The organism is Promicromonospora sp. NPDC110617 (genome assembly GCF_055598465.1).
Window position 1 is genome coordinate 732272 of the sequence record NZ_JBVKBM010000003.1, and the last position, 53809, is coordinate 786080.

Annotated in this window: 56 protein-coding genes and 1 pseudogene (2 of these 57 cut by a window edge); 22 read left to right on the top strand and 35 right to left on the bottom strand. The window is 72.4% G+C overall.

Translation table 11 applies throughout. The features are described from left to right. Both ACZ7LE_RS21000 and ACZ7LE_RS21005 read right to left on the bottom strand, forming a co-directional pair. Positions 1–2130, bottom strand: partial view of a DUF5979 domain-containing protein gene (locus tag ACZ7LE_RS21000; RefSeq protein ID WP_470405176.1) — the 5' portion only. Its footprint begins 5052 nt before the window's first position; the window shows 2130 of its 7182 coding nt (coding positions 1–2130); it begins with the start codon at positions 2128–2130; the stop codon falls past the left edge of the window. Continuing rightward, entirely contained in the window at positions 2127–2600 is a 474-nt protein-coding gene (locus tag ACZ7LE_RS21005; protein ID WP_470405177.1) for a DUF6069 family protein, read from the bottom strand. The genes ACZ7LE_RS21000 and ACZ7LE_RS21005 overlap by 4 nt, the downstream gene beginning before the upstream one ends. A gap of 295 nt (positions 2601–2895) precedes the next feature. On the opposite strand from ACZ7LE_RS21005, the gene ACZ7LE_RS21010 reads away from it, so the two are divergent. Further along, on the top strand, positions 2896–5067 hold the full coding sequence (locus tag ACZ7LE_RS21010) for an alpha/beta hydrolase-fold protein (protein WP_470405178.1): 2172 nt from the start codon (positions 2896–2898) through the stop codon (positions 5065–5067). Positions 5068–5218: 151 nt separating this feature from the next. Here ACZ7LE_RS21010 and ACZ7LE_RS21015 read toward each other — a convergent pair whose 3' ends face one another. The 6 genes from ACZ7LE_RS21015 to ACZ7LE_RS21040 all read right to left on the bottom strand — a co-directional run bounded on the left by ACZ7LE_RS21015 (position 5219) and on the right by ACZ7LE_RS21040 (position 9268). Beyond that, entirely contained in the window at positions 5219–5629 is a 411-nt protein-coding gene (locus tag ACZ7LE_RS21015) for a PRC-barrel domain-containing protein (RefSeq protein WP_470405179.1), read from the bottom strand. Continuing rightward, positions 5626–6003 (bottom strand): hypothetical protein, encoded by a 378-nt coding sequence (locus tag ACZ7LE_RS21020; protein ID WP_470405180.1) that lies wholly within the window; start codon positions 6001–6003, stop codon positions 5626–5628. The genes ACZ7LE_RS21015 and ACZ7LE_RS21020 overlap by 4 nt, the downstream gene beginning before the upstream one ends. Then, positions 6000–7229, bottom strand: a complete 1230-nt coding sequence (locus ACZ7LE_RS21025; protein WP_470405181.1) for an NRAMP family divalent metal transporter — start codon at positions 7227–7229, stop codon at positions 6000–6002. The genes ACZ7LE_RS21020 and ACZ7LE_RS21025 overlap by 4 nt, the downstream gene beginning before the upstream one ends. Beyond that, positions 7226–7726, bottom strand: a complete 501-nt coding sequence (locus tag ACZ7LE_RS21030) for a hypothetical protein (protein WP_470405182.1) — start codon at positions 7724–7726, stop codon at positions 7226–7228. Before ACZ7LE_RS21030 ends, ACZ7LE_RS21025 begins: the two co-directional genes overlap by 4 nt. A gap of 63 nt (positions 7727–7789) precedes the next feature. Next, positions 7790–8209, bottom strand: coding sequence for a CBS domain-containing protein (locus ACZ7LE_RS21035; RefSeq protein ID WP_470405183.1), 420 nt, complete (start codon positions 8207–8209; stop codon positions 7790–7792). A gap of 102 nt (positions 8210–8311) precedes the next feature. Then, on the bottom strand, positions 8312–9268 hold the full coding sequence (locus ACZ7LE_RS21040; protein ID WP_470405184.1) for a TIGR03557 family F420-dependent LLM class oxidoreductase: 957 nt from the start codon (positions 9266–9268) through the stop codon (positions 8312–8314). Between the two features lie 261 nt (positions 9269–9529). Here ACZ7LE_RS21040 and ACZ7LE_RS21045 point away from each other — a divergent pair, with 261 nt between their 5' ends. The 3 genes from ACZ7LE_RS21045 to ACZ7LE_RS21055 all read left to right on the top strand — a co-directional run bounded on the left by ACZ7LE_RS21045 (position 9530) and on the right by ACZ7LE_RS21055 (position 12530). Then, a complete protein-coding gene (locus ACZ7LE_RS21045) occupies positions 9530–10888 on the top strand; it encodes an FAD-dependent oxidoreductase (RefSeq protein WP_470405185.1) in 1359 nt (452 codons plus the stop codon). Between the two features lie 119 nt (positions 10889–11007). Next, positions 11008–11631, top strand: a complete 624-nt coding sequence (locus ACZ7LE_RS21050) for a PAS and ANTAR domain-containing protein (protein ID WP_470405186.1) — start codon at positions 11008–11010, stop codon at positions 11629–11631. 68 nt (positions 11632–11699) lie between these two features. After that, positions 11700–12530 (top strand): EamA family transporter, encoded by an 831-nt coding sequence (locus ACZ7LE_RS21055; RefSeq protein ID WP_470405187.1) that lies wholly within the window; start codon positions 11700–11702, stop codon positions 12528–12530. A 170-nt stretch (positions 12531–12700) separates the two neighbouring features. On the opposite strand, the gene ACZ7LE_RS21060 is transcribed toward ACZ7LE_RS21055, so the two are convergent. Both ACZ7LE_RS21060 and ACZ7LE_RS21065 read right to left on the bottom strand, forming a co-directional pair. Beyond that, positions 12701–14467 carry a DUF7507 domain-containing protein gene (locus ACZ7LE_RS21060; RefSeq protein WP_470405188.1) on the bottom strand — a complete coding sequence of 589 codons (1767 nt, stop codon included), beginning with the start codon at positions 14465–14467 and terminating at the stop codon, positions 12701–12703. Between the two features lie 335 nt (positions 14468–14802). Then, a complete protein-coding gene (locus ACZ7LE_RS21065) occupies positions 14803–15234 on the bottom strand; it encodes a DUF6098 family protein (protein ID WP_470405189.1) in 432 nt (143 codons plus the stop codon). 229 nt (positions 15235–15463) lie between these two features. On the opposite strand from ACZ7LE_RS21065, the gene ACZ7LE_RS21070 reads away from it, so the two are divergent. Beyond that, entirely contained in the window at positions 15464–15709 is a 246-nt protein-coding gene (locus ACZ7LE_RS21070; protein WP_470405190.1) for an acyl carrier protein, read from the top strand. A 17-nt stretch (positions 15710–15726) separates the two neighbouring features. Here ACZ7LE_RS21070 and ACZ7LE_RS21075 read toward each other — a convergent pair whose 3' ends face one another. Together ACZ7LE_RS21075 and ACZ7LE_RS21080 are read right to left on the bottom strand one after the other, a co-directional pair. After that, positions 15727–16125 carry a CBS domain-containing protein gene (locus ACZ7LE_RS21075; RefSeq protein WP_470405191.1) on the bottom strand — a complete coding sequence of 133 codons (399 nt, stop codon included), beginning with the start codon at positions 16123–16125 and terminating at the stop codon, positions 15727–15729. Between the two features lie 55 nt (positions 16126–16180). Continuing rightward, positions 16181–16402, bottom strand: coding sequence for a CDGSH iron-sulfur domain-containing protein (locus ACZ7LE_RS21080; RefSeq protein ID WP_470405192.1), 222 nt, complete (start codon positions 16400–16402; stop codon positions 16181–16183). A gap of 173 nt (positions 16403–16575) precedes the next feature. On the opposite strand from ACZ7LE_RS21080, the gene ACZ7LE_RS21085 reads away from it, so the two are divergent. Further along, positions 16576–17754, top strand: coding sequence for an iron-containing redox enzyme family protein (locus ACZ7LE_RS21085; protein WP_470405193.1), 1179 nt, complete (start codon positions 16576–16578; stop codon positions 17752–17754). Positions 17755–17921: 167 nt separating this feature from the next. Here ACZ7LE_RS21085 and ACZ7LE_RS21090 read toward each other — a convergent pair whose 3' ends face one another. The 3 genes from ACZ7LE_RS21090 to ACZ7LE_RS21100 all read right to left on the bottom strand — a co-directional run bounded on the left by ACZ7LE_RS21090 (position 17922) and on the right by ACZ7LE_RS21100 (position 21207). Continuing rightward, positions 17922–19250: a cytochrome P450 gene (locus ACZ7LE_RS21090; RefSeq protein ID WP_470405194.1), complete on the bottom strand. Its 1329-nt coding sequence runs from the start codon at positions 19248–19250 to the stop codon at positions 17922–17924. Between the two features lie 7 nt (positions 19251–19257). Then, the gene (locus tag ACZ7LE_RS21095) at positions 19258–20448 is read right to left on the bottom strand and encodes a zinc-dependent alcohol dehydrogenase (RefSeq protein ID WP_470405195.1); all 1191 of its coding nucleotides are present in this window, start codon (positions 20446–20448) and stop codon (positions 19258–19260) included. Between the two features lie 195 nt (positions 20449–20643). Next, on the bottom strand, positions 20644–21207 hold the full coding sequence (locus ACZ7LE_RS21100) for a helix-turn-helix domain-containing protein (protein WP_470405196.1): 564 nt from the start codon (positions 21205–21207) through the stop codon (positions 20644–20646). A 125-nt stretch (positions 21208–21332) separates the two neighbouring features. Between ACZ7LE_RS21100 and ACZ7LE_RS21105 the strand changes: the two genes are divergently transcribed. The 3 genes from ACZ7LE_RS21105 to ACZ7LE_RS21115 all read left to right on the top strand — a co-directional run bounded on the left by ACZ7LE_RS21105 (position 21333) and on the right by ACZ7LE_RS21115 (position 24565). Then, complete coding sequence (locus ACZ7LE_RS21105; RefSeq protein ID WP_470405197.1) at positions 21333–22532, top strand: MFS transporter; 1200 nt, start codon at positions 21333–21335, stop codon at positions 22530–22532. Positions 22533–22632: 100 nt separating this feature from the next. After that, complete coding sequence (locus ACZ7LE_RS21110) at positions 22633–23538, top strand: aldo/keto reductase (protein WP_470405198.1); 906 nt, start codon at positions 22633–22635, stop codon at positions 23536–23538. 10 nt (positions 23539–23548) lie between these two features. Next, the gene (locus ACZ7LE_RS21115; protein WP_470405199.1) at positions 23549–24565 is read left to right on the top strand and encodes an aldo/keto reductase; all 1017 of its coding nucleotides are present in this window, start codon (positions 23549–23551) and stop codon (positions 24563–24565) included. A gap of 207 nt (positions 24566–24772) precedes the next feature. On the opposite strand, the gene ACZ7LE_RS21120 is transcribed toward ACZ7LE_RS21115, so the two are convergent. After that, the gene (locus tag ACZ7LE_RS21120; RefSeq protein WP_470405200.1) at positions 24773–25468 is read right to left on the bottom strand and encodes a TetR/AcrR family transcriptional regulator; all 696 of its coding nucleotides are present in this window, start codon (positions 25466–25468) and stop codon (positions 24773–24775) included. Between the two features lie 96 nt (positions 25469–25564). On the opposite strand from ACZ7LE_RS21120, the gene ACZ7LE_RS21125 reads away from it, so the two are divergent. Continuing rightward, positions 25565–26476 (top strand): SDR family oxidoreductase, encoded by a 912-nt coding sequence (locus ACZ7LE_RS21125; protein WP_470405201.1) that lies wholly within the window; start codon positions 25565–25567, stop codon positions 26474–26476. Positions 26477–26600: 124 nt separating this feature from the next. Here the strand turns inward: ACZ7LE_RS21125 and ACZ7LE_RS21130 are convergent, their stop codons facing one another. The 4 genes from ACZ7LE_RS21130 to ACZ7LE_RS21145 form a co-directional block, all read right to left on the bottom strand. After that, positions 26601–27581, bottom strand: coding sequence for a zinc-binding dehydrogenase (locus ACZ7LE_RS21130; protein WP_470405202.1), 981 nt, complete (start codon positions 27579–27581; stop codon positions 26601–26603). Continuing rightward, on the bottom strand, positions 27578–28021 hold the full coding sequence (locus ACZ7LE_RS21135) for a MarR family winged helix-turn-helix transcriptional regulator (protein WP_470405203.1): 444 nt from the start codon (positions 28019–28021) through the stop codon (positions 27578–27580). Before ACZ7LE_RS21135 ends, ACZ7LE_RS21130 begins: the two co-directional genes overlap by 4 nt. 118 nt (positions 28022–28139) lie before the next feature. Next, positions 28140–29987: a SigE family RNA polymerase sigma factor gene (locus ACZ7LE_RS21140; RefSeq protein WP_470405204.1), complete on the bottom strand. Its 1848-nt coding sequence runs from the start codon at positions 29985–29987 to the stop codon at positions 28140–28142. 75 nt (positions 29988–30062) lie between these two features. Next, positions 30063–30437 (bottom strand): hypothetical protein, encoded by a 375-nt coding sequence (locus ACZ7LE_RS21145; protein WP_470405205.1) that lies wholly within the window; start codon positions 30435–30437, stop codon positions 30063–30065. A 188-nt stretch (positions 30438–30625) separates the two neighbouring features. On the opposite strand from ACZ7LE_RS21145, the gene ACZ7LE_RS21150 reads away from it, so the two are divergent. From ACZ7LE_RS21150 to ACZ7LE_RS21160, 3 genes are read left to right on the top strand one after another with little or no spacing between them, the layout of a single operon-like run. Further along, positions 30626–31816 carry an MFS transporter gene (locus ACZ7LE_RS21150; protein WP_470405206.1) on the top strand — a complete coding sequence of 397 codons (1191 nt, stop codon included), beginning with the start codon at positions 30626–30628 and terminating at the stop codon, positions 31814–31816. Positions 31817–31851: 35 nt separating this feature from the next. Then, on the top strand, positions 31852–32337 hold the full coding sequence (locus ACZ7LE_RS21155) for an SRPBCC domain-containing protein (RefSeq protein ID WP_470405207.1): 486 nt from the start codon (positions 31852–31854) through the stop codon (positions 32335–32337). Beyond that, positions 32334–32666, top strand: coding sequence for an ArsR/SmtB family transcription factor (locus ACZ7LE_RS21160; protein WP_470405208.1), 333 nt, complete (start codon positions 32334–32336; stop codon positions 32664–32666). Before ACZ7LE_RS21155 ends, ACZ7LE_RS21160 begins: the two co-directional genes overlap by 4 nt. A gap of 34 nt (positions 32667–32700) precedes the next feature. On the opposite strand, the gene ACZ7LE_RS21165 is transcribed toward ACZ7LE_RS21160, so the two are convergent. The 5 genes from ACZ7LE_RS21165 to ACZ7LE_RS21185 all read right to left on the bottom strand — a co-directional run bounded on the left by ACZ7LE_RS21165 (position 32701) and on the right by ACZ7LE_RS21185 (position 38762). Then, a complete protein-coding gene (locus ACZ7LE_RS21165) occupies positions 32701–33621 on the bottom strand; it encodes an SMP-30/gluconolactonase/LRE family protein (protein ID WP_470405209.1) in 921 nt (306 codons plus the stop codon). A gap of 481 nt (positions 33622–34102) precedes the next feature. Continuing rightward, positions 34103–34381 carry a hypothetical protein gene (locus ACZ7LE_RS21170; RefSeq protein ID WP_470405210.1) on the bottom strand — a complete coding sequence of 93 codons (279 nt, stop codon included), beginning with the start codon at positions 34379–34381 and terminating at the stop codon, positions 34103–34105. Between the two features lie 200 nt (positions 34382–34581). Next, complete coding sequence (locus ACZ7LE_RS21175) at positions 34582–36411, bottom strand: HNH endonuclease signature motif containing protein (RefSeq protein WP_470405211.1); 1830 nt, start codon at positions 36409–36411, stop codon at positions 34582–34584. Between the two features lie 223 nt (positions 36412–36634). After that, positions 36635–37726: a Gfo/Idh/MocA family protein gene (locus tag ACZ7LE_RS21180; RefSeq protein WP_470405212.1), complete on the bottom strand. Its 1092-nt coding sequence runs from the start codon at positions 37724–37726 to the stop codon at positions 36635–36637. 64 nt (positions 37727–37790) lie between these two features. After that, positions 37791–38762: an aldo/keto reductase gene (locus tag ACZ7LE_RS21185; RefSeq protein ID WP_470405213.1), complete on the bottom strand. Its 972-nt coding sequence runs from the start codon at positions 38760–38762 to the stop codon at positions 37791–37793. Between the two features lie 140 nt (positions 38763–38902). Between ACZ7LE_RS21185 and ACZ7LE_RS21190 the strand changes: the two genes are divergently transcribed. After that, positions 38903–39412 (top strand): MarR family winged helix-turn-helix transcriptional regulator, encoded by a 510-nt coding sequence (locus ACZ7LE_RS21190; RefSeq protein ID WP_470405214.1) that lies wholly within the window; start codon positions 38903–38905, stop codon positions 39410–39412. A 90-nt stretch (positions 39413–39502) separates the two neighbouring features. Here the strand turns inward: ACZ7LE_RS21190 and ACZ7LE_RS21195 are convergent, their stop codons facing one another. Further along, on the bottom strand, positions 39503–39841 hold the full coding sequence (locus ACZ7LE_RS21195) for a toxin-antitoxin system YwqK family antitoxin (protein WP_470405215.1): 339 nt from the start codon (positions 39839–39841) through the stop codon (positions 39503–39505). 375 nt (positions 39842–40216) lie between these two features. Here ACZ7LE_RS21195 and ACZ7LE_RS21200 point away from each other — a divergent pair, with 375 nt between their 5' ends. Together ACZ7LE_RS21200 and ACZ7LE_RS21205 are read left to right on the top strand one after the other, a co-directional pair. Continuing rightward, entirely contained in the window at positions 40217–40528 is a 312-nt protein-coding gene (locus tag ACZ7LE_RS21200; RefSeq protein WP_470405216.1) for an ArsR/SmtB family transcription factor, read from the top strand. Further along, positions 40525–41070 (top strand): SRPBCC domain-containing protein, encoded by a 546-nt coding sequence (locus tag ACZ7LE_RS21205; protein WP_470405217.1) that lies wholly within the window; start codon positions 40525–40527, stop codon positions 41068–41070. The genes ACZ7LE_RS21200 and ACZ7LE_RS21205 overlap by 4 nt, the downstream gene beginning before the upstream one ends. A 51-nt stretch (positions 41071–41121) precedes the next feature. Here ACZ7LE_RS21205 and ACZ7LE_RS21210 read toward each other — a convergent pair. The 4 genes and pseudogenes from ACZ7LE_RS21210 to ACZ7LE_RS21225 all read right to left on the bottom strand — a co-directional run. Continuing rightward, positions 41122–41280 (bottom strand): annotated as a pseudogene (locus ACZ7LE_RS21210) (rhamnogalacturonan lyase family protein); the annotation flags it as partial. Between the two features lie 15 nt (positions 41281–41295). After that, the gene (locus ACZ7LE_RS21215; protein WP_470405218.1) at positions 41296–42087 is read right to left on the bottom strand and encodes an ABC transporter permease; all 792 of its coding nucleotides are present in this window, start codon (positions 42085–42087) and stop codon (positions 41296–41298) included. Next, a complete protein-coding gene (locus ACZ7LE_RS21220; protein WP_470405219.1) occupies positions 42084–42857 on the bottom strand; it encodes an ABC transporter ATP-binding protein in 774 nt (257 codons plus the stop codon). The genes ACZ7LE_RS21215 and ACZ7LE_RS21220 overlap by 4 nt, the downstream gene beginning before the upstream one ends. Next, positions 42854–43420 (bottom strand): TetR/AcrR family transcriptional regulator, encoded by a 567-nt coding sequence (locus tag ACZ7LE_RS21225; RefSeq protein WP_470405220.1) that lies wholly within the window; start codon positions 43418–43420, stop codon positions 42854–42856. The genes ACZ7LE_RS21220 and ACZ7LE_RS21225 overlap by 4 nt, the downstream gene beginning before the upstream one ends. A 131-nt stretch (positions 43421–43551) precedes the next feature. Between ACZ7LE_RS21225 and ACZ7LE_RS21230 the strand changes: the two genes are divergently transcribed. Beyond that, the gene (locus ACZ7LE_RS21230) at positions 43552–44385 is read left to right on the top strand and encodes a hypothetical protein (protein WP_470405221.1); all 834 of its coding nucleotides are present in this window, start codon (positions 43552–43554) and stop codon (positions 44383–44385) included. A gap of 7 nt (positions 44386–44392) precedes the next feature. Here the strand turns inward: ACZ7LE_RS21230 and ACZ7LE_RS21235 are convergent, their stop codons facing one another. Continuing rightward, the gene (locus ACZ7LE_RS21235) at positions 44393–44623 is read right to left on the bottom strand and encodes a hypothetical protein (RefSeq protein ID WP_470405222.1); all 231 of its coding nucleotides are present in this window, start codon (positions 44621–44623) and stop codon (positions 44393–44395) included. An 82-nt stretch (positions 44624–44705) separates the two neighbouring features. On the opposite strand from ACZ7LE_RS21235, the gene ACZ7LE_RS21240 reads away from it, so the two are divergent. Further along, positions 44706–45461, top strand: a complete 756-nt coding sequence (locus ACZ7LE_RS21240) for an alpha/beta fold hydrolase (RefSeq protein WP_470405223.1) — start codon at positions 44706–44708, stop codon at positions 45459–45461. Here the strand turns inward: ACZ7LE_RS21240 and ACZ7LE_RS21245 are convergent. Continuing rightward, positions 45430–45984 (bottom strand): DUF1990 family protein, encoded by a 555-nt coding sequence (locus tag ACZ7LE_RS21245; protein WP_470405224.1) that lies wholly within the window; start codon positions 45982–45984, stop codon positions 45430–45432. The two genes, ACZ7LE_RS21240 and ACZ7LE_RS21245, sit on opposite strands and share 32 nt — an antisense overlap. Positions 45985–46079: 95 nt before the next feature. Between ACZ7LE_RS21245 and ACZ7LE_RS21250 the strand changes: the two genes are divergently transcribed. Together ACZ7LE_RS21250 and ACZ7LE_RS21255 are read left to right on the top strand one after the other, a co-directional pair. Continuing rightward, entirely contained in the window at positions 46080–46709 is a 630-nt protein-coding gene (locus ACZ7LE_RS21250) for a hypothetical protein (RefSeq protein WP_470405225.1), read from the top strand. A gap of 75 nt (positions 46710–46784) precedes the next feature. Next, a complete protein-coding gene (locus tag ACZ7LE_RS21255; protein ID WP_470405226.1) occupies positions 46785–47645 on the top strand; it encodes an alpha/beta fold hydrolase in 861 nt (286 codons plus the stop codon). Here ACZ7LE_RS21255 and ACZ7LE_RS21260 read toward each other — a convergent pair. Beyond that, a complete protein-coding gene (locus tag ACZ7LE_RS21260; RefSeq protein ID WP_470405227.1) occupies positions 47629–48903 on the bottom strand; it encodes a cytochrome P450 family protein in 1275 nt (424 codons plus the stop codon). The two genes, ACZ7LE_RS21255 and ACZ7LE_RS21260, sit on opposite strands and share 17 nt — an antisense overlap. A gap of 116 nt (positions 48904–49019) precedes the next feature. Between ACZ7LE_RS21260 and ACZ7LE_RS21265 the strand changes: the two genes are divergently transcribed. Beyond that, on the top strand, positions 49020–50426 hold the full coding sequence (locus tag ACZ7LE_RS21265) for an FAD/NAD(P)-binding protein (protein ID WP_470405228.1): 1407 nt from the start codon (positions 49020–49022) through the stop codon (positions 50424–50426). On the opposite strand, the gene ACZ7LE_RS21270 is transcribed toward ACZ7LE_RS21265, so the two are convergent. Next, positions 50423–50728, bottom strand: a complete 306-nt coding sequence (locus tag ACZ7LE_RS21270; protein ID WP_470405229.1) for an EthD domain-containing protein — start codon at positions 50726–50728, stop codon at positions 50423–50425. The two genes, ACZ7LE_RS21265 and ACZ7LE_RS21270, sit on opposite strands and share 4 nt — an antisense overlap. Positions 50729–50935: 207 nt before the next feature. Between ACZ7LE_RS21270 and ACZ7LE_RS21275 the strand changes: the two genes are divergently transcribed. Further along, positions 50936–51934 carry a hypothetical protein gene (locus tag ACZ7LE_RS21275; protein WP_470405230.1) on the top strand — a complete coding sequence of 333 codons (999 nt, stop codon included), beginning with the start codon at positions 50936–50938 and terminating at the stop codon, positions 51932–51934. A 520-nt stretch (positions 51935–52454) separates the two neighbouring features. On the opposite strand, the gene ACZ7LE_RS21280 is transcribed toward ACZ7LE_RS21275, so the two are convergent. Next, on the bottom strand, positions 52455–53809 hold the 3' portion of the coding sequence (locus ACZ7LE_RS21280; RefSeq protein ID WP_470405231.1) for a glycoside hydrolase family 3 protein. 709 nt of this gene lie beyond the right edge of the window; the window shows 1355 of its 2064 coding nt (coding positions 710–2064); the start codon falls outside the window, past its right edge; its stop codon occupies positions 52455–52457.

Below are 53809 nucleotides of genomic sequence, written 5' to 3' on the forward strand. Positions count from 1 at the left end.
GGGCGGGTCACCGCCGAGGAACGACTTCTCGATCGCGTCGAGGTCGCCCGTGCCGTCCACGGGGAACGGGTCGACCGAGGCGCAGCCCTCCGCCGGGTCGGTCGGGGGCACCGTGCCGGACGACGCGCTGGAGGCGCCGCAGTTGGTGATCGGGTCGTCGCGGTCGGCAGGGCCGTCGTACGCGGCGGTGAAGTTGGGCTGGAACGAGGTGCCCGGCGGGAAGCCGTCCTCGGAGTCGTAGACGAACTGGACGCCCTCGGCGCCCTCGGGCAGGTCACAGCTCACCGTCTGCGGGCCGGTCCACGGGCCGCAGTCCGGCGCGGGGACCCAGGCGCTGCCGTCCCAGTAGTTCACGGTGAGCGTCGCCCCGGCCGGCACGTCGGTCGTGCGCACCGAGGTGGCGGTGAAGTTCGCCCAGAACTCGCCGGGGTCCGCGGGGTCGGTCGGGTCCTGGATCACGACCTGGTTCGCCGACGTCGTCGACCCGTCCGGCCCGAAGGGCAGGAGCTGCGACGGCAGCTGGACCACCACGCTCTGGCCCGGGACGGCGGGGATCGTGGACGGCGAGATCAGCTTGTCCGTCCGGGTCGCGAGGCGGTCGCTGAGGGTCACCAGGTCGGCCGAGGCGGTGTCCTCCGCGTTGGGGATCGTCGCGGTGACCTCGTTGGCGTGCGTGACGTCGTCGGCGTCCTGGTCCGGGTCGGTGTCCGCGGTGAACGGGACGGACGCCGCGGCCCCGGTGACGATCGCGCCGGTGAACTCCACGGAGAACCCCACGACCGCGCAGCCCGCCGGCGGGTTGGGCAGGGTGCCGACCGTGGTCGTGCTCAGGCTCGGCGTGGCGCCGTCCGCGCAGGTGAAGGTGACGGTCGCGGCGTCGGCGTCCGCCGGCCACTGGATGCCCGTGCCGTCCCCGGACGGGCCGAACCCGGTGAACGTGAGCGGGTCGTCGCCCTCGAAGGGGCTGGGCGTGCCCGGTGAGGGCTCGGTCAGGGTCAGCGACGTCGTGGGGTCGCCCGTGCTGGTGGCACCCAGGGTGACCGTGGTCGGCTCCCCCGCGCTCACCGTGGCGGGGTCGAACGACTTGCTCGCCGTGACTCTGTTGTCCGGCGGCGTGATGACGTAGGTGTCCTCCGCGGTCACAGGGTCGGACTCGGTGTCGTCCCGCACCACCAGGGAGGAGACGTCGTTGGTGACGGTCGTCGCGTCGGTGAGCTCGGTGACGTTCTCGCGCTGCTCCACCTCGACCGGGATGGTCGCGGTCGCGCCCGGCTGGATGTCGCCGCTGAACGTGTAGCGCACGCCCTGCACCGTGGCCGGGTCGACGGTGTCGTCGAGCGGCAGCCACTGGGTGCCGTCCCAGTACTCCTGCGTCACCGTGTCCGCGTTCGGCGGCAGGGTGATGTCGCCCGTGCCCGTGTAGCCGAGGTAGGTGAACGGGCTCGGCGTCGCCGTCGGGTCGACGGGGTCCTGCACGACCAGCTCGTCCACGGGAGCGTTGGACGTGTTGGTCGCCGTGAGCGTCATCGTGGCGGCGGTGCCCGGGGCCGCGACGGCGCCCGCCGGGTCGATCGACTTGGTCGTCCCGGACTCCAGCACGAGTGGGACGACGGGCGTCACCGTGGCGTCCGACGACGCCTCGGGCGCGTTGTCGGCGGTCACCGTGGCCGTGTTCGTGATGGGCACGCCGTCCTGGCTGTACGGCAGGTCGGGATCGACCTGGGCCGTGACGATGATCTGGCCCTGCCCGCCGTTCGGGACGCTGGGCCAGGTCGCCGTGACCGTGTCCGTCTCGGTGTCGGCGACGATCTCGCCGCCCGCCGGGCCGCTCTGGACCGAGGCACTGACCAGCACCAGGCCGGCGGGCAGCTCGTCGGTGACCACGGCGCTGGTGCACGGGTCCGCGTTCGGGTCCGAGCACGAGACCGAGATGACGTACTGGACGGTGTCGCCCGGCTCGTAGGGCCCGGAGCTCACCTCGGTCTTGGCGATGCCCCACTCGGCCGCGGCCGCGGAGGGCGCCGTCAGGAGCACGAACGGCAGGAGCAGCGCCGCCGCGCCGAGGGTGGCGAGCGCTCGCACGAACCGGCGGCGCGGCCCCGTGCCTCGCTTCGCCTCCGGCACCGTCATGCGCTCTGTCCGGCCCGGGCGACGGCGGTGCGCGCGACGCCCGCGACCAGGCCCAGGATCGCGAACCCGACCACCACGTTGATCAGCGCGCTCGCCAGCTTGCTGTCGAGCGCGGCGTCGGTGGCGAACGGCGCCACACCCGCGACGACGGTGGCGAGCCCGACGATCCAGCCGAAGAACGACAGCGCCCGCGGTGTGCTCAGCAGCAGGAGGTGGACCAGCGCCACGGCGACCAGCGCCGCGACGGCGGCGGCCACCATCAACCCGATCGTCGACGCGTCACCCCAGACGCCCTCGCCCTCGGGGGCGAGGATCGGGATGCCGAAGACGCCACGGAAGACGACCACACCGACCAGCGCGATCAGGGCGACGACGAGCGCCGTCGCCACCCCTCCGGACCACAGGACCCGGGCGTCGACCGCCCTCGGTCGCGGTGCGGGGCCCTGCGGCTGCTGTCGTTGGTAGGTCATCCCACGTCCTGTTCCCACGGCTTGAGCTGGCCCCGCGACCTTGCGTGGACACGGGGACCGGCACCCTCACCCGTTGCGGGTGAAACGGAGCCGACGGCGCCGACAAGATCTGGCGCCGCCCCGGAGCCGCTGCGCTGCTCACCCCGACCAGCCCTTGTCGAGCCTCGTATTTAACGTTAAAGTTCACGTCGACCGGATTCCGCTCGTGCAAGGGAGCACGTAGATGGCTCGAACGTCCGTATCTCAGACAGGCCCCGCCCAGGCGATCCGACGGGGCCGACGAACGCTCGCGGCCGTGGCCGCGAGCGCGGTGGTGACGGGGGTGGTGCTCGTCGCGCCGCCCGCCGCCGCGGAAGCGGTGAGCGCCGACCCGTGGGTGAGCGAGGTGCCGAACAACCCGATCTCCGACGTCTACCGCTTCACGGTGCCGCGCGCGGCGGTGACCGAGCAGACCGGCCTCGGGGACGGCCCCGTCGCGGTGCAGGGGAACTTCGGCCCGGGCAAGGCGTGGACCGACCTCAACATGGGGGCCAGCGGGTCGAACCTGACCGCGACGCTCGGGCCCCTCGAACCCGGCCTGTACTACTACCAGTACGCCGCGCGCCCGGCCGCGGACCAGGACGCGGTCGCCTTCCGCAACCCCGCCGCGCCCCAGGAGGTGACGTCGAAGCCCACCTACAGCACCCTGTTCGTCCCCGGACCGGGTGCGGAGTGGCTCGACGACGTGGCCGACGGTGGCGAGCTCGGGACGATCGAGTACGGCAAGGGACCGAAGCACACGAAGGAAGCGCTCGTGTGGACGCCCCCGGGCTACGACGCGGACCGCGCGGAGCAGTACCCGGTGCTGTACCTGCTGCAGGACGAGGGGCAGAGCTACCGCGAGTGGGTGGAGCTGGGCCGGCTCGGCCAGATCATGGACAACCTCACGCTCGACGGCGACGCCGAGCCGATGGTGGTCGTCCTGGGAGACGCCGGCACACCGGGTCCCGCCGGCGTGACGAAGGAGCTGCTGCCCGCCGTCGAGCGCGCGTTCAACGTCTCCGACCAGGGGTCGGGCCGTGCGATCGCCGGCATCGGCCGCGGCGGGGAGCTCGCGTTGGACGCCGTCGTCGCCAAGCCGCGGGACTTCGCGAACGTCGGCTCGTTCTCGGGTGGTTACGACAAGCCGATCTCGCGCGGCAAGGCCAAGCAGATCAACGACTCGACCGACGTCGTCCGCCTCTATGCGGGCAACGTCACCGACCCCGCGTACGACGAGACGGTGGCGCTGGCGGACCGGCTGACGCAGGCGGGCGTCGAGTTCCAGCCCGACGGGTCCGACCCCGCGACGGGTGGCACCTGGGACACGTGGCAGAAGAACCTGCACGACTTCGCCGGGCGCGTCTTCCGCGAGGTCGACGACGAGGGCCCGAGCGAGGGCCACCTGCCGTTCGTGCGGCACGAGCTCCCGCCGGCGGGCACGACCCCCACACCGTGGGTCGACGAGAACGGCGTGGTCACCTTCGAGCTCGGCCCTGAGCTCGCCGACGCGAACAACATCACCGTCTGGGGCAACTTCGGCCCGGCCGGAAGCTGGCCGCGCACCCACATGGTCAAGCAGGACGACGGTTCGTGGCGCCTCTCGCTGGCCCTCGAGGGCGGGTCCTACTACTACAAGTTCGTGGTCGACGGCGTCGACCGCAAGGACGCGAACAACCCCACGACGGTGTTCTCGGAACGGACGTGGAGCACCTTCACCGCCACCGGCGACACGGTCCGCGCCCGGTACACCGCGCAGGTGCCGGCCGAGGCGCGCGGCGAGGTCAGCGTCATGAGCTACCCCAGCACCGCGGGCGGCGGCGAGCAGCGCTCGGCGTACGTGTGGACGCCCCCGGACTACGACGCGGACCGCGCCGAGGAGTACCCGGTCTTCTACCTGCAGCACGGTGGCGGGCAGACGTGGACCGACTGGGTCGAGGTGGGGTATGTCCAGCGGATCCTGGACAACAGCTACCTGCGGGGCGACATCGTGCCGATGGTGGTGGTCATGGCCAACGGAAACGGCGTGGACTTCCCCACGGAGATCACGACGCGCATCGTGCCGGCCGCCGAGGACCAGTTCAACATCAGCTCCCGGGGCGACCGGCGCGCCCTGGCGGGCCTCTCCATGGGTTCTGGCCACACCCTGAGCACCCTCTGGGCGCACCCGGGCGAGTTCGGCTACATCGGCGCCATGTCGGCATTCGGCGCGCCGCCGGCCACCGCGGACGTCGAGGCCATCAACGAGGGCACGAAGCTGCTGCGGGTCTACTCCGGCGACCAGCAGGACTTCACCTACGGTGCGACGTTGCAGCTGATCGCCGCCATGGACGACCGCGGGGTGAACCACGAGTTCGCACCGATCGTCCCGGGTCCGCACAGCTGGGACGTCTGGCAGAAGTCACTCATCGACTTCCTCCCCCGCCTGTTCACGGAGGACGCCGCCTAGCGGCGCGGAGCCCCGCACCCGGTGCGGCCGACGGGTCCGTCCCGTCGGCCGCACCACGGTCGAGACGCCCTGACGCATCCGCGCCTCAAGAACGCCGTCGCCGGCAGATCCAGGACGTCATCCAGCCATCTCCTCGTGCGTCCTGTGGCGTTCACAGCGCTGGCGAACTCCTCTCGAACCCGGCGACGAGCCGCACGGTCACCGGTCTCTCGTCCGTGCGCACCTCGGCGACGTCGGACCAGCCCACGAGGAACGTGCCGCGGTGCCGACGGCGGACCAGCTGCGCGATCGGCCAGGGCGAGCGCACCTCGGTCCGCTCGTACCCGAGGAACGATCCCCCGCTGTGCGGGCTCACCAGCAGCCCGACCAGGCGGGCACTGCCGACCGCGTCCCGGCCGAGGTGTGCGCTCAGCGGGGGTTCGGCATCTTCCCGGTCCCGCTCCCGCGCCTCCTCGTCCGGTTCGTCGACGACCTCCAGGGCGAACCGGACGTCGACGACGACGCCGAGCGTGGCGCCGTCGGGCCCTAGGACGCGTGCGTCGAGCAGGTCGCCCACGTTCATCCGTCTGCCTCCGGGTCGTGGCGTCCTCCGGGGACGGGGCCGACGACGTGGTCGCGCAGCCAGTGCTCCACCCAGTCGGCATCGAGGCGGTCGGACGGCACGGTGAGCTCGATGGCCGTGCCGATGTGGCCGACGTCCTCCCACGCGATCCGGGGCTGCCGCGAGACGGGGACCGCCCCGCCGAAGAGCCGGACGAACAGGACCGGGCCGACCAGGATGGCGCCGACGCGGACCTCGGCACCGGCCCGGGCCGGCTGCCCTTCGGGTCCGACGAGCTCCAGGTCGTCGACGGCGCGGACGGGCTCGCCGTCCACGTCGAGCACCTGCCGGCTGAGCAGGTGCAGCCGGGCGTCGACGATCCGCTCGCGCGTCATGACCCCGCTCCTGTCGCGATCATCAGCGGGATCGCGGCGACGGCCGCCACGACCACGATCACCAGGTACACCGTGCCCAGGGCGTTGACCACGCGCCCGTTGACGTGGCGGCCCATGTACTGCGGGTCGTTCGCCACCACCAGGATCGGCACGTAGGTCAGGGGCAGGGCGACGGCCGAGAAGACCACCGACATCTCCGTCACCGCGATGGGATCCACGCTGGTCATCAGGATGCCGACGCCGAGCAGGATCGCCACGACCATCGTGAGGTGGAACCGCGCCGCGCGGGCGGGCCTGCGGAACTTGCCCCACGACCAGCCGAGGTACTGGGCCAGGGAGTAACCGCTGGACAGCGCGGTCTCGAGGGCGGCGCCGAACGTCGCCGCGACGATGCCGATGATGACCAGGGCCAGCAGCAGCACTCCCCCGGCCTGCGCCACGGGCAGCACGATCTGGGACAGCGACGAGACCTCGATCCCCGCGGGGAGCAGCACCACGGCCGCGCACGCCGCGATCGCGACCGACAGGAGCCCGCCGAGCGGGAACCCGATCAGCACGTTCGCGCGGTTCATCGTGAGGTCCTTGGCGGTCCAGCGTTCCTCGACCGCGCCCGAGGAGAAGAAGAACACCTCGTACGGTGTCATCGCGGCACCGAAGAGCGCGACGGCGTAGTACCAGTACGCCGCCGGGTGCTCGGTGGACGGCGGGGACGGCGGCACGGCCTGCCGCATCAGCTCGCCCCAGTCCGGGCCGAGCAGGAACAACGCGACGCCGAAACCCACCAGCAGCAGGCCCATGAGGCCCGCGACGTTCTCCATCACCTGGAACTTCACGCGCCACAGCACCAGCCATACGGCCAGCGCTGCCACCGGTATCCAGAGCCGCGGCTCGACGCTGCTGACGAGGTGGAGCGCGAGGGCGATGCCGCCGATCTCCGCCGTCAGCGTCAGGAGGTTGATGGCGAACGACGCGACGAGGTTGGCGCCCGCCGCCTTCGGGCCGAGGCGCTCCCGGATGATCTCGAACGTCGCGCGGCCGCTCACGGCAGCGACGCGGCCCGCCATGCTCGCGAACAGGCAGATCCCGACCACGCCGAGCACCACGACCCAGACGAGCGAAAGCCCGAACCGCGACCCGACGACGGCGTTGGTGACGAGGTCACCGATGTCGACGAAGCCCCCGATGGCCGTCAGGATGCCGAGGGCGACCCCCAGGACCTTCTTCACGGCCCACCCGCCTCAGCCAGCGCCTTCTCCACCTCTTCGGTGGCCGCCGCAAGGTCCACGAGCAGCGCGTCGGCCGACGACGGCACCGCGGCCGCGCCGTCGAGGTCACCGCCGGCCCGGGCCGCGTCCCACTCCCGTGCGCTGACGACGACGTCCGTCACGTCGCCGACTGCCGCGAGCCCGGCGGCCCGCTGGTCGGACGTCGTGGTGTCCGGCGGGACCAGGGTGGTCAGTGCGGCCTCGGCGTCGTCCAGCACCCGGAGCTGGTCGAGCAGAGCGGTGTCAGCCATGGGGCCGGTCAGCCGACCCCGGGACAGCTGCTCGACGACGATCCGCGTGGTCCCCGCCGCCGAACCCGCCTGGGACAGGGCGTCGGCGACCGCCGCGCTCGCCTGCCCCGGCTCCTGGTGACTGGCGACCGTGCACGAGACCGTGCCGGCGAGCACGGTCGCGGCGACGGCGCCTCGCGCCACCCACCGCCACCGCGTCACCCTCATGACCTCGATGTTCCTCGGCGGCCGCGGTACTCGCACGGCGTGAGTCGTGGTCCCCTGGTCAGCTCAGCGGTTGGGCTGCGCCCTGGAGATGTCCGCGAGCGCGGAGTCCGGGTCCCGCTCGACGGCGAGGTCGCCGATCGAGATGATCCCCGCGAGCACGTTCCCGTCCAGGACGGGTGCGCGGCGGACGGCGCCCGCGCGCATCACCTCGACCACGGTCTCCACGGGGTCGCTGACACCGACGGTGATCACCTTGTCGGTCGTGACCTGCTGCACAGTCGCGTCGGCGTCCAGGCCGGCCGCGAGGCCGCGCACGACGAGGTCCCGGTCGGTGACGACGCCGACGGCGGTGGGGCCGGCCCGGACGACCAGCACCCCCACGTCCTGCTCGGCCATCAGGCGGCTGGCCGCCTCGAGCGTCTCGGTCTGGTCGATGGTGGTGGGTGCCGGGGTCATGACATCGGCGGCGGTCTGCTTGGCCATGTGCGTGCCTCCTTGGCTGGGGAGCCGGCGGCGGTCTGCTGCACCGGCACCCCCACCGTGTCCCCGGGCCGCACCACTCGCACGACGGGCTGGAGCGGGGACTCACCGCCGGGCGGCCTGGAGTGCCCGTGCCCGCTCCAGCAGCGGACCCGCGGCCTCGGCGAGGAACCGGTCCTGGTGGTGGTCGCCGACCTGCACGAAGGCGAGGTCGGTGAACCCCGCGTCCAGGAACGGGCGGGCGCTCTCCGCCAGCCGGTCCAGGTCGGGTCCGCACGCGATCGACGACGCGACGTCCTCGGGCCGCACGAACTGGGCGGCGGCCGTGAACCCGGCCGGCGTCGGCAGGTCCGCGTTCACGGCCCACCCGCCGCCGAACCAGCGGAACTCGGCGTGCGCCCGGGCGATCGCGGCGTCCTCGTCGGGGTCCCAGCACACCGGGACCTGACCGAAGACCCGGCTCGACCCCGGGTGCCGGGCCTTCCAGCCCCGCACGACGTCGGCGTCGGGCGTCGTCTGGACGAGGTGGTCGGCGAGCGGGGCGAACCGCTCCACGCCTTGCTCACCGGACACGGCGACGCCGATCTGGACCCCGGCGTCCGGGACGTCCCACAGGTGCCCTGAGTCGATGCGGAAGTGCTGCCCCTCCCAGGTGACGAGCTCACCCGTCAGCAGCTCGCGGATGACGTGGATCGCCTCCTCCAGGAGGTCGTGCCGCACGGCGACCCCGGGCCAGCCCTCTCCGATGACGTGCTCGTTGAGGTTCTCGCCGGCGCCGAGGCCCAGCGTGAACCGGCCGTCGGCCAGGAGCTGGAGCGTGGCCGCCTGCTGGGCCACGACCGCGGGGTGGTACCGCATGGTCGGGCACGTCACGAAGCTCATCAGCTCGACCCGGCTCGTGGCCTGCGCCACCGCCCCGAGGAGCACCCAGGCGTTGGGCGCGTGCCCCTGCTCGGGGAGCCAGGGCGAGTAGTGGTCGCTGGAGACCTCGAAGTCGAACCCGGCCTCCTCGGCCGCCGCCGCGTACCGGACCAGCTCACGTGGCCCGCTCTGCTCGGTCATCAGGGTGTATCCGAACCGCATGTCGTCGTCCCCTCCCCGTGCTGCCGCACGGCCGTCGTCACCCGACCATAGGCAGGCGCCCGTCGGCTCGCGTCCCGGACGACCAGCGGTTGGTGCCCGTCCCGTCGGCGTCGTGCGAGTGCCAGGGGCGCGTGCCAGCCTGAGGAAGCCGGGAGCGCGACACCCGACCACCGGCACAGGAGGCGCACCGTGAGCCAGGAGACTCCCGAAGCCGAAGGCGGACAGGAGGGGCCGGGTGTCATGGCAGCCGGACCCCTGCGCGCGGACGTCGTCGTGGTGGGCGCCGGGATCACCGGCGTCGTGACCGCCCTGGCCCTCGCCGACGGCGGCGCCGACGTGGTCGTGCTGGACAAGGCCGGAGCGGGCGCCACCACGACCGCCCGGTCCACCGGCAAGCTCTCCGTGCTGCAGGGCGTGCAGCTCGCGCGCGTCGCACACCACGGCGACGACGCGGTCGACAGCTACCTCGCGGCAGGGTTCGCGGGGCTCGGCTGGCTGCGCCGCACCCTGGACGACCTGGGCGCGCCCGTGGAGAACCGCGACGACCTCACCGTCGCCACGACCCCCGCCGAGGTGCCCCAGGTCGAGGCTGTGCTCGCGACCTGTTCCCGGCACGGCCTGGCGGCCACGTGGGAGGACGAACCGCCGTACCCCGTCCCCACTTTCGGCGCCGTCCGCCTGCCGGGGCAGGGCCAGGTCGACCCGCTGCGGATGCTGTCGGCCCTGCGCTCCCGGTTGCGCGCCCGCGGCGTCCCGGTGCACGACGGCGTCCGGGTGCGGCAGGTACGTCGGCTGACGTCGGGCATCGCGCTGCGCACCACGCGCGGCACGGTGCTCGCCGAGCACGTGGTCCTGGCCACCGGAGCCCCGCCCGGGCGGCTCGGCGGCCTGTTCCTGAGACTTGAGGCGGGCCGCAGCCTGCTGACCACGTGGGACGTACCCGATCCCGCGGCGCTCCCGGCGGGCTTCGCCGAGACGATGTCGATCACAGCAGGCTCCCCCACCCGCTCGCTGCGCATGGCCGGCAACCTCCTCATGGTGGGCGGCGAGGGCTACACCACCGGCCGGGAACCAAACCCGGCCGCGCGGCTGGCGACCCTCGACGACTGGACCCGCACGCACCTGCCGGTCGGGACGGCGCACCACGCGTGGGCGGCGCAGGACTACCTCAGCGACACCGGCCTGCCGTTCGTCGGGCCGGCCGTCCCGGGCGACGAGCGGGTGCTCGTGGCGACGGGCTACGGCAAGTGGGGCCTGACGACCGGCACCGGCGCCGGCCTGGCCCTGGCGGGCCGGTTGCTCGGCGACCCGGTCGAGTGGGGCCCGGCCCTGGAGCCGTGGGCTCGGCCGCCCGAGCCCACGTCCCGGTCGGCGGCCACCTTCGGCGAGCAGTCCAAGGGCTGGGCCTGCGCGGCGACCCGGCCCACGGGCGAAGCGCCCGGCGGGAGCGAGGTCTCGCGCGTGTGCCCGCACCTCGGCGGCGTCGTGCGGTGGAACGACCAGGAGCGGTCCTGGGACTGCCCCGTGCACGGCTCGCGGTTCGCCCCGGACGGCACGCTGCTGGAGGGGCCGGCCACGGAGAACCTCGCCCGGCGCTGACGACACCGGCAAGCGGTCGCCACGGAGTCCGGTTCCCCTGGCAACGGTTCTCCGATACGGTCGGTGCGGGTCATGACGCGGCTCGTCCGTGGATGAGGCGTGCGAAGGGCGGCCCACACATGACCGAACCGATGGAGATCGAGCGCGCGCTGGCCCTGGGGGCCAACCACGTGGTGGGGCGGTACCGCTACGACCTGGCCGAGCAGGTGTGGTGGTGGTCGGACGAGACCTACCGCATCCACGGCTTCGAGCCCGGTGACGTGGTCCCGACCACCGCACTCGTGCTGGCGCACAAGCACCCGCAGGACCGTGCACGTGTCTCCCAGGTCCTGCAGGCCGCGGCGCTGACCGGCGAGCCGTTCAGCAGCGTCCACCGCATCATGGACGCCCACGGCGACCAGAAGACGCTGACCGTCGTCGGGCAGGGCCGCATCGACCCCGACACGGAGCAGGTGAGCGAGCTGACCGGCTTCTTCGTCGACATCACGGCCGGCATCGAGATCCAGGCGAACGAGGCCGCATCGGCATCGATCCGCTCCGCGGCCGCCACCCGCGCCCCTATCGAACAGGCCAAGGGCATCATCTCGCTCGCACTGCACGTCGACCCGGAGGAGGCGTTCGAGCGCCTGCGCTCCGCCTCCAACCACACCAACGTCGCCGTCCGGGAGCTCGCGCGGAGCATCGTCGCCCTGGCCTCCGCCGCCGGCACCGCGTCGGCAGACATAGCGGACGCCCTGGCCTGACCGTTGGCTCCGCACCGACCAGCCGCGACCGGTGACCGCAGCCCGACGACGGGCGTGGGTCCGACCTGATGCTCGGTCCGGGACTCGCACTCGCCTCGGCGCTGGTCTACGGGGTGGTCGACTACGCGGGCGGGATCCTCTCCCGGCGGGTCAACTTCGCCGTCGTCTCGTTCATCGGTCAGCTGGGCGGGCTGGTCGCGGCGTCGACAGCCGCGCTCCTCGTCGGGGCGCGGTCCGTCCAGGCCGCCGACCTCGCGTGGGGTGCCCTGTCCGGCCTGGGCAGCGCGGTCACGATGCTGTTCATCAACCGGGGTGTCAGTCGTGGGGCGCTCAGCGTCGTCGTGCCGGTCAGCGCCGTCACCGGCATCGCACTGTCGGTCCTGTGCGGGGTCATGGTCCTCGGCGAACATCCCGGCGCACTGGCGTGGGCGGGCATCCTACTCGTGCTGCCCGCCCTGTGGTGCATCACCGGTGGACGCGCGTCGACGGTGCATGGCGCCGTCCGCGACGGGCTGATCGCCAGCTGCGGAGTGGCGGTCCAGTACGTCGCGCTCGGTCTCACGAGCCCGGACAGCGGCTTGTGGCCGGTGGCGGCCGGCAGGATCGCGGCCGTGCTCGTGCTCGTCCCGGTCGTGCGACGCGCGCGGGTTTCGGACGTCGCGGCAGCCGACCATGTCCGGGCAGGGCTGATCGGGGCAGGAGCCGCCGTCGGCCTGGTGCTCTACCTGCTGGCGGCCCACCAGCAGATGCTGGCCGTCACCGTCGTCATCGCCTCGCTCTATCCTGCTGTCCCGGTGCTGCTGGGCGTGACCGTGCACCGGGAACGGCTGGACGGGACGCAAGTGCTGGGGTTGGTGGCGGCGGGCGTCGCCGTCGGCCTCCTGAGCGTCCCCTCCTGAACCACAGCGACGTCCGCGCCCGGACGGCGAGCTCGTCGCTCACGGGTCGTCGTCCAGCGCTGACGGCTTGTGCACGGCCCCGGGGTGCGAGCATCCACGACGACTGCCGCCGGACGGGCTCTCGCGTCGGCTCTGGCGCCCGTCTCCGGGAGCGGAGTGCGACACCGGCTCTAGCTTCGACGGCGCACAAGCCCGACGACCAGGGCGCCGGCCGTGAGCAGTACCGCGGACAGGAGCACCATCGGCCCTGCGTTCGCGCCGGTGCTGGCCAGCTCACTCGGGGTTGTCGGTCCGGTCGTCGGCTGGTGGGTTACTGGCGGTGCCACGGGCGCGACCGCACTGGAGCTCGGTGACGGGCTCACCGTCGGGTCGGGCGATGAGGTAGGTGATGAGCTCGGGCTTGGCGAGGGGGACGGTGCGATGACCGGAACGGTCTCGCTCACCGGGGGCGAGATGGCCCCGCCATCGTCGCCGGACGCGGTCGCGGTGTTGACCACCTCCCCGGTCTCGACGTCCTCCGCCGTGACGGTGTACGCGCCGCGGCACGTCGTCTCGTTGTCGGGAGCGTCACCGAGTGCGCCGAGCGTCGTGGCGTCGCAGGCGACGTCGGGGATGCGGTCGTCGAGCACCTCAAGGTCAGTCACGGGTGCCAGGCCCGAGTTGGTGACGCGGTAGGTGTAGGTGACCGTGTCACCGAGCTGGTAGGGGCCGGGGCCGTCGGCCACCTTGGTGAGCGTCAGGATGGGCGAGGGGTCCACGGACTCCAGGACGACGTTGCGGATCAGGTGCACGTCGGTGAACTGGCCGGTGGAGGCGGAGAAGCCGAACTTGTACGTCTCTGGGACTGGCTGAGGGGCCGCGATGTCGAGCACCTGCTGAAGGTCGCCTCCGGGACCGGCGACGGACACGGTGACGCGCGGGTCGGGGGCCGGGCTGACAACCACTTCGACGGTCCGCTTGTCCGGCTCCAGGAGCGCTGCTGCGGCGGCGGCACTGATCCCGTCAGGCATCGAGGTGGTGTCCCCGTGGAGCGTGACCGGGAGGGTGGAGGGCCACGACGTCGCCGTCGGGTCATCGAGATTCTCCGCCGTGGAGGTGAGGAAGCAGTACCCCTGCGTGGTGTCGCCCGGCTCTGCCGGCCCGCGCACCGTGATCTTCTCGGGTTCTGGAATGCGGAAGCCTGTCCCCGCCGGGGACTGCTGCCCCTCTGGGCAGCCGAGTCCGCGGTCTTCCCAGTCCCCGAAGTAGTTGCCGAGCACATCAAGCCCGATGCCCAGGTAGCCGCCCTCGACGCCCGGAATGATCGCATTAGCGGGGTTCCCGTCCGGCCGCTTCTGGGCGTATCCAAGGCTGCCGCCGAATGCACCGGGGGCAGTGAGCTCGGCGTCGCCGTCGACAAGGAAAAAGGCGATGCCGTCTGCCGGGGCGGTACCGGCAGTCGTCGTGCCGTACTGCCACTGCTCGAACCGGACGGCCAAGCCCTGGCCCGCCGGAATGGGTGTGTCGAAAAGAACGGCACCTGACTGGTCGTTCGACGCGTCCGTGAGCTGGAGGTACCCGTCCGGAGCGCCCTCAAGGGGCGGCGAGTTCACGGTCCGCGCAGAGTCGCAGCCCCCGAGCGGATGCGCACCCGCCGTGGGCGAGCCCGGTGCGGCACCTGTCAGACATGCCGAGCCGTAGGCAGAGAACAACGGGTCCGCGGTGGCCCCCGTGAATGTCTCAGTCACGAAGATCGCACCCTGCGCTGCCGCAACCCCGGCTCCTGCACCGGCCGCGAGAAAACACAGCGCGACAACTGATCCGACATTCCTCGGGCGGGCCCAAGAGAGAACCGTCGTTGATTCCACCATGGGGCTCAGAATCACACCCGCACATCCCTCGCGCCACGCGACCGAGCCCTTCCGGTGATTCAGGATTTCGTCTTGCGGCGAAAGCATCTCGGGATGCTCGTCATGAATTGGACCAGTCGCTACCGGCTCGATCCAGAACACATCGGACCGGTGAGCCACATGGGACGACCTGCGGATCGCGAGCGCGCGCCCCGGATGCCACGGTGACCGCCCGCACCACTCGCCGAGGCATCTCAAGGTCTTCGACCGCGCAGCGTAAAAAGCCCGGCGCGGAGATGACACCGAGGAAGGCCGGCGGTGCTCCGCTCGTATGCCGCCTCGCTACGCCAGCAGGGGATACGGCATCTCGGCCGTGCGTCCTGCGGATCGTGGTGCGGCGCCGTCCCGTCGACCATTCGCACCCACGGGACCGGGCGAGCGCTTCAGGTCCCGTCGGCCCCCGGTGCGAAGACCTGCCGGTAGAGCGCGCCTGCCTCCTCGACGACCGACGGGGCGAGGAAGGCCAGCGGCGTGATCTCGACCAGCAGGGGCTCGCAGTCCGGGCCGCGGGCGGAGACCTCGCCGGTCAGCAGCCACGGGAAGCGGCCGTGCACCATCAGGTGGGCGTACTGCCTGAGCTGCCGCGCGGCCCAGTGCTCCACGGGCCGGGTCCACCACGGCTCGGGCGTCATCGGGTTGACGCTCAGCCCCGGCATCAGGCACCCGCTCTCGTGGTCCTGGCTGACCGTCACCCGGTCCGCCTCCGGGCCCGCGCTGAACCGCACGTACACGGGCGCCAGGGCCTGCACCACGTCCGCGACCTCGGCCAGCGAAACCAGCCGTGGCACGCCCGGCAGTGCCTCAGGTGCGCTCATGTTCACCGTCCGATCCTCGCGCCACGCCTCCCAGCCTCGCCCCCACTACTGTCACCCGCATCAGCACGGATGTGCTCCTGGCAGGACTGTCGTCGGACCGGGGCGGCCCGGGAGTTGCGAGCGGAACCGTGCCTGCCATGGTGGAGAGAGGTCCAGATCTGGGCCGTTCATCTTCGTCGGCCGGTGCCTGACGCCCTGCCGGCGGAGTCGGCGCGTGGAGGGATGCATCATGGCAACCGGAGAGACCGGATTCGATGACGTCACGTTCGACCTCATTTCCGTGCAGTACCACTCGCTCAAGGCAGGCCACGACTACGGCCAGTATGTGCGTGACGCCCGCAACGCGGGCAAGGACGAGATCGCGGCCTTCTTCGAGCAGGTGATGGCCGAGGACTCGGAGCGTGCCCAGAAGTGCCACAGCTTCCTTGCCGACCTCACGGCCCAGGGAACGTCCGCGACGTCGCCGCAGGGCTAGGCACGGCGCCGAGGGCCTCACCAGGGGATGAGCGCGGTCGTCGGGTCGCGTTCGACGCCCAGGTCACCGAAGGTAAGAAGTCCGACAAGCGTGTCTCCGTCCAGGACCGGGACGCGGCGGACCCCGGCGGCGTGCATGACCTCGAACGCGTCCTCGACCAGGTCGGCGGGGCCCACGGCGACGGTCTTGCCGCTCGTGACCTGCCGCACGGTGGCGTCCGTCCCGAGCCCGGCAGCAAGACCTCGCACCACCAGGTCTCGGTCGGTGACGACTCCGATCGCCCTGCTCCCCGCCTGCACGACCAGCGCTCCGATGTCGCGCTCGGCCATCTCCCGGGCTGCTCGGCGCAGCGTCTCGCCCGCCTCCACCGTTGCCGGTACCGGGGTCATGAAGTCGGCGACAAGCGGATGGTCCATGGTGCACCTTCCCTTCTCGTTGCTCGGGGCGGCGGTCACCTCGCTGTCACGCGGCTCAGCCGTCGGACCGGTATCCGTTCACCTTGTGCGTCCCGTCGCACCAGGGCGCAATGGCGGTGCCACCGCAGCGGCACAGGGCGACGGTCGCGCGATGCCGCGGCACGGGCTCACCGCTCTGGTCCACGACCGTGAACGAGCCGCGCACCAGCAGCGGACCGTCGGGACACGCGACGACCGTGGCCTCGCCAGTGGGCGCACCGTCTGCTGATTCCGCCATGCCGCCTCCAAGCACCGTCATCCATGAGTTCCTCTAGAAAGTAGGACGATCGCTGCCACTCGCAACCTCGGCACGCCCCGGCTCGTCCCTCTTGCGAGCGGGCGGGTCCGTGGACACCATGACGCGACCACCCCGACGCGCCTCCGCGCACCTCACCAGGCAGGGAGCTTTCCATGACCTCCGTGACCGCCAGAACGTTCTCTCAGGTGCAGGACCGCGCTCCGCACGGCGTGGCCAAGGAGGAGGCACGCCGGACCCGGCGGCTCCCGCTTCCACGAGCCCGCGGCGCATTGAGCGCGGCCCTGCTCGCGACGCTCACCGACGGGCCGCCCTCGGAGGACGCGCAGGCGCGCGTCGCGACGTTGCGCGAGGCCGCCGACGACCTCGTCCGGCGAGGCCACGACGCTCTCCAGGACGAAGACCTTCAGCTCACGCTCACCGTGCTGTACGAGCTGCACAACCGCGGTGTCGACGAGGTCGACGACGCGTGGGAGTGGGAGCCCGGGCTGCTCGCCGTCCGTCAGTCGCTGGAGCGCCCGTTCGAGGCCGCCGTGCGATCCCGCGCCGGGCAGCCGACCTGCACGGACACGGACGCCGCAGGTGTGGCCCGTCGCCTGTTCCAGCTCACTGCGGCCGACGACGCGCCGAGCCTGGCGCGCTACGTCGCCAAGGACGCCGACTCCGAGCAGGCCCGCGAGTACCTCGTGCTCAAGTCGCTGTACCAGCTCAAGGAGGCCGACCCCCACACGTGGGCCATCCCGAGGCTGGCCGGCGCACCCAAGGCAGCGCTGGTCGAGATCCAGACGGACGAGTACGGCGGTGGCCAAGCAGGTCACATGCACGCGGAGCTCTTTGCCCGGGCCATGCGCGGCGCCGGGCTCGACGACGCGTACGGCCGGTACGTCGACGCCGTCCCCGTCCCGGTGCTGGTCGCGCTCAACACGATGTCGCTGTTCGGTCTGCACCGACGGCTCCGGGGCGCGATCGTGGGACATCTGGCCGCGTACGAGATGACGTCCTCGATCCCCAGCCGGCTGTACGGCAACGGGTTCCGCCGTCTCGGCCACGATGCGGGCACCACCCGTTATTTCGACGAGCACGTCGAGGCGGACGCGGTGCACGAGCAGATCGCCGGCCGGGACCTGGCCGGGCGCCTCGCCGAACAGGAGCCGGGCCTGCGGGACGACATCCTCCTCGGTGCCGCCGCCTGCCTGGCGGTCGAGGGGGACGTGTCCGCCTTCGCGCTCGACCGCTGGGAGCGGGGTGACTCCTCGCTCCTGGTCCCGCTCGACGACGTGTCGGTGCGCCCGGACCTCGGGACCCCTGAGGGAGACCCCGGCCGAGCCTTCTGAGGGGAAGAGATGATCACGGACGCGAACCAGGAGACCCAGGTCGTGACCCTGGGCGACCGTGAGGTGCGCCTGACGCACCTGCCCAAGGTTCTCAACCCGGCGACTCGGCGACGCTCGTCTGGCTCGCCGGAACCGGCCCTGGGCGCGGCGACCCCTCGCCGACAACGTCAAGGCGGCGTGATGGCATTGCTGGCGCTGGCGAGACCGAACCGCAGGCCGAAGTGGTCCATCGTGGCCGGGAGCGGGTCGCTCGCGAGGTGACGCCCGCGCTCGACCGTCAGGTCGTGCGCGGCCAGGTGCGCGAGCAGGTGTGACGTGACCAGGAGGACGACGTTCCGTCCCGGGCACGAGACCGGGCCGCCGCTGAACGGCACCAGCCCCCAGTCGGCGTGGTTTCGGCCGTCCAGCCAGGCCTCGGGGACGAAGCCGTCAGCATGGTCGAGCCGCTCCGGGTCACGGTGGAAGAACGTGCTCACCACGGCGAACCCGGTACCGCCGGGCAGGGTGCGGTCGCCCCAGGTGGTCGGACCGGTCGAGTCCCGCAGCACCACCAGCGTCGTCGGCCACAGGCGCAGCGACTCCAGCACGCAGGCGCGTGCGTACGGCAGCAGCGCGGGCCCGGCACCAGGCGCCACCTCGGCGAGGAGCCGCGCGCGCACCTCGGGCCGGGCGGCGACGACCGCCAGCGCCCGGAGGGTCGCCGCCCCGGCGGCATCGAAGGCGAAGAGCCAGTGCGGCACCTGACCCGGCGCTGTCACGGACCCTGCGGCGTGCGCAGCCGCGGCCAGCGTGCCCGGCTCCGGCGTGGCGACGTACGACTCGACGCGGCGGGCGAGCTCGGCGCGGAGTCGGTCGTTGCGCGGGTGGAACCACGACCAGTTGGCGTCACGGCGCAGCGCGTCGAGCACGTCCACGAGCTCGCCATCGGTGCGTGCCGCCGGCCCGAGCACGACCTGGAGCACGATCTCCCACCAGGTGTCGGTGAACGTCGACGCGTCGAACCCGCCGGAGTCGTGCAGCTGCCGGGTCAGGGCCGCCGCGCCGTGCCGCACGGCGTCGGTGAAGGCGGCTCCGTCGTCGTGCACGGGCATCTCGGGCCGCAGCACGGTCTCGTTGAAGGGGCGACGGTACCGCCGGTCCGTGGTGGTCGAGATCAGGACGCCGTCCGGCTGGAAATGTCTCAGGGCCCCGACCTTCTCCCTGGTCGCGGGGGTGAACGGCTCGGGCGAGCCCTCGAGCAGGCGCTGCACGTCGCGCGGCTCGGTGACCACCACCAGGCGGCGGGGCCCGATCCGCAGCACGAGCGGGGCGCCGTCGTGCCGGGCGCGCAGACCGGCAAGGACCGTGCGTGCGGTGCGGTCGGTCTGGTGCCGCTCCGCCCAGGCCGTGGCACGCGGACGGCGGATGATCGCACCCTGGGCGACGAGCGGCGCGAGGACGGCCGTGACCACCCGGGTCGTCTCGGCCGGGTTCAGGTCGACGGGTGTGGGCGTCATGAGGTCGTCAGGCCGCCGGGTCGAGCACGACCTTGATGCAGCCGTCCTCCTTGTGCTGGAACATGTCGTACGCCGCGGGCGCCTGCTCCAGCGGCCAGCGGTGGGTCCGCAGGTCCAGCACGCCCAGGGGGTCGGCCGGGTCGCTCACCAGCGGCAGGAGGTCGTCGGTCCAGCGCCGGACGTTGGCCTGTCCCTGCCGGATCGTGACCTGCTTGTCGAAGAGCGTGAGCATCGGCAGCGGGTCCTTCGCGCCACCGTAGACGCCCGCGAGGGAGAGGACGCCGCCGCGGCGCACGAGGTCGATGCCGGTCAGCAGCGCCGCCAGCCGGTCCGTGCCCGCGTGCTCCACCATCGGCTTGGCCAGCACGTCGGGCAGCACGCCGGCCGCCTTCTGCATCGCCTCCGCGACGGGTGACCCGTGCGCCTCCATGCCGACCGCGTCGATCACCGCGTCCGGGCCTCGTCCGTCGGTCAGGTCGCGGACGGCGCCGACGACGTCGGTCCGGTTCTGGTCGATCACCGTGGCCCCGTGCCGGGCCGCCATGGCCAGCCGCTCGGGCACGAGGTCGACGCCGACCACCAGCGCGGCACCCCGGTGCGCGGCGACCCGGGCCGCCATCTGGCCGATCGGGCCCAGGCCGAGCACGACGACCGACCCGCCCTCGGGGACCTGCGCGTACTCGACCGCCTGCCACGCGGTCGGCAGCACGTCGGACAGGTACAGGTAGCGCTCGTCGGGCTCGCCGTCGTCGGGCACCACGACCGGGCCGTACTGGGCCTGCGGGACCCGCAGGTACTGCGCCTGCCCGCCGGGGACCTGCCCGTACAGCTTGGTGTACCCGAACAGTGCGGCGCCGCTCCCCTGCTCGGTGACCTGGGTCGTCTCGCACTGCGACTGCAGGCCGCGCTCGCACATCCAGCACCGGCCGCACGCGATCCCGAACGGGACGACCACACGATCGCCGGGCTTCAGGTCGCCCGCCTCGGGGCCGACCTCCTCGACCACGCCCATGGCCTCGTGGCCCAGCACGTCGCCCTTGTCGAGGAACGCGCCCAGCACGCTGTACAGGTGCAGGTCGGAGCCGCAGATCGCGGTCGAGGTGACACGGACGATCGCGTCCGTCGGCTCCTTGAGCACCGGATCCGGTACGTCCTCGACGCCGACCTGCTCCTGGCCCTGCCACGTGAGTGCTCGCATGTTCGCCGTCCGTCCTGTGAGGGTTGGTCCGACACTGGTCGAGGTCGCGGCACGGGCCGGTCGAGCCGGCCGTCCCCCGCTCCTCTCGTCGTGTCGCCGAGCCGGGTTCGCCCAGGTCCGGCTCCCTCGACGCTAGGACGGGGCCGCGGCACTCGCAGCGCGTCGCCGTGCTGCTCTGCGGTCAGCGCTCGGTGATCAGCCCACGCCCCGAGGGATGGTCACCACCCACAGGAAGTCGGTCTCGTCCGACGCGGCCTCGAACGCGTACGCCGGGTCGTTGACGACCCGGGCCGACTCCGACTCCTCGACGTACACCTCGGCCGCGCTCGACCGGAGGCGGAGCCGGCCACGCAGCACGTGCACCATGGAGTCGGGCGCACCGGCCTCCGGGGCCGTCTGGTAGATGTCGTCGCCCACGACGTGCCACTTCCACAGCTCCACCGACACGTCGCTCGTCTCGGTGGCCTTCAGCAGGTAGGCCCAGCTGCCGCTCACCGTCGACCAGATCTCGACCCCGTCGGGTGACGGCTCCCCGAGCACGCCGACCAGCGACGCGAAGGTCGTCCCCAGGGCGGAAGCGATGCGGTCGACCGTCGCCAGGCTGGGGTTCGCCTGTCCGAGCTCGATCTGCGTGAGCATCCGTCGGCTCACGTCGCTGAGCTCGCCGAGCCGCGCGACGCTCAGCCCCGCGCCTGTCCGCAGCGTCCGGATGCGCCTGCCCACCAGGACCGCCACCTCGGGTCGAATCCGCTCGGCCATCCACCCTCGTCTCGCGAACACGTCACCACCCCACGCAGAGTGAGCAATATACTGCTCACCGCGCGTGGTCCGGCCGAGGAGCCGGCCGCAGCGGCATTCTACGAACACGAGGACACGAGGCACGGATGGCTCAGGACCAGGCGATCACCACGGAGCGGCAGACGGGTGTACCCCGGTCCCGACGGGACGTGCTGCGCTGGCAGGCCGGGTACGGGACGTTCGGCGTGCCGCAGGCAGCGGCCCCGATCGCGTTCGCCCTGGTGGCGCTCCCGGTCACGGGTACGGCCGGGGCGGGCGCCACGATGGTGCTCGCCATGACCGCCGCCCAGATCGTCTTCGCCGTCCCGGTGACGCGCCTGGGCCGCAGGTTCAACGGCGTCCACTTCCTGCGCGCACTCATCGCCGTGCGCACTCTCGCGCTCGCCGCAGTCACCGTGCTCGCTGCCGTCGGGGCGCCCTTCACGACCCTCGTCGTCGCCGTCGTCGCGGCCGGGGCCGTCAACGGCGCCGCGTACGGCTACCAACGGCTCCTGCTGAACTACCTCGTCGCCCCACGGGACCTGCCCCGGGCCCTGGGCGTGGCCGCGACGCTGAACGAGGTCACCTTCGCCCTGTCGCCCGTGCTGGCATCGGTCGTCGGCGCGGTCTCCCCCGTCTGGGCCATGGCCGCGGTGACCGCGCTCGGCCTGGGCCCGATGCTTCTCATGCCGAACCTGCCCGAGGCGCGCGGCCTGGGCATCGACGAGCCACGGCGCGCACGGCAACGGATCCCGCGCACGGCGTTCGTCTGGCTGTTCTGCGCCGCCGCCGGCGGAGGCGCGGTCGCCGCCGTCGAGGTCGGTGCCGTCTCGTTCGCGCTCGCTTTCGGGCTCGCACCTCAGTGGGCCTTCCTCTTCGCGCTCCTCCTGTGCGTGGGTTCGGTCGCCGGCGGTGTGTGGGTGAGCGTCCGGAACCGGGTGCCCGCGCTCCGCACGGTCGTCGCCGCGCTCGCGGTGACGGCCGCGGGCTCCGGCCTGATCCTCCTGGGTGGGCACATCGCCCTCGCGCTCGCGGGCGCCGCGGTGATCGGCTTCTTCCTGCCGTTCCTGGGCACCTTCTACTCACTGGCTCTCGACCGGCTCGCGCCACCCGACCGCCGGGCCGAGCTGTTCGCACTCCTGCGCACGGCGACCTCGCTCGGCGTAATCGCCGCCAGCGGCCTCCTCGCCCTGCTCGGGCTGCGTGCAGCACTCATCGGGACCTTCACCCTCCTCGTGCTCGCCGTCCTGCTCACGACAGCGCACACCCTGATGACCGGCAGGCAGCGGGGGCCACGCCCGGTGTGACGCGGGAGGTCCGGCCTGCTCCGGTGTGATCGGGGGTGCCCGGCCAGCGGGGTAACAGCAGAACCTGCCACATCTGGCCAAACCTTCCTAGCGTGGGGACATGACCTTGAACGAGCAGATCCCCACCCTGACCCTGCACAACGGCGTCGAGCTGCCTGCCCTGGGCTACGGCGTCTTCCAGACCCCGCCCGATCAGACGGTCGAGGTCACCACCGAGGCCCTCCGGGTCGGCTACCGGCACATCGACACCGCTGCCGCGTACGGCAACGAGCGCGAGGTCGGTGAGGCGCTGCGCCGCTCCGGGGTCGACCGGTCCGACGTCGTCGTCGAGACGAAGGTCTGGGCCAGCGACTACGGCTACGACCAGACGCTGCACGCGTTCGACAAGGCGTCGGCCAAGCTCGGCCTCGACCAGCTCGACATCCTCATCCTCCACCAGGTCGCGGCGAACCTGTTCGACCGGACGATCGACGCCTACCGCGCGCTCGAGCAGTTGCTCGCCGACGGCCGGGTGCGCGCCATCGGCGTCAGCAACTTCCCCGTCCCGCGGCTGACGCAGCTCATGGACGCAACCGACGTGGTCCCCCACCTCAACCAGGTCGAGCTGCACCCGTACCACTCGCAGCCGCAGCTGCAGGAGTTCCACCGGGAGCACGGCATCCTCACGCAGGCGTGGTCCCCCATCGGCGGCATCACGTTCTACCCCGGCCCGTGGGGCGAGGACCGCCGCAGCGTCCTGGACGACCCCACGATCGGCGAGATCGCCGCCGCCCACGGGGTCTCCCCGGCGCAGGTCATGCTGCGCTGGCATCTGCAGCAGGGCCGATCGGCGATCCCCAAGTCGATCAACCCCGACCGGATCCGCCAGAACCTCGACATCGCGGGGTTCTCCCTCTCGGCCGACGAGCTGGCCCGGGTCGACGCCCTCGACACGGGCACGCCGAGCGGTCCTGAACCGGAGCGCGAGTTCGACGACCGACTGCTCTTCCCCATCCCGGAAGCCTGAGGAGACCACCATGGACTACCGCCCGCTCGGACGCACCGGCGTCCGGATCAGCCCGCTCACGCTGGGCGCCATGATGTTCGGCCCCTGGGGCAACGACGACCGCGACGACGCCACCCGGATCATCCACCGCGCCCTCGATGCGGGGATCAATGTCATCGACACCGCAGACGTGTACTCCGCGGGGGTCTCCGAGGACATCGTCGGCGAGGCCATCTCCGGCCGCCGCGACGAGGTCTTCCTCGCCACCAAGTTCTTCATGCCGATGGGCGACGACCCCAACCACCGCGGCGGGTCGCGCCGCTGGATCATCCGCGAGGTCGAGAGCTCGCTGCGGCGCCTGAAGACCGACCACCTGGACCTGTACCAGGTCCACCGGCCTGACCCGGCCGTCGACGTGACCGAGACGCTCGGCGCCCTGACCGACCTGGTCCGTCAGGGCAAGGTTCGCTACATCGGATCGTCCTCGTACTCCGGGTCGCAGATCGTCGAGGCCCAGTGGGCCTCGGCCGACCGTCGCCTGGAGCGGTTCGTCACCGAACAGCCGCCCTACTCCATCCTCGTGCGCGGCATCGAGGAGGACATCCTGCCCGCCGTCCAGCGCCACGGGATGGGCACGCTGACCTACAGCCCGCTCAGCGGCGGATGGTTGTCGGGTCGCTGGCGCAAGGATGCGGCGTCGTCCCCGACATCCAGCGCCCGGCCCGGTGCGCGGTTCGACATGACCCGTCCCGCCAACCAGCGCAAGCTCGACGTCGTCGAGAACCTCGCACAGCTCGCCGAGAAGAGCGGCCTGTCCTTGATCGAGATGTCCATCGCCTGGGTGATCAACCACCCCGGCGTAACCTCCGCGATCGTCGGCCCCCGCACGATGGAACAGCTCGAGTCGTACCTGCCGGCCCTGGACGTCACACTCAGTGCCGACGTCCTCGACCGGATCGACGAGATCGTCGCCCCCGGCGTCACCGTCAACCCCGACGACAACAGCTACGGCGCACATGAGCTGACGCCGTCGGCGCGACGCCGCTGAATCACTCGCTGCCCGCCAAGACTTCGACGACGAGACCACACGACCGGGCTGACACCCCGGCCGGGCCGCCGCCCGCCCGGTGCTCCGGCGCCGTTCGACCGTCGCGCTCAGCTCCTGGATTCGAAGCCTGGGTGACGGTCCGCTTCCATCAATCGATTCTCGGCCCGGCACGGGCAGATCTCAGGCGGAGCAGCCAAACAGACGCGTTCAGGTTCCAGCATCGAGAGGCGAGATGGCCTGCTCGCCTGCCCGGGCGAGCAGGCCTGCGTAGGTCAATGTGAGTGTGCTGCGCATGAACGGTTGGTACTCAGTCTGCTGGGCCGTCAGGGCCGGGTCCGCCTCATAGGCGGCAACAAGCGCATCGGAGGGCCGACTGTGCGGCCAGGCGCCTGCCGTCATGAGCAGCGTGACGGCGACCGACTGGTACGCATCCTCCGGTGAGAGTTCGGGCAGCGCGCGGGTGATGGCCCGGACGAGCATCTGCACAGGTTCGGCCATGTTTCGCTTGTGCGCAAGAGCCACCTCGGTGGAGATGTTGCGCTCCAGCACCCCGGCCTGGGCACTGATGAGGTCGCACATCACGGGCCTGGCGGCGAGCGTGGCCGCCAGGCCTGCGGCGACCTGCTCCGCGCGCTCTCGCACCGGTCCCGACACCCGCGCAAGCTCCGCCTCGACCTGGGAGGACCAGTCGCGGAGCTGGGCGTTGAGCAGCTCGAGCAGGATCGCCTCGCGCGACTCGAAGTAGCGCAGCACGTTCGACGTGGCCAGGCCGACCCGACGACTGATCCCGTTGAGGCTCACCTGCGCGACCGGCATCTCGGCCAGCATCGATGCCGTCGCGGTCAGGATGGCGATGCGCCGCTCCTCCCGCTGCTCCGCGCTGCGTGCCCGCTGAAAGCTCATGGGCCCAGTATTACAGAACACCCCTCTCTTGTTAAGAGAACAGCAGTATGTTAGCGTCGCCGGATACAACAGAACGCTGTTCTCTAAGGAGGGGACATGGCCTACGAGATCCCGGACCAGACCGGCCGGCTGGCGATCGTCACGGGTGCCAACAGCGGCACGGGCAAGGAGGCAGCTCGCGGGCTGGCCGCCGCCGGCGCGAGGGTGATCATCGCCGTGCGCAGCACGACCAAGGGCGCGGACGCACGGAAGAGCATCCTGGCCCAGCACCCCACGGCAGACATCGAGGTACGTCACCTGGACCTGGCCGACCTGTCCAGCGTCGAGGGGTTCACCGAGCAGCTGATCGCCGAGGGGCGCCCGGTGGACCTGCTACTGAACAACGCCGGCGTCATGATGCTCCCGAAGCGCTACGAGACCGTCGACGGGCTCGAGATGCAGCTCGGCACCAACTTCTTCGGCCACTTCGCACTCACCGTGCGACTGCTGCCCCTCCTGCTGCGGGCGCAGGCCCCGCGGGTGGTGACGATGTCCAGCGGGAACCAGGCACCGATCGACTTCGACGATCTCAATTGGGAGAGGAGCTACGACGCCAACGGTGCGTACGGCCGCTCGAAGCTGGCCGACCTGCTCCTGGGCCAGGAACTGGCCCGCATCGCCAAGCGTCGCGGTTGGAACCTGCTGTCCCTGGGTGCTCACCCCGGTAATGCATCGACCAGCATCTTCGACAACGGCGCCCAATACGGCGACCGACCCATCCTCGCGATCCGGATCGCCTGGCGGATCACACCGCAGCACTCCGCCGCGGCCGGTGCCGCGCCGATGTTGTACGCCGCGACCCGACCCGACGTGACCCAGGGCGGGTACTACGGCCCCCGCTTCAACCTGGTCGGACGGCCCGGACCGGCGAAAGTTTCTCGGCGTGGCCAGGACGAACAGACCGCCGCCCGCCTCTGGGCCGAAGCCGAACGACTCACCGGCGTCTCCCTGGATTCCGTCGGCGTCTAGACCGGCGAACCGCCCACCACCCCAAGGCTCAGAACACAGGCACCGCAAGACCCTCGTTCCCGCGCCAGGAGCGCGGAGTCGCGCTGCGCAAGCCAGCGCGCGTGCCAGATCTCCAGCGGAACGATCACAGCAGCACCACGCCCTTCCCGCCGAGCGTGCCAGCCTCCATGTCGCGGTGGGCGGCCTGGATCTCCTCGAGCCGGTACACGCGTCCGACCGGCACGACGGCGCGACCCCCGGCGACGTCGTCGAGGAAGTCCTGCAAGGTGGCGGGCGCGAGGTCCGTCCCCTCGCCGGAGTAGGCGGTCAGCCGCACACCGTTGGGCAGCCAGTCCATCGGGTAGAACTCCGGGATCGTCCACTGGTCGGAGAGCATCCCGGTGAAGCAGGCCGTACCGCCGGTGCGCACCGCACGGAGGGTGTCGCGCAGGACGTTGGTGCCCACGAGCTCGACGGCGCCGTCCACCCCGCCAGGCACGAGCTCGCGGACCGCCGACGCCACGGCTCCGTCGTCAACCAGCACGTGGTCGACACCGACCGATTCCAGCAGTGCCCGTCTGCCGGCAGACCGTGTCGTGGAGACGACGGTCATCCCGCGTGCCTTGCCGAGCACGGCAAGTGCCAGGCCGACGGACGAGGTGCCTCCGCGGATGAGCAGCGACTGCCCGTCCCGCGCTTGGAGGCCCACCCGCAGGGATCCGGCCGCGGTCTGCAGCATCTCGGGCACGGCCCCGAGCACCGCCCAGGGCAGGTCACTGCGGAACGGGATCACCTGCCTGGCCGGCACGGTCACGTACTGGGCGTAGCCGCCGTCGAACTCGCGACCCATCCCGCCCATCATTGTCGCCACCTGCGTGCCCGCGGCCAGCAGGCCGTCCGCGTCCAGGTCGACGACCCCGACCGCCTCGATGCCCGGCACTCGGGGAAAGGACCCGCTGTAGGCAACTCCTTGACGAAAGTGCAGCTCGGACCTGTTCAGGCCGAACGCCTCGACCCTGATCCGCACCCATCCGGCCCTGGGCTCCGGGACGGGCACCAGCCGCACCTGCAGCATCTCCGGACCGCCCGGCCCGTCAAGCACCACGGCACGCATCGTCCTGGTCATCTCGTCACCCCCGGAACCCTCTGGTCCGCGGTCAGCTGCGTGCGCAGCAACGAGAGCTGACGGGTCATCTCGGCGACGTCGACTCCCGACCCCGCCAGATGCTCGTCAAGAGCCCCGGTCGCGACCTGGTCAGCGGTCTCGAGCGCAGCCACACCCGGTCGAGTGAGCACGACCAGGGCCGAGCGGCGGTCGTCCGGGTTGGGCTCGCGTCGGACCAGCCCGGCCCGCTCGACTCGGTCCACGAGCTTGCTCGCCGCTCCGACCGTGATCGAAAGATCCGCGGCGAGCTCGTTGACCCGACACCGTCCCGCGTACCGGTCGACCACCCGGAGGGCCTCCAACTTCGCCAGCGTGATCGCCCCCTCGGTGGCGAGTCGGTCCTCCACCATCGCCCACAGGTCGGTCTCGTACCGGACCAAGGCGTCGAAGAAAGGTTGCATACCCGGCCCAACTATCTGCCGAGGAATAATATTCCTAGGAATATATGCCCAACGGGCCTCCCCGAGCGCTCGGGGTGCGGCGCAAACAGGTCGCCGGCTGCGAAGACGGCTCGAGGCGTCATCCTTCCACCGCCACGATCCGCGCCAGGTGCTCCCGCAGAGCGGATCCCCCGGACTCCACGGTGACCCAGGACAGCCACTCTCCCGCCACGGCGACCTCGACGACCCTGTCGCCCAGCCGGTAGACCCGGCCGCCGAGCAGCAGATGTCCCGTTCCCTCGTTGTCCCGCGAGCTCGTCCAGACCACCGTTCCGCCGTCGACGTCTATCCCCGACGCTTCTCCGTCCAGCTCGACCAGCGTCATGGCCCCCGTCTCCCGGTCGAGCACCTCGAGGCCACCCGGCAGGCCCCACGCGAGCAGGGCGCTCGACGCCGCCATCTCGGTCACCGTCTCGAGGGAGTTGCCGGCTACCGGCGCGAGCTCCACAGGCACTCGCCGGACGCCGTCGTCCCGCCGATCGGCGAACACGATGCCCGTAAGGACGTTGTTCCGCGCCCACACGACCCCGTCCGGCGTGACGGCGAACGCGGTAGCGCCGGTGGCCAGGATCTCGGCCTCCCCGGTCGCTCCGGTCGCCAGCGGGACCTGCGCCTGCTCGATCTCGCCCTGGTCCGCGAGGCGCTGCAGGTGCAGATACGCGCCACTCAGCCCGATCCGGTACCCCACCGGCACCGGATCGCCGGACGACTCGACGAGCGTGCGCACCTCGGGGTCCCGCACGTCGTCGACGACGCGGACCGCCCACGACGCCGACTCGCTCCTGGGCGTCGCCACCTCCAGCCAAGCGACGCGGTCGCCCTGCCGCACGACGTCCGAGATCTCGGCGCGGCGTCCGTCGACCGTGCCGTTGACGGCCACCAGGCTGGTTTCACCCGTGGCCTCGCGCAGCTCCAGGACCAGCTCCTGGTCGGGGGAACTGTCGCCGTCGTCGGAACCCGGGGGCATATCGGCGAAGGTGATGACCGAGCCGTCCGCCGCGAGGGTGTCCGGCAGACCTGCACCCGCCGTCGGCTCGCCCACCCCGACAACGACCCCCGCCTCCACGGCGTCCGGTGCCGCCCCCACGTCCACGGTGAGGACGCACCGCCCCTCCAGCCAGGGCGGGACATCCTCGGCCGAGGTCTCCGCCGGGCAGTCCCCGAGCGAAAGGTCGGTGTCGCCGTCGGGCCGTTCCAGGCCCACGAGCGACCGGAACCATTCGCTGCCCGGGAGCGCGACCAGGCCCGCGCCCGGGACCGTGACCGGCCCCGCCAGGAAGAACACCACCAGGAGAGCGGCCACCCCGCCGAGCACCCCTTGCACCGTGCGCCGTCTGCGCAATGCCGCCCGGCTCCCGCCGACCGTCTCGGCCGCGTCGCGGTGCGGCACGGGGATGTCCGCCAGGTCCGCGTGCTCCAGGATGACGCGCAGATTCTCCAGGCCACGCGCGTTCGCCGACTTCACGGTCCCCACCGACCTCCCCAGCTCACCGGCGACCTGCGCCTCGGACAAGTCCAGCAGGTGCCGCATGACCACCACCCGGCGCTGCTGCAGCGGTAGCTGCGCCAGCGCCCGGACCAGCTCGTCCCGCACGGCGACGCGAGCAGCGTGGTCCGGGGTGTCGGGCAGCCGGAGCACGTCGTCGCCGGGCAGATCCGTGCGACCGGTGCGGCGCCAGGTATCGGTGCGCAGGTTGACGAGGACCCGGCGGGCGTAGGCACGCGGCTCGCTACCAACCCGGTGCCACGACCGGTAGACCCGCTCGAACGTGCTCTGGACCAGGTCCTCGGCCCGGTGCGGGTCGCCGCACAGCAGGAACGCGGTGCGGAACAGGTACGGACGGGCGTCCCTGACGAACGCGACGAACTCCTGGTCCTTGGAACGGACCACACGGACCTCGGCCCGCTCGGGTGCGTGGATGCTCATGTTCCCCATGACGCACCCCCTCCCCGGAAGGTTCAGCCGACGACGACAGAGCTCGGCGTGCTCCACGCGACCCGCTCAGCCGCGCACGCCTCCCCAGGTGACGAACTGGACGGCCAGGACGCCTAGTATCGCCAGGCCGCAGAGCGCCCACACCGCTGCGACGACCGACCGCCGACCGACGGTCAGCAGGAGGAACGTCACCGCGCTGTAGCCGACCGAGAGCACAACCGCCGAGACGAAGGCCGGTGTGAACCGGGCGCGGGGCCCGCACCCGGCCGGGGCCGGATAGATCAGCGGGCACACCGTGCCGACGCCCGGAGGGTAGGCCAGCGCCCAGATGTCCAGGAGCGCCCAGACCACGATCGCCGCCGCGACAGCCAGCTCGACCGCGAGCACCAGGACACGGAGGGCGTCATTGCGGCGGCGGTCGCCGATCTCGACTTCTCCCACGAACCGGAGGATATCGACGGCGCACGCACCAACGCCACGGAACGCAGCAACGCCGGCCGAGTATATGCAACCCTGGGGTTGCATGTCGCCGAGAACCGTGTCAGGCTCTTGTGCAACCACAGAGTTGCAGATACTCGGAGGTCCTGATGCCTGATCGACGGAGTCGTACCGAAGGAAGTCGTTCCCGAGTGACGATCGCCCTGAGCGTGCTGTTCCTCGGGACGTTCGTGATGGGGTGCGCCGAGATGCTCGTCGCGGGCATGCTCGACCTGATGGCCGCTGACCTCGCCGTCCCCCTGTCCGCGGTGGGCGCGCTGGTGTCCGCGAACGCGATCGGGATCGCGATCGGCGGACCCCTGCTGACGTTCCTGACCGCCCGGCTCGACCGGCGGCCGGTGCTGCTCAGCGCGCTCGCCGTGTTCACGGCGCTGAACCTGCTGCCCGCCCTCGGCGCCGGCCTGGAGGCCTTCGTCGCAGCCCGGGTCGCGATCGGCGCGGTGGAGGGGCTGTTCATCGCGGCCGCAATCACCACCGCGACCTCGATCGTGCCCCGGGACCGCGCCGGGCGGGCGATGGCGGTCGTGATCTCCGGGTTCGCCGTCTCCGGCGCGGTGGGGATGCCGCTGGGCCGGCTGCTCGGCCAGGCGGTGGGGTGGCGCGCGTCGTTCCTCGTCGTGGTCCTGGCGGCGGCCGCCGCTCTCCTGGTCGCCGTGCTCATCGTCCCCCGGGTACCGGCCGAGACCGGGGTCCGGATCCTGGGTCAGCTGCGGTTCGCGCTCGCACCGCGCGTGCTGGCGGTGCTCGCGGTGGGTGCCCTGCTGTTCGCCGGCTCCTCGGCGGCGCAGACCTACCTCGTCCCCTTCCTGGGCGACGTCGCCGGGGTCTCCGGACCGTGGATCGGGGCGTGTCTGCTGGCCTTCGGGATCGCCGCCACGGTGGGCTCGTTCGCGGGCGGCAGGTTCGCCGACGCCGGAGCCGCGCGCGCCCTGGTGCTCGGCGCCGTCGGCGTGGCGACCTCGCTCGCCGGGCTCGCCCTCTGGGGCGCGAGCCCCGTCGCCGCGGTGGTCGGACTGCTCGCCCTCGGCATCTGCGGTGCGGGCATCACGAGCCCCTGGCAGCACCGCGTCGAGCACCTCGCCGGCCCCGGCGCCATCCTCGCGGCCTCCCTGCCCGCGTCGGCCGGCAACCTCGGCGACGCCATCGGCGCCTTCGCCGGAGGGCAGGCGATCGACGTCGGCGGCGTCCCCGCGGCGATCGTGACGGCCGCGGTCCTCGCCACGGTGTCCGTCGTCGCCGCGATCGTGACCCGCTCGCTGCGCCCCGCGCTCGCACCGCAAGCGGAAGTGCCCGCAGAACCCGAACCCGCCACCGCCTCCTGACCGCCGACGTACCAGACCACGGACACAACACAGAGATGGGAACGCTCATGGAGAACACGCAGAACCCCCAGGCAGTGATCGACGCCGACACCTTCACCGTGCGACGCACGATCCGGATCGACGCACCCGTCGAGAAGGTCTGGCGCACCGTCACCGAACCCGAGCTGATCTCGCAGTGGTTCGGCCAGGTGACGCTCACTGGTTCCGGCGCCGGCGCCCTCGGCACGATCGGCTGGCCCGGCGAGCGCCGGGTGCCGATCCGGGTCGAGACCTTCGAGCCCCCGAAGGAGGTCTCCTACCGCTGGTGCAACGAGGAGGGCCCGCTCCCGGACACCGTCGACGAGCAGCGTTCGACGGTCTTCACCTTCACCCTCGAGGCGATCTCCGGCGGCACCCGGCTCACCGTCGTCGAGACCGGGTTCGAGCACACCGGCGACCCGACGGGGCTCATGACCGACCACCGTGGCGGCTGGGACGGGGAGCTCGACAAGCTCGTCGCCCTCCTCGAGGGCCGGGCATGAGCACCGGACCATCCCTGGACGGAGCCGTGGTCGCCATGTGCAGCGCACTCGCCGACGAGACCCGGTGGAGCATCCTGACCGCCCTCGGCCAGGGCGACGCCTCGGCGTCCGCCCTGGCCCGGAGCCTGCCCGTCACCCGGCAGGCCATCGCGAAGCATCTCGCGGTGCTCCAGGAGGTCGGCCTGGTGGAGACCGTGCAGGTCGGCCGCGAGGTGCGGTACCGCGTCATCGGGACCGAGCTCAGCGCCGTGGCCCGCCGCCTCGACGCCATCGGTACCGAGTGGGACCGCCGTCTCGCCGCCATCAAGCACATCGCCGAGACCATCTGACCGCTGACCCCAGGGACGCCGCCGCTCCCCGGGGTCAGCCGCCGTTCGACTGTCGGGTCCCCTCGGCCAGCGCGTCGAACCGGTAGACGAAACCGCCCGCGGGACCGCTGACCGTCGCGTAGGCGTCCGTGGCCCCTGGCCGGATCGCGATGTTGGTCGCGGACTGCAGGCCCTCGTCCTCCGCCGGGATCGAGATCGTGGTCAGGTGCGTGCCGTCGGGGCCGTACACCCGGACCTCCGGGCGGCCGTGCATGCCCTGGTAGACGTTCCCCGCGGCGTCGACGGCGTTCGAGTCCGTCTGGGCGACACCGCCGTCGACCTGGATCGCCGTGTGCCCCGAGACGACCGCCTTCCGGTCCTGGTCGAGGACGAGCCGGTCGATGCGGTTGGCGTCGAGGTGGCTGACCCAGAGCGCGTCGCCGCCGACGTCGAGCGAGATCCCGTTCGGGTTCGGCTGGTCGTCCGCCAGCACGGTCACCCGACCCGTGTCGCCATCGACCCGCAGCACCCGGCCCGCCGGTTCCCCGCTCGGGTAGGGCGTGTACGCGGAGTCGGTGACGAACATGTTCCCCGCCTCGTCGAACGTGAGGTCGTCGGGGTGCATGGCGCGGCCCTTGACCCGGCCCTCGGCGACGGTCCTGGGGTCGTCGCCGTCGGGGGTGATGCTGACGATCCGCCCGCCCGCGTAGTCGGTGAGGTAGAGCCGCCCGTCCACGGGGCTGAACTGCGCCGAGGTGTAGGCACCGGCGGTGTCGGTGAAGACCGGGTCGACCTCCCGGGTGTCGAGGTCGACCGCCATGACCTTGGGCTCGCCGGCCGGAGCCGTGACGTCCACCAGGTAGAGCCTGCCGTCCTCGCCGAAGGTGGGCCCCTCCAGCAGGGTCATCCCGGTCGCCTCGTGCACCGAGGTCACCTGGAGGACGCGTTCGGCGGTGCCCGCCCGATCGTCAGGCACGGAGGCCACCTCGCCCGAGGCACAGCCGGCCACCGCGGCCAGTACGCAGAGCCCCAGGGCGACGCCGCCCGTCCGGCGGAGGTGGCTGGGCGCTCCCACCGGTCAGCTCTCCTTCACGGGGACGGCGAAGACGGCGTCGGGGCTCGTCGGACAGCGCATGGCAAGGCCTCTCCTCAGCGGACGACGGAGGGCTCCGCCGCCCGCTCATCAAAACGTACGTCGGTGTACGTTTTCAACCTGACTGCTCTCCCCGAGCGCCCGACCGCCCCGCAGCCAGCGTTCTTCCTGCGCACGTGCAACGCCAACATCCCGGACTTGCCCACCGTCGGGTACGCGGAGCACGAGGAGCTGCGGACCGTGCTCAGCGAGGGCGATCCCGCGCGGCCCGGAGAGCCGTCGAGGAGCGTATGGCCGACTCGTACGTGCGACTGCGCCAGCCGGAGCTGCCGTCGGACTCGGACGGGGGTGTCGAGGTCTGAGGTCAGGGCCGGTGCGATGACGCCGCGGCGCGCAGGACCTGCAGCACGCTCTCTGCCGGGACCTCGCACGGCTTGAGCACGGCGCCGTCGGCGGTGAACCAGATGTTCGCGCCGAGCCCTTCGGCGCCGCCGAGGTGCTCCGCCTCGAACGAGACGACCTTGCCGCCCGCGCGCGTGGTGCGGGTGACTCCCCAGGTCTGCCCAGCGATCTGCGCGCGTGACCAGCCCTCGGGTATCGCCCCGATCAGCTCGTCCAGCCCTTCGTCCCGCGACTCGCCCATGTGCTCGCCCCTCTCGCCGCGTGGTCGCCCCCTGAGTTCGAGGCGCACCCGTCTCAACCTGTCGGCGCGGGCGGGTTGTTCCCGGCGGTGGCGGGTCGCGGTCGAGGGGCAAGCGGTCATGGCGGGGTCTGGTGGCTGCCGGTTCCGGGGTCACGGTCAGTCCCGGACCGGTCTCGGTCGAAACGTAGTTGTCTTCTGGTTCAGAACGGCGGCTCGCCGGATCGATCTGAGGCAGCAGGATCGCCGGGCCCAGATCGGGCGGTGAGGTCAGAGGAATCGGAGGAGGCGGTCGCTGGTGAAGCCGCGGCGTAGGCACGAGGCAGTCGGCGTCCGGTCAGGGCACGCAGAGTCAGGTCGTGACTGGTGTCCGGGTCGACCTCCTCCAGGTCGACCCGGGTGTCGAGCACCGTCGGAGGACGGACATGTGCCCGCCCTGCCGGTACGGTCCAGGTGGTGATCCCGGTGCTCGGGTCCCGCTCGACACCCCAGCCCGCGTGCGTCTTCAGCAGATGGTGCCGTCGGCAGAGCGCGTGGAGATTGTCGGCACGGGTCTGCCCGCGCACAGGCTCCCCGGCTGGGCGCTGACCAGCTTCCTGGTCGCGCTCATGGTCGAAGGGCTCGATATGGTCCAGGTCGCACGACACCGCCACCGCATCACAGCCGATGAAGGTGCAGGTCCCGTCCCTGGCCTCGACCGCAGACCGGAGCACCCGGCCCGGCTTGTACGTGGTGGTCGAGTAATCGGTGAGCACCCCGGTGACCGGGTCGGTGAGCAGCCGCTGCCAGGTGGCATCGTCGGCGATCAGCCGTGCAGTCTCAGCGGGTACCGATCCGAACCCGTCCAGTTCACCAGGCATGTCGTCCAGACCCAGGAGCGCGCTCGCAGGGACCGTGACCCGGACGACCGGCCGTGTCGGCGTCACCCGCACGACCGTCTCGTGGACAACGGGCGCCCGACCACCGCACGAGCAGACGGGACCGAGACCGGCATCTCCGGAATCCGAGCCAGTGCGTGCGACGACCTCGACCTGGCCCCTCGGCGCGAACCGGTCTCCGGGCAGCAACCGGCCGGTCACGATCCCCGTCAGGCAGTCCGCACGCAGCTGACCCAGGGTCCGCTCCTCACCCGCCGTGTACCGCAACTGGTGCGCCATGTCGTCCACGACACCCCACACCGCCGCAGCATCCACCGCCGGCAGATACGCCGAGAACCAACCCATGTCATTCTCCGCCCGGTCCAGCTGAACATTCCGATCCAACGCCGCGGCCCGCGCCGTCTCCTCCGCCCCGTGCCTGGCCTTCGCGAAGGCCAGGAGCTTGTTCCGCAGCCACCGCCAGGTGCGGTACGGCGCCTGTGGCAGGTATCGGGCAATCGCTTCGGCCCGCTCCGCCACCGTCAACTGAGCAGCCGACCGCAGCAGCGTGTGCGCCTTTTTCACGTCGATCCGGCCGTCGACCAGCGCACTGATCACCGTGGGGTGCTCGGCACCTGACTCCGCCCGCACCACTACCTCGGAACCCTCAGCCTGGGTGACCACGAGCTCCGCCGTGACCTGACCGACCAACGAGTGATGAGCCAGCGGGCTCGACTCACGCCCGGCCCGCTCCGCCATGGCATATGCCTGGACTCCAGCCGCCCACGACTGCAGCCGGGCACACGCGCCCGCGAGATCCGCCAGCATGTCGTCGGACAGGGCAGCCAACGGGCCAGACCTGTCCTCGGTGGCGCCGGTGAACGCGGAGTCCACGCCACCTCGGAGTCCGGCACCCAGCCCCGCGACCTCGCTGACCACCCGCGCCAGCTCGGCGCCTGGTGCTTCGGTCAGCGCCTCCTGCAGCATCTCGTCCGGCCACAGCGCCACCGGCCCGAGATCTGCAGGAGAGTCCAGCCGGCCGCCGGACACGGCGTCACACCGTTCCGGCCCCGGCGGTGCGTCCAGCCCGTGCCGCCCGTCATCGTCACCGAACAGCGCCTCACACTCGGCGAACAGCGCGGCGAGCCAGGCGTCGTCGGGCATGGTGCCGTCCACGAAAGGGTCCGCAGACACGGCGGGTACCGAGCCCCCAACGCCGTCCGACCATTGCCTACCCACGGACAACACCTCCGAGGACCCTCATGCTGCTCAAGCCATACAATTACAGCGGACGTTTGTTCGATGCTAGGTGGAGCCGCTGACGTCCGCTCGTTCTTCTGCCCGCCGCGTAACCGGCTCCCGCCGGAGTGCGCCAGTGCGGTCACAGCAGTAGCCAGGACTACTGCCGCACTCCCGTTCTCGCCGCCTCCTCGACCCGCGCGACCAGCCGGCTGTTGTGCGCGGCCCGACCGAATCCCGGTGTGTGGCGGGTGCCGTCAGCCATGTCGCGCGCGAGGCTCGCGTACACCTCCCCCACGTTGATGGAGGCACCGGTCCAGATCTCGGCCGCGGCGGGACCCGTGGCCGTGGAGACCGGGCGGTCGGGCACCTCGAAGTCCACGCTCGAGGTCAGCGTGAGGTCGCCGACCTGGACGCCGGCGGGGTGGTCGCCCGTGAGCCTGAGCCAGCCGTCGGCGCCACGGACCTCCAGGCCGAACCTGGCCTCGGGTACCGGCACACCGGCCAGGACCTGGACACTCACCGGGGCACCGGAGGCGGTCTTGACGATGGCGTCCAGGTGGTCCGGGACCTCACGGGTGGTGAGGGTGCCGGTGTCGAGCAGCTTCACCTCCGGCCAGAGCAGCTCCGTCCGCGCGTCGATCTCGGTGATGTCGCCGAGGACGGTCTCGACGACGTCCAGGACGTGGCCCACGGCGATCGTCATGAAGCCCGCTCCGGCCGCGGCCTTGTCGAAGTACTCGTAGGCACTCACCGATTCCGGGCCGTTCCCGAAGGTGGTCGCGGTGACGCGCGCCGACAGCAGCCGCCCGAGCCGGCCCCGGGCGATGATCTCGGCCGCCCGGCGCACCGACGGGTTGAGGCTGCCCTGCAGCCCGATCGCGGTATGCAGCGATCCGGCCGCCGCCGCCATCTCCTCGGCCTCCGCGACGCTTGCGCCCAGTGGCGACTCCGAGTACACGGCCTTGCCCGCCGCGAGGGCGGCGAGCACGAGTTCACGGTGCGCCGGGACCTTCACGGCGACGGTGACGAGGTCGATCGACGAGTCGCCGATCAGGTCGTACGGGTCCGCGTACCAGCGCCCGGCCCCGAACAGCTCGGCGGCCTCCCGCGCGCTCTCCTCCCGCCGCGTCGCCACCGCCGCGAGCGCCAGCCGCGGCTGGGCCGCCAGCGCGGGGATGTGGGATGCACCCGCCCAGCTCGCCCGCGCGTCCGCGCCGATGATCCCGACACGAATCAAGTTGCTTGCCATGGTGTGTTGCTCCGTTCGCTGCTGTGGTCAAGGCATGTCGAGTCGACCCCTGCGGGGTCGTGCTTCACCGGCCGACGGCGGCCATGCCGTCTGGGTCGTGCCGGTCGCCGGACGCGGGAGTCAGGCTGTTCAGCCGGCCGACCTGGTCCGGGGTGAGCCGGATCCCGTCGGCACCGAGGTTCTCCTCGAGCCGCGCGATGCGCCGGGTCCCGGGGATGGGGACGATGTCGTCGCCCTGCGCCAGGAGCCAGGCCAGGGCGACCTGGGCCGGGGTGGCTCCGGCCTCCGTCGCCACGGCCCGGACCTCGTCCACGATGCGCAGGTTGCGTTCCAGGTTGCCGCCGGTGAAGCGCGGGTTGGTGCGCCGCCAGTCGTCCGCGTCGAGACCATCCAGCGAGCGGATGTTCCCGGTCAGGAAGCCATGCCCCAGCGGGGAGTAAGCCACCAGGCCGACCCCCAGCTCGCGCAGCACCGGCAGGACGTCGGCCTCGGGGTCCCGGGTCCAGAGCGAGTACTCGCTCTGGACGACGGCGAGGGGGTGGACCGCGTGGGCACGACGAATGGTGGCGGGGCCGGCCTCCGACAGGCCGATGTGGCGGACCTTGCCTTCGCCGACCAGGTCGGCCAGGGCGCCGACGACCTCCTCGATCGGAGTGTCCGGGTCGACCCGGTGCTGGTAGTACAGGTCGATGCGGTCGGTACCGAGACGCCGTAGCGAACCCTCCACGGCGAGCCGGATGTTCTCGGGTCTGCTGTCCGGGCCCGGCCGGCCCGTGTGGGACACGAGGCCGAACTTGGTGGCGACCACCACCTCGTCGCGGCGCCCCTTGATCGCCCTGCCGAGCAGGGCTTCGTTGGTGTAGGGCCCGTACACCTCCGCGGTGTCCAGGTGCGTGACCCCACGGTCGAGGGCGTGCCGGACGGTACGGACGGCGTCCTCCTCGGACTCCCGCCTCCCGGTGTAGAAGTCGGACATGCCCATGACCCCCAGGCCGAGGCGCGATACCTCGAGCCCGCCGAGCGATGTGGTGCGCAAGGAATGGTCCTTTCCTGGATCGGTCGGTGCGCGACTCAGCCAGCGACCGAGTGAACTTGATGCGTCAAGATGAACTTGATGCGTCAATTTCTACCCCGTGGAACTTGATGCGTCAACAACCCGGTCGTAGGCTGCATCACATGACCTCGACAGCGGACGCGCCACGAGCCGAACCACGCTGGCTGAACCAGGAGGAGCTGGCGGCGTGGCTGGCCAACTCCGCGATCATGATCAGCCTGCCCGCCGCCCTCGACGCCCGGATGCAGCGCGAGTCCCGACTGACCTTCTTCGAGTACATGGTGCTCTCCGTGCTCTCCGAGCAGGAGGACCGGACCATGCAGATGAGCGCGCTGGCCGTCCGGACGTCGGCCTCGCTGTCGCGGCTGTCGCACGTCGTCGGGCGGCTGGAGGCGCGGGGGCTGCTCACGAGGTCCCGGATCCCCGGCGCGGGACGCCGCACCAACACCACGCTGTCCGAGGCCGGCTACGACGTCGTCGTCGCGGCAGCACCCGGACATGTCGCGGCCGTCCGCGAGTACCTCATCGACTCGCTGGAACCGCGGGACCTGGAGGCCTTGCAGCGCATCGGCTCGGCGGTGGAGACCGCGATCAACGGTGGACCGGCCCCCCAGGCCGCCGCCGAGCCGTGAGCACGGTCGCTGTGAGCGCTGCGGACAGGGCGAAGGTCAGAGGCCTGTGCTGGTGCCCGACGTCGGCCCTCGGCCGTCCGGTTCAATCACTCAGCGCCTCGCGCCGTGCCACTTCACACCCGTGGTCGTGCCGTCCGGGTGGTAGGTGATCCATTCGCCGGACTTGCGGCCCTGGTCGTACTGCCCGACGTCGAGCGGGCGACCCTGAGCGTCCCAGCGCTCCCACCGGCCGTGCCTGACGTCGCGGTCCAGCCTGCCACCCTGCAGCAGAGCACCGTTGGCGCGGTACCAGGTCCAGGTCCCGTGCCGCTCGCCCTCGACGTAGTCGCCCACCATCACCCCGCCGTGCGGATCCGGCTCGGCCCAGGGGCCGGTGCTGCGGCCCTGGTCGTCGAGCGCGTTCGGCGACTCCGGCACCGTGCCCGTCATGCCGGCGTGCCTGCTGGGCGGATCCACCCGCCTCCCCCGCCCGTGCGACGACGTCGTCGATCTCCCCCTTGCTGCCCATCGCGCACGAGACGATGACGGCGCCCGGACGAGGGGCCGCCGGGGCCGCGACGCCCGCGCGCTCGACGTAGGTCGCGCACTCCCGCCGCTCGACCAGGTACAGCGACAAGTTCGGCAGCTCGAACGCGATCATGCCCTCGTCGACCCCGGGCGCCTCGAGGCCCAGGCCGTCGCGGTAGAAGCGCAGCGTGCGCTCCAGGTCGGTGACCGGGAGCGAGACGACGACGATGGCGGGGCTCATGGCAGCGACCGCAACATGCCTTGCTGTTCATATGACCAACCGGTAATGTTTGCACCATGGATGGTTTCGCGGTGATCGCCGAGCCGACCCGGCGCGCGATCGTGGACCGCCTCCGGCTCGGCGAGAGCGACGTGGGCGCCCTTGTCGAGGAGCTGCAGGTGTCGCAGTCGCTGGTGTCCAAGCACCTGCGGGTGCTGCGGCAGGCGGGCGTGGTGGAGTCGGAGGTCGCGGGCAAGCGCCGGATCTACCGGCTCACGGACCGTCCGCTGCCGGACGTGCTCGCCTGGGTCAAGCCCTACGTCGACCGCTGGAGCACGAGCTTCGACCGGCTGGCCGAGGCACTCGACCACGAGGAGGAGCAACGATGACGGAGTCCGTACGCGCCCCGCGCGACGAGGAGATCGCCGCACAGGTGCGCGCACCGATCGAGGTGCTGCTGGAGCTGGACGAGGACCGGTGGACGATCGTCATGCGCCGCCGGTTCCCGCACGGCCGGCAGAAGGTGTGGGCCATGCTCACCGATCCCCCGAGGCTGGCACGCTGGTCGCCGATCGTGCCCGACCGGCCGCTGACCGAGCCGGGGCCCGCGACCAGCCGGGAGAACCCCGGCGACGAGCCTGCCGACGCCGAGGTCCTCGTCGCGGACGCGCCGCACCGGCTCACCCACCGCTGGGGCGATGACCTGCTGACCTGGACGCTCACGCCCGACGGCGACGGCACGGTGCTGGAGCTGCGGCAGACCACCGCCGAGCGGGCTGCGGCGGCGATGCTGGCCGCGGGCTGGCAGGTGTGCTTCGGGCGTCTGGCCGCCGAGGACGACACGGACCGCGAGCGCCCGACCGGGCAGCGGGCGCTGGCCTACGGCTGGCAGGAGCTGAGCGACGGCTATCGGAGCCGGTTCTCCGGGTAGACGCCTCGCCGAGGCAGCAGATCGCCACCTCGGCGAGGCGCCGTCGCAGACCTACTTCGGCGCCGGGACGGGCACCCGCGACCAGTCCGTGTCGGACGCGAGGTAGAACCCCGGGTGCGACGGCTGGTTGTAGGTGGTCTGCTGCCGTGCCACCTCGGCCCGGTACTGCGGGTCGTGCAGCAGCGTGTACATCTTGATCCCGCTCACCTCGGCAAGGGCGTCCCTTCACACGTTCGTCAGGCGCCGCCAGGCATGAACGACGGCGACGACGGCGAGCGGACCGACCGCGGCGGCGAGCAGCAGGTGGGGCGGGCCGACGGCGGTCGCGGCGGCCGCCCCGCCCATGCCCGTCCACAGGGACGGCGCGGCGTAGGGGAACCACGTCCCGCCGCCGAGCAGGACCACGATCTGGGTGAGCGCGACCATCCCCACCAGCGCGCCGACCGTTCCGAGCTGGCTGCGGGCCACGGTCGCGACCCAGGCGAACGGCAGGGCAAGGCCACCACCGAGGAGCCCGGCGACCACCGCGACTCCCGCCTCATCCCATGCTCCGAAAGGTGCGCCACCGCCCGCTACGACGAGAGTCGAGGCGGCGACGGTCACGAGAACGGTCAGCACCACGCAACCGGCGATCCAGGCCAGCGCGACCAGGCACTTGGCCAGGGCGATCGTGCCGCGTGGCACGGCGAGGCCGAACAGTGCGCCTGCGGTGCCGCTCTCCAGCTCGCGCCCGAACGACCACGCGACGAAGAACCCGCCGGCAGCCAGCGCCGCGACCGAGAGCACCTGGGCGCACACCATCAGGTGCGTGGTGGCCAGGTCACCGGAGGCGTAGTCGGCGAGCTTGGCCGCCGTCGGACCGACGGCCTGCGGCGAGCGCGCCAACGCCACCATCCCTACGCTGCCCGAGGGCACCAGCACCACGAGCAGCACGGTGGCCAGACGCGCGACGACGGAGCGGCGCAGCTTGAGCGCCTCGACGAACAGTGCGGCGCCGAGCGCGGCGACGGGCCTCATGCCCGCTCCCCTGTGTCAGTGGCTCGGGTTCTGCCGGTCTCGGTATCGGTGCCCCGGCTGTCAGCGTCGAGGACCATGGCGAAGAACCTCTGCTCCAGGTCGGTGCCGCCGGGTTCCAGCCGCCCGACGTCGCGCCCGGCGTGCAGCACGACGATCTCGTCCGCGATGCGTGCGACCTCGTCGAGGTGGTGGCTGGAGACCAGGACGGCCGCACCGGCGTCAGCCAGGTCGCGGACCAGCCCACGCACGAGAACGACGCCCTGCGGGTCCAGGGCGCTGGTGGGCTCGTCGAGGATCAACGCGGCCGGCCGGTGCAGCGTCGCGCAGGCGATCCCGAGCCGTTGACGGTTGCCCGTCGAGAGGGCCCGCGCCCGCACATGCCGCCACGGGTCGAGCCCCATGCGTCCGACGGCGGTGCTCGCACCTGACGTGTCGGCCCCGCCGCTCAGGCCGTGCAGCCGAGCGGCGCAGCGCAGGTTCTCGGTGACGGTCAGCTCCGGGTAGACCAGTGGCGCATCGACCAGGTGTCCGAACCGCATCGCGACGTCGGCGGGCAGGTCGGCCGCGTCGTGACCCAGGATGCGCGCGATGCCACCGGTGGGGTGCAGGCGGCCGGCGAGTGCGCGCAGCGCCGTGGTCTTGCCCGCGCCGTTGAGGCCGATCAGGGCGGTGACATGGCCGGGCCGGACCGGCAGCGTGAGGTGGTCCAGGGCCACCCGGCTGCCGAAGGAGTGCGAGACGTCGTCGAGCAGGAGGGCGGGGGCGGTCACGGAGCGACTCCCGCGGGGGCGAGCTGCGCCAGGGCGCGCCGGACGAGGTCGGCGAGCGTGACGTCCCTGGGTGCGGAACCCCAGGCAAGGAGAGCCGCCGTGGTCGCGGCCAGGCAGGCGGAGGCGGCGATGGCGGCATCCAGTCGGTCGACACCGTCGGAGACGAGCCGCTCGACGATCGCGTCCTGCGTGGCTTCGGTGCCCACTGCCACGGCGGCGCGCAGCGAGGGTGACCGCGCGACCAGGGCAACGCGTCGCCGTGCTGTCGCGTCCTCGGTGGGCGTGATGTCACCGAGCGCGGCGAGCAGACCGAGCCGGGTGCGTTCCAGCGGCGGCAGACCGGCCGGCTGGGCACCGACGGCGTCAGCGATGAGGGGGTCGTAGGGATCGGTGACGAGCACGGCGTCCTTGGTGGGGAAGTGCCGGAAGAACGTCATCGGGGTGACGCCCGCGGCATCGGCGATCTGGTTCACCGTGGTGGCGGCGTACCCCTGACGCTCGAACAGGTCGAGCGCGGCATCCAGGATGCGGGCCCTGGTGCGCAGGGTACGGGGAGTGACCATTCTCGAATGTTAGTCACTAACATTTGTGCCCGGCAAGACCCTGGCATGCTCGCGCAGACGCCGTCCGTCAGAAAACGCCACTCCCGCCGAGGTAGTCGACCTAGATCGGGCAGAGCAGTACGTTTTGCCCCATGAGCAGTGACAGCGACGCGCCTCGGACCGAGGGCGGCGAGAAGACTGAGCGGATGGACCGCCTACGGGCTCTGCTGAACAAGCCCATCAAGATCCCGGAGTCGGCGTCGGCCGACACCGAGGACGCCGACTACGCCGCAGCCGTGGCAGCCGCCGCGACACCCCAGGGGGCCAGGACTCCGATGTCAGCCGAGGGAAAGACCCCCAAGGGCGCCAAGCCTCCCATCGAGACGCCGCCCGCGGTCAAGGCCGCCGCGGAGGCGCTCGACCGCCTGACCGAGGAGGAGAAGGAGGCCGTCGTCGAGGGCGCCGGGTCCGGCAAGAGCCGGTCGCGGCGCACCTGGGCCGACGCCTACCTGGCCAAGCCGGACAAGCCCCTAACCCCGGAGGAGGTCCGCGCCGAGCTGACCGTAGCCCTCAAGGAGCAGGGCGCCGACCTGCGGGAGCTCGTCGCGAAGCGGGGCGACACGCAGGAGAAGACACTCAAGGAGGCGCTGGAGACGGGCCTCGAGCAGGGCCTCGCGGCGGCTCAGGAGAAGACCGTGGCCGAGCTGGCCACCCGGTTCGACGGCCGGCTCGACGAGCAGGCTGCGGCGGCCGAGCGCGCCGCGACCGAGGCCCGCGCGGAGGCGGAGCGGCTGCAGGGCGAGCTCGACGCGCTCACCACGACCGCCGGCACGCTGCGCGGCGACCTCGACGCAGCGCGGACGGCGGCCGACGCCGCGCGCGAGACCGCGGAGGCCGCCACGAAGAAGGCGGCCACCGCGACCACGTTCGCGTGGGTCGGCATCGCGCTGGCGGTCGTCGCCGCCGTGGTCGGGATCGCGGTGTAGCCGCGGGCTAGAGCGGGTCGAGGCGCGGGTCGTCGAGGTCGGTACCGGCGCGCAGCACGAAGCGCCGGTGCCGCCGCTCGCCCTCGTGTCGCCCGCCGCGGTGACCGCCGTAGTACGTCGGCGTCTCGCGGACCGGCGCGTAGGTGACCCGGGGGCCGGTGAAGATCCCGTCCAGCAGGGCCGCGAACGCCACGTCGACGGGCCCGTCGAGTGCCTGACCTTCCGTAGGTTCGTACATGTGTTCGAGTATATCCGCCGCCTGGACGGGAGTCCACCGAATGCGTTGGCCCGTGCCGCGCCGCCGCCGTTACGGTCGGCGGATGATCCTCAGCCACGACACCACGGGTTCCGGCCCCGCCGTCCTGCTCCTGCACGCCGGCGTCGCCGACTCCCGGATGTGGGACCCGCAGCGCGCTCCCCTGGCCCGGCACCACCGCGTGATCCGCTGCGACCTGCGTGGCTACGGCGACACCCCGCTGACCAGCGCGCACTTCGACAACGCGGGCGACGTCAAGGCCCTGCTCGACTCGCTGGGCGAGCGGCCCGTGGCGATCGTCGCGGCGTCCGCGGGCGGCCAGGTCGCCCTGCAGGTCGCCTCCGAGTGGCCCGACCTCGTGTCGCGCCTCGTGCTCGTCAACTCCGCCTACGCGCTGCCGCCCACGCGTTCGGTGCAGCGCTTCGCGCGCCGCGAGGACGCGCTGCTGGAGGCGGGCGACCTGGACGGCGCCACCGAGCTCAACGTCGCCACCTGGCTCGGCCCCGACGCGGACGACGACGCCCGCGAGCTGGTGCGCACCATGCAGCGCCATGCCTTCGACGTGCAGCTCGCCGCCGGCGACGACATCAACGAGGACGCCGGCCCCGCGATCGACCTGGCGGCGATCACCGCCCGCACGCTCGTCGTCTCGGGCGGCCAGGACCTCGACCACTTCCGCGCCGTCGCGAACCACCTCGCCGGGCACATCCCCGGCGCCCGGCACACCCAGCTCGGCTGGGCCGGCCACCTGCCGAACCTGGAGCGCCCCGCGGAGACGACGGCGCTGATCACCGAGTTCCTGGACGACCCCCGCGACTGAGCTCCCGGGCCGCGCCCAGGTAACCGCGCGTCACACGGTCCTGCACCCGGTGCGCCGCGGGCGGCACGATCCGGCTGCCCCAGAAGTCGTGCCGGGCCACGGCGTGGATCTCGAAGGCGAGACCCGCGCCGTCGCGGAGCACGCGGAAGGACTCCACGCCCGTCTCCGGGTGGTGCGGCAGCGTCGCGTAGGTGAACCCGGCCTCGTCCGGTTCGCGGACGACGTCGACCACCCGGCACGGGGCCGTGAACCACAACGGCCCGACGTGCACGGCCTGCACCACGGTCACGCCGAGGGCGGCCGGGCCGGTCGGGGCGATCGTCAGCCCGGCGCCGCGGTGCACGGCCCAGCCGAACAGCGCGTCGGCGGCGTCCGCCAGGGACGCGTCCGGGTCGAGCGCCACCCGCTCGCGCAGGACGCGGGCGCGCGGCGGCGGGGCGGCCAGCCAGCCGACGTCGGCCACCGGGTCGGCGTGCACGGAACGGTCGAGGACACGGGCGAGGTCGGGCCGGTTCAGCTGCACCCCGGCACCGTACCCGCGGGCGGGGCCGGATCTCACCCGGCCACGCACCAACCGGCCATATGTCACAGAACGGCCGCCGTGTATCTTCCTCACCCATGGCGAGCGACCACGACCCCAGCGCCCTCGACGCCCCGATCCCGGCGGGCGGTGTGCCCCGTCACGCCTCCGCGAAGGAGCGCCGCGGCCTGAAGCCCTTCCTGTCCGACCTCAAGGCCGAGGTGCAGAACCAGCTCTCCCGCGCCGAGATCCCGGGCCGGGTGCCGCAGGCGGCGTCGGCCACGGCCGCGCCCTCGCACGTCACGGCCGCGCAGGTCACGGCGCAGCAGGCGGCGGCCGCGCCACTGCCCGCACCCGAGCCGGGCACCGCCCACGAGCCCTTCCCGCAGCAGCCCGACAGCGTCACGGCGATCGCGTCGGCCGCGCTCGCGACGGCCGACCACGCGGGCGCCGAGGCGGCCGCGGCCCGCGACGAGGCCGCCACCGCGCAGGCTGCCGCTGCGGCCGCGCGCGCCGAGGCAGCGGCCGCGCAGGCCACGGCGGCCCGGGCCGATGCCCAGCTCACGGCCCTCCGCGCGGAGATCGAGGCGGCCCACCGCGAGTTCGAGACCCTGCGGGCCCAGCTCGACGACGACCGGACGCGGACCCGGCGGCAGGTGCTGACCGCCTGGAGCGGCGCGGGCGCCGCGTCGGTGCTCGCGGTGGTCGCCCTGGTCCTGGGGTTCTGACGACGCCGGGGCCTGACACCCACAACCCGGCGAACCGGACCGATGAGTTCTCGACGGCACGGTCGTCTGACCCTCATGACGGAGACCCTTGTCGACGTACCGGGTGCCCTGCTGTGCGCCGAGACCTTCGGCGAGCCGGACGACCCGACCATCCTCCTGATCGGTGGCATCGGCGGCCCCATGGACTGGTGGCAGGACGACTTCTGCCAGGCCCTGGCCGACGGCGGGCCGCCCGGCCGGTACGTCATCCGCTACGACCACCGCGACACCGGACGCTCCCGGACCGACCCACCCGGGGCGCCGTCGTACACCGGGGACGACCTCGCGCTGGACCCGGTGCGCCTGCTGGACGCGCTCGGGATCGGCCGCGCGCACCTGGCCGGGGTGTCGATGGGCGGCGGGATCGCGCAGCAGACGGCGATCGAGCGCCGGCGCCGGGTCGCGTCGCTCACGCTGATGTCGACGAGCCCGGTGACGCACGACCCCGACGGGCCGACCCTGCCCGGCCCCACGCCGGAGGCGGCGGCCCAGTTCCACTCGCCGCCGCCGGACCCCGACTGGAGCGACCCGGACGACGTCGTCCGCTCGATCGTCGCGGCGGAGCGGGCGTTCGCCGGGCCCGGCTACGACGAGGTGGCGGCGCTGGCCACCGCCCGCCGGATCGTGCGGCGGTCGATCGACCCGGCGGCCGCGGCCAACCACTTCCTGGTCGAGAGCCGCCCCGTGCGCGGCACGCTCGCCGACGTCGCCGTACCCACCCTCGTGCTGCACGGCGACGCCGACCCGTTGTTCCCGCCCGAGCACGGCGCCGCGCTGGCCGCCGCCATCACGGGCGCGCGGCTCGTGCTGCTGCCCGGCGTGGGGCACCAGTACCCGCCGCGGTCCGCCTGGGACGTCGTCGTGCCGGAGATGCTCGCGATCAGCGCGCCGGCCTGACCGGCCGCGGAGGCCGGGGCACCTCGAACCGCACGGGCAGCTCCCGCGGCGCCGACGAGAAGAGCGTCCCGGCCGAGCGCAGCGCCTCCGGCGGCACGGTCAGCGCCACCCCGCCGAGGCGCCGCAGCGCGGCCTCGACCGTGATCTGCGCGATCAGGGTCGCGGGGCGGCGCGCGGGGCAGGCGTGCGGACCCGCGCCCCACGTGAGGTAGGAGAGGTTGCCGGACTCCAGCCAGATGTCGTCGCCGGTCCCCCGGGACTCGGCGCTGGCGCCCAGGATGCCCGGCACGACGGCGTCGCCCGCCGCGATCGCACGGTCGCCGAGCGTCGTGTCCGCCAGGGCGAAGCGCGGCGCCGCGTTGGGGGCCGGCGGGGTGGAGCCGAGCACGGCCTCCAGCGTGTCCGGCGCGGAGAGCCGGCCACCCGAACGCCCGTCGAACCGCGGGTCGGTGAGCCGCAGGCGCAGCGCCTGCGTGATCCACCCGACCTCGAACTCGCTGCCCAGGATCAGCGTGGCGGACACCGCGCTCTGCGCGTCCAGGTCGGTGGGCGCGCTCGGGTGCCGCAGGATCGCCGAGGTCAGGTCGTCGGACGGCGCCCTGCGGCGGTCCGCGATCAGATCGGAGATCAGCGCGCGCTGCGCGTCGAGCGCCTCGGCGCCGGCCGCGCCCTTGGCCTGGAAGACCTTGCGCGAGTGCCTGAGCATCGCCCGGGCCTGCTCCGGGTCGAGCCCGAACATCGTGGACATCACCAGCAGCGGGACCGCCCGCGCGTAGTCGGCCACGAGGTCCGCCTCGCCGGAGGCCACCACGCGGTCCAGCGCGAGGCCGCACCAGTACTCGACCGTCGCCGCGAGGCGGTGCTCGTCCACGCTCTCGAACGCGTCGTCGACCAGCCGGCGCAGGTGCCGGTGCCGCGCGCCGTCCACGTAGTAGATGCCGTCCCGGGGGGCCAGGACGCCGCCGACGCCGCTGCCCGGGCCGACGGTGCCGTCCGCGAACAGGCCCCAGTTGCGCGCGTCGCGCGAGTACAGACCCTCGTTGCGCAGCACCGTGACCAGCTCCCGGTGGCCCAGCACGAGCCAGGCCGGCACGCCCGGCTCCAGGAGCACGGGCGCCACGTTCCCCCACCGGGCGCGCAGCCGCTCGTACACCGCGGCGGGGTCGGGGCCGCTCGTGGTCTCGCTCAGCGGCATGAGGTCGGCCAGGCCGGCGACGTCGGCCAGGCGCTCCGACTGAGTGGTCGTCGTGACTGTCATGGCTCCCCAGGTTCTGGGCGCGACGGAGGCGCGCTCTACGCCTTTTAGCCGGAATGTATCTCATGTCCGATGCGCGGTAATACATCGGCCCTGGCCGCAACCGTTATCCTCGGGCCATGCAGCGGACCATCGCCGTCGTCGGCGGCGGGGCCGCCGGCGTCATCCTCTCGGCCCACCTCGTGCGTGCGGCCGCGTCACACGGGCCGCACCGGCAGGTGCGAGTCCTGCTGATCGACCCCGCGGAGACACCCGGCCGCGGCCTCCCCTACCGGACCACCGACCCCCGGCACACGCTCAACGCCGTGGTCGCGCGGCTCAGCGCCTTCGACGACGACCCGGAGCACCTGCTGCGCTGGTGCGCGTCGGCCGGCGTGCCCGCCGAGCCGGGCACCTTCCTGCAGCGCGCCGACTTCGGCCGGTACCTCACGGAGCTGCTCGGCTCGGTGCCCGTGCCGGCGGGCTCCGCCGTGGAGCACGTGCGCGGCTCGGTGGTGGACGTCGCGGACGGCCCCTCCGGCGACGATGACGTCACCGGCGCAGACGGCGGCGGGACGGGAGTCACGCTCACCCTGGCGGACGGCGGTGTCCTGCGCGCCGACGCCGCCGTGCTCGCGCTCGGCACCCCGCCTCCCGTGCGACTGCCCGAGTACGAGCCGTGGGGCGAGCGGTACGTCACTGATCCGTGGTCGCCCGACCTCGACGAGCGGGCCGCGGGCGCTCGCCGGGTGCTGGTCGTGGGCACGGGCCTGACCACGCTCGACGTCGTCGCGCACCTGCACCCGCTGCTGCCGGACGCGACGTTCACCGCGGTCTCGCGGGGCGGCGCCCTGCCCGCGGCGCACGCCGCGGACCCGCTGCCGCCGGCCGTGGAGGTCGAGCTCGACGGCACGCTCGCCGGCGCCGTCCCGACGGCAGGGGCGCTCGACGCCGCCGTCGACGTGGTGCGGCGGCGCGTCGCCGCGGAGCGCGCGGCGGGCCGGGACTGGCGCGCGGTGATCGACGCCGTCCGCCCGCAGGTCAACCCCGCCTGGTCCCGGCTGACGGCCGACGAGCAGGCGGCGTTCCAGCGCGAGCACGCGCGCTCGTGGGAGAACGTGCGGCACCGCATGTCGCACGCGATGCGCACCCACGTGGACGGGCTGCTCGAGGACGGCGTGCTCACGGTCTCCACGGTCGAGGCGGTGTTCGGCGGGGTGGACGCTCCGGGCCGGGACACCTCCGCGTTCGACCTCGTGGTGGGCGCCACGGGGCTGCCGGCCCTGACCTCGCCGGGCTGGAACCCCCTGGTGGACGCGCTGGTCGCGCGGGGCGTGATGCGGCCCCACCGGCTCGGCACAGGCCTCGACCTGACGCCGGACGCCGCGCTCGTCGACGCCGCCGGCGTCGCCCACCCGCGGCTGCGCACCATGGGGCTGGCCCGGCGCGGGCTGGAGTGGGAGTGCACGTCGGTGCCGGACCTGCGCCGGCAGGCCGCGCGCCTGGCCGAGGACCTGCTGGGTGAGGACCTGCCGGCGGAGTCCTAGCGCTCCACGTCGAGGAAGAGGCCGGTGATCTTGCCGCCGGTCGCCTCGATCACCGCACCGAAGAACGCGCCGCCCTCGGGCGAGGCCGTGGCGGCCGAGGCCTCGTCATAACCCTCGAAGTAGAGGTCGAGGGTACGGAAGGCCGGCGTCGGCGTGCCGTCCTCCTTGGGCCATACCCGGCTCGACTCCAGGCTCCGCAACCCGGGCAGCGCCCGCGCCTTGTCGAGCACCTCCGGCCAGACCGCCTCGAAGGCATCGGGTGCGTCGAGGTTGTCGATGATGATCTCGACCTTGGTCGCCATGATGTTTCCTCTTCTCGTGATGGGTCCTTGTAGACTGACTAGTCAGTCTACCTCATCGACAACACTCGTGCGCGGACCGATGTTCCGGAGGCGCCGCAGCGAGCACTGGTCATCGAACTGCCATGTCACGGTTGCCCTGCGGCAACGCGCGGGGTGAAGTCTTCCCTCGAACACCCACCTGTCACACCGACCGGGACGAGGGAACAGATGCCTGGACCTGCACGAACATTCACTCTGGCCGCCGGCACGACGGCGGCCGTGGTCGCCCTGGGGCTCGCGGCGGCGGGGCCCGCCGCGAGCGCCGCCGAGGTGTCGGCCGCGAGCGACGCCGACGTGGCCCAGCGCTGGGCGCCGATCCACTACCAGGACGTGGACCAGACCGGCACGAACGCGCTGGGCGGCCGCTCGGACTACCTCGCCGCCTACGACTTCGACGGCGACCTGAACGCGCGGAACAACTGGGAGAACACGGGCAGCTATCCGCTGGCCGCCACCGCCTACTACTCCGTCATGGAGACGTCGACCCACTGGTTCGTGACCTACATGTTCTTCCACCCGCGCGACTGGTCGGACTCGATCTTCGACACGGAGCACGAGAACGACGCCGAGGGCGTCATGGTCGCCGTGCAGAAGGACGGCTCGGCCTACGGCGTCCTGCGCGGTGCCGTCACGGTGGCGCACAGCGACTTCTACTCGTACACGCCGCAGGGCAGCACCTGGGGCGCGGGCGCCGAGACGATCGACGGCACGCTGCAGACGGCGACCAGCCCGCACGACGGCCTGGCCCACCCGGTCACCGCCCAGGAGGCCAAGGGCCACGGGCTCAAGGCGCGCCCGGGCTACGACATCAAGGGCGACGGCGTGATCTACTACCCGGCCGGCCGCGCCGAGGTGCCGGAGCACCCGGACGACCGGGACGTCTCCTACCGTCTCGTGGACGTCCACGCCGCCGGCGGCCTGTGGGCGCAGCGGGACAACACCCAGCTCTTCGCGAGCGCGGGCACGTTCGCGGGTGACGCCTCCGGTAGCTGCGGCGACGGCGGTATCTCGTGCACGCAGAACTCGGCGAACGCGCCGTGGGGCTGGGACGACGGCGACGACGTCCCCGGCCGCGGTGCCCTGGCGACGGACCCGGCGGGCCTGTCGGCGAGCTACTTCCGCATCCCGGAACCCCTCAACCGCACGTACGTCGACAACCCGTTCTGACGACGGGCTGGGCCGTGTTGACCACAGCATTTCCTGCCAGCAGCCCCGCCCGCGGTGTTGACCACAGCGGTTTCTGCCAGAAGGAGGGCCCGCGTGGCAGGAACTGCTGTGGTCAACACCGGGGGCCGGACGATGCGGGCCCCGGCGTCGTGGTCGGTAAGACGTCAGACGGTCGGTAGAAAGTCAGGTGGTCGGCAGTTCGAGCTGCCGACCACCTGACCTTCTGCCGACCACCCGATGTAGAGCGCTCGCCGAGCACCGGCCTCAGCTTCAACTTGACCTTGAAGGTTGGCCGCGGCTCAGCCTGAGGCCGAGGTTGAGGGTTACCGCTGGGCGAGGTCACCGGCCCGGCACCGGATCACCCGCCCCGCGCCGGGTCTCCGCCCCACGCCACACAGCGACCACGCCGCTCGCCTCACACCACCCCGCGTCACACCAGGCCGCCCCGCGCCACACAGCGACCACGCCGCCCGCGTCACACCACGCCGCGTCGCACCGCGCAGCGACCACGCCGCCCGCATCACGCCACCGCGCTGCCCTCCGCGGCCAGCCCCTCGCCCGCGCCGAAGCGGAACAGCGGGTCCGCCGTGTCGAACGGGACGTCGCTGCGGGACCGCTCGACCACCGCGGTCGACCGGGGCAGGTCGAACGGCAGCCGGCCCTCGGGCGGGACCGCCCCGGTGAGCGCGTCGAGCAGCGCCGGGGTGCTGACGCCGAACGTGACGACGAGCGTGGTCGTGCCGGGCAGCTCCACCAGCGGCGTCAGGACCGCCGGGCGGTCCAGGTGCACGTCCACCACGGTCGGCACGACGGCGGCGACCTCGGCGACGTGGGCCACGACGTCGTCGGCGAGCTCGAGCGACCCCGCGTGGAAGAAGCTCTCGAAGCCCGGGCCGCGCTCCTCGAACGGCGGGTCGAGGCGCAACAGCGCCACGTCGGCCTCGGCCGGCGAGCCCACACGGCGGAACCCGGCGATCTCGCCGTCGGGCACACCCTCCGCGTACAGGCGCAGTCCGGGCGCGAGGGGCAGGCGCGCCGCGCTGCTCCTTCCCGCGCCACCCGCTCCCCCGCCGACGCCGTCCGCGCCCGCGCCGGCGCCGTCCGCACCACCCGCGCCGACGCCACCCACGCCGTCCGCACCGGCGCCACCCGCGTCGTCCGCGCCCGCGCCGCCCGCACCACCCGCGCCAGCGCCGCCGTCCGCATGGCGCAGCACCGTCACCGACCGGGACTGTGCCCGCCGCCCCGCGGCGACCAGGTCCGCGCGGCCGACGACGACGGCCGCGGCGTCCTCGTCGACGTACCGGCGCTCGTCGAACAGGCCGAGCTCGAACTTCTCGGCCAGCAGCCGCCGCACCGACGCGTCGACGCGCTCCTCCGGCACGTGGCCGGACTCCACGAGCTCGATCACGTGCTCCGGGCAGGCCTCGCCGCCGAGCTGGTCGGCGCCGGCGTCCAGGATCTTCGCCACGCGCTCCAGCGGGCTGAGGTGCTCCACGCCCCAGGCACGGGCGGGGAACGGGAGGCCGAACATCTCGACGTCGGTCACCAGGCCCCAGTCGGTGCAGATGATGCCGTCGAATCCGAGGTGCTCGCGCAGCAGCCGGGTCAGCACGCCCCGGTTGAAGCCGAACCCGACCTGCTCGACGTCCTCCGGCCCGGCGCCGAGGTCGGCCCGGAGACCCACCGGCATGCCGTAGTACGGCATCATCTGCCGCGTCCCGGCGGCGAGCAGCGCCCGGAACGGCTCCAGGTGCAGGTCGAACCGGCCGCCCGGGTAGACCTGCTCGCGGCCGTACGCGAAGTGCGGGTCCTCGCCGTCGAGCTGCGGGCCGCCGCCCGGGAAGTGCTTGGTCATGGTGGACACGCTGTCGG

Excerpts from the sequence above, each read along its gene's own strand:
- ACZ7LE_RS21215 (WP_470405218.1), bottom strand. The coding sequence starts at position 42,087 with ATGAGGCCCGTCGCCGCGCTCGGCGCCGCACTGTTCGTCGAGGCGCTC.
- ACZ7LE_RS21015 (WP_470405179.1), bottom strand. The coding sequence starts at position 5,629 with ATGAACGTGGGCGACCTGCTCGACGCACGCGTCCTAGGGCCCGACGGC.
- ACZ7LE_RS21045 (WP_470405185.1), top strand. The coding sequence starts at position 9,530 with ATGGCAGCCGGACCCCTGCGCGCGGACGTCGTCGTGGTGGGCGCCGGG.
- ACZ7LE_RS21125 (WP_470405201.1), top strand. The coding sequence starts at position 25,565 with ATGGCCTACGAGATCCCGGACCAGACCGGCCGGCTGGCGATCGTCACG.
- ACZ7LE_RS21155 (WP_470405207.1), top strand. The coding sequence starts at position 31,852 with ATGGGAACGCTCATGGAGAACACGCAGAACCCCCAGGCAGTGATCGAC.
- ACZ7LE_RS21030 (WP_470405182.1), bottom strand. The coding sequence starts at position 7,726 with ATGAGGGTGACGCGGTGGCGGTGGGTGGCGCGAGGCGCCGTCGCCGCG.
- ACZ7LE_RS21080 (WP_470405192.1), bottom strand. The coding sequence starts at position 16,402 with ATGGCGGAATCAGCAGACGGTGCGCCCACTGGCGAGGCCACGGTCGTC.
- ACZ7LE_RS21115 (WP_470405199.1), top strand. The coding sequence starts at position 23,549 with ATGGACTACCGCCCGCTCGGACGCACCGGCGTCCGGATCAGCCCGCTC.
- ACZ7LE_RS21205 (WP_470405217.1), top strand. The coding sequence starts at position 40,525 with ATGACGGAGTCCGTACGCGCCCCGCGCGACGAGGAGATCGCCGCACAG.
- ACZ7LE_RS21160 (WP_470405208.1), top strand. The coding sequence starts at position 32,334 with ATGAGCACCGGACCATCCCTGGACGGAGCCGTGGTCGCCATGTGCAGC.
- ACZ7LE_RS21035 (WP_470405183.1), bottom strand. The coding sequence starts at position 8,209 with ATGGCCAAGCAGACCGCCGCCGATGTCATGACCCCGGCACCCACCACC.
- ACZ7LE_RS21085 (WP_470405193.1), top strand. The coding sequence starts at position 16,576 with ATGACCTCCGTGACCGCCAGAACGTTCTCTCAGGTGCAGGACCGCGCT.
- ACZ7LE_RS21140 (WP_470405204.1), bottom strand. The coding sequence starts at position 29,987 with ATGAGCATCCACGCACCCGAGCGGGCCGAGGTCCGTGTGGTCCGTTCC.
- ACZ7LE_RS21270 (WP_470405229.1), bottom strand. The coding sequence starts at position 50,728 with ATGGCGACCAAGGTCGAGATCATCATCGACAACCTCGACGCACCCGAT.
- ACZ7LE_RS21110 (WP_470405198.1), top strand. The coding sequence starts at position 22,633 with ATGACCTTGAACGAGCAGATCCCCACCCTGACCCTGCACAACGGCGTC.
- ACZ7LE_RS21120 (WP_470405200.1), bottom strand. The coding sequence starts at position 25,468 with ATGAGCTTTCAGCGGGCACGCAGCGCGGAGCAGCGGGAGGAGCGGCGC.
- ACZ7LE_RS21235 (WP_470405222.1), bottom strand. The coding sequence starts at position 44,623 with ATGTACGAACCTACGGAAGGTCAGGCACTCGACGGGCCCGTCGACGTG.
- ACZ7LE_RS21050 (WP_470405186.1), top strand. The coding sequence starts at position 11,008 with ATGACCGAACCGATGGAGATCGAGCGCGCGCTGGCCCTGGGGGCCAAC.
- ACZ7LE_RS21180 (WP_470405212.1), bottom strand. The coding sequence starts at position 37,726 with ATGGCAAGCAACTTGATTCGTGTCGGGATCATCGGCGCGGACGCGCGG.
- ACZ7LE_RS21075 (WP_470405191.1), bottom strand. The coding sequence starts at position 16,125 with ATGGACCATCCGCTTGTCGCCGACTTCATGACCCCGGTACCGGCAACG.
- ACZ7LE_RS21195 (WP_470405215.1), bottom strand. The coding sequence starts at position 39,841 with ATGACGGGCACGGTGCCGGAGTCGCCGAACGCGCTCGACGACCAGGGC.
- ACZ7LE_RS21055 (WP_470405187.1), top strand. The coding sequence starts at position 11,700 with ATGCTCGGTCCGGGACTCGCACTCGCCTCGGCGCTGGTCTACGGGGTG.
- ACZ7LE_RS21260 (WP_470405227.1), bottom strand. The coding sequence starts at position 48,903 with ATGACAGTCACGACGACCACTCAGTCGGAGCGCCTGGCCGACGTCGCC.
- ACZ7LE_RS21190 (WP_470405214.1), top strand. The coding sequence starts at position 38,903 with ATGACCTCGACAGCGGACGCGCCACGAGCCGAACCACGCTGGCTGAAC.
- ACZ7LE_RS21060 (WP_470405188.1), bottom strand. The coding sequence starts at position 14,467 with ATGCTTTCGCCGCAAGACGAAATCCTGAATCACCGGAAGGGCTCGGTC.
- ACZ7LE_RS21230 (WP_470405221.1), top strand. The coding sequence starts at position 43,552 with ATGAGCAGTGACAGCGACGCGCCTCGGACCGAGGGCGGCGAGAAGACT.
- ACZ7LE_RS21265 (WP_470405228.1), top strand. The coding sequence starts at position 49,020 with ATGCAGCGGACCATCGCCGTCGTCGGCGGCGGGGCCGCCGGCGTCATC.
- ACZ7LE_RS21170 (WP_470405210.1), bottom strand. The coding sequence starts at position 34,381 with ATGGGCGAGTCGCGGGACGAAGGGCTGGACGAGCTGATCGGGGCGATA.
- ACZ7LE_RS21250 (WP_470405225.1), top strand. The coding sequence starts at position 46,080 with ATGGCGAGCGACCACGACCCCAGCGCCCTCGACGCCCCGATCCCGGCG.
- ACZ7LE_RS21095 (WP_470405195.1), bottom strand. The coding sequence starts at position 20,448 with ATGCGAGCACTCACGTGGCAGGGCCAGGAGCAGGTCGGCGTCGAGGAC.
- ACZ7LE_RS21275 (WP_470405230.1), top strand. The coding sequence starts at position 50,936 with ATGCCTGGACCTGCACGAACATTCACTCTGGCCGCCGGCACGACGGCG.
- ACZ7LE_RS21135 (WP_470405203.1), bottom strand. The coding sequence starts at position 28,021 with ATGCAACCTTTCTTCGACGCCTTGGTCCGGTACGAGACCGACCTGTGG.
- ACZ7LE_RS21240 (WP_470405223.1), top strand. The coding sequence starts at position 44,706 with ATGATCCTCAGCCACGACACCACGGGTTCCGGCCCCGCCGTCCTGCTC.
- ACZ7LE_RS21105 (WP_470405197.1), top strand. The coding sequence starts at position 21,333 with ATGGCTCAGGACCAGGCGATCACCACGGAGCGGCAGACGGGTGTACCC.
- ACZ7LE_RS21130 (WP_470405202.1), bottom strand. The coding sequence starts at position 27,581 with ATGACCAGGACGATGCGTGCCGTGGTGCTTGACGGGCCGGGCGGTCCG.
- ACZ7LE_RS21100 (WP_470405196.1), bottom strand. The coding sequence starts at position 21,207 with ATGGCCGAGCGGATTCGACCCGAGGTGGCGGTCCTGGTGGGCAGGCGC.
- ACZ7LE_RS21070 (WP_470405190.1), top strand. The coding sequence starts at position 15,464 with ATGGCAACCGGAGAGACCGGATTCGATGACGTCACGTTCGACCTCATT.
- ACZ7LE_RS21225 (WP_470405220.1), bottom strand. The coding sequence starts at position 43,420 with ATGGTCACTCCCCGTACCCTGCGCACCAGGGCCCGCATCCTGGATGCC.
- ACZ7LE_RS21020 (WP_470405180.1), bottom strand. The coding sequence starts at position 6,003 with ATGACGCGCGAGCGGATCGTCGACGCCCGGCTGCACCTGCTCAGCCGG.
- ACZ7LE_RS21040 (WP_470405184.1), bottom strand. The coding sequence starts at position 9,268 with ATGACCGAGCAGAGCGGGCCACGTGAGCTGGTCCGGTACGCGGCGGCG.
- ACZ7LE_RS21090 (WP_470405194.1), bottom strand. The coding sequence starts at position 19,250 with ATGACGCCCACACCCGTCGACCTGAACCCGGCCGAGACGACCCGGGTG.
- ACZ7LE_RS21005 (WP_470405177.1), bottom strand. The coding sequence starts at position 2,600 with ATGACCTACCAACGACAGCAGCCGCAGGGCCCCGCACCGCGACCGAGG.
- ACZ7LE_RS21200 (WP_470405216.1), top strand. The coding sequence starts at position 40,217 with ATGGATGGTTTCGCGGTGATCGCCGAGCCGACCCGGCGCGCGATCGTG.
- ACZ7LE_RS21065 (WP_470405189.1), bottom strand. The coding sequence starts at position 15,234 with ATGAGCGCACCTGAGGCACTGCCGGGCGTGCCACGGCTGGTTTCGCTG.
- ACZ7LE_RS21255 (WP_470405226.1), top strand. The coding sequence starts at position 46,785 with ATGACGGAGACCCTTGTCGACGTACCGGGTGCCCTGCTGTGCGCCGAG.